This is a genomic window from Nostoc sp. XA010, assembly GCF_020829625.1.
In the GTDB taxonomy this organism is placed as follows: Bacteria; Cyanobacteriota; Cyanobacteriia; order Cyanobacteriales; family Nostocaceae; genus Nostoc.
Map to the genome: position 1 here is coordinate 57,672 of NZ_JAIVFX010000018.1, position 54,407 is coordinate 112,078.

72 protein-coding genes and 1 pseudogene (2 of these 73 cut by a window edge) are annotated in these 54,407 nt (G+C 41.7%); 23 read left to right on the forward strand and 50 right to left on the reverse strand.

Going from position 1 to position 54,407, the window contains the following annotated elements:
* A protein-coding gene (locus LC608_RS23190; protein WP_229555807.1) for an S-adenosyl-l-methionine hydroxide adenosyltransferase family protein crosses the window boundary here: on the reverse strand, positions 1-553 show its 5' portion. The gene continues 239 nt to the left of window position 1, outside the view; the window shows 553 of its 792 coding nt (coding positions 1-553); it begins with the start codon at positions 551-553; the stop codon falls past the left edge of the window.
* 13 nt (positions 554-566) lie between these two features.
* Positions 567-1,688 carry a carboxylate-amine ligase gene (locus LC608_RS23195; RefSeq protein ID WP_229555809.1) on the reverse strand — a complete coding sequence of 374 codons (1,122 nt, stop codon included), beginning with the start codon at positions 1,686-1,688 and terminating at the stop codon, positions 567-569.
* A gap of 718 nt (positions 1,689-2,406) precedes the next feature.
* Between LC608_RS23195 and LC608_RS23200 the strand changes: the two genes are divergently transcribed.
* Together LC608_RS23200 and LC608_RS23205 are read left to right on the forward strand one after the other, a co-directional pair.
* On the forward strand, positions 2,407-3,828 hold the full coding sequence (locus LC608_RS23200) for a pyridoxal-dependent decarboxylase (RefSeq protein ID WP_229555811.1): 1,422 nt from the start codon (positions 2,407-2,409) through the stop codon (positions 3,826-3,828).
* 141 nt (positions 3,829-3,969) lie between these two features.
* A complete protein-coding gene (locus LC608_RS23205) occupies positions 3,970-5,157 on the forward strand; it encodes a sugar MFS transporter (RefSeq protein WP_229555813.1) in 1,188 nt (395 codons plus the stop codon).
* A 220-nt stretch (positions 5,158-5,377) separates the two neighbouring features.
* On the opposite strand, the gene LC608_RS23210 is transcribed toward LC608_RS23205, so the two are convergent.
* The 8 genes from LC608_RS23210 to LC608_RS23245 form a co-directional block, all read right to left on the reverse strand.
* Positions 5,378-6,001 carry a class I SAM-dependent methyltransferase gene (locus LC608_RS23210; RefSeq protein WP_229555814.1) on the reverse strand — a complete coding sequence of 208 codons (624 nt, stop codon included), beginning with the start codon at positions 5,999-6,001 and terminating at the stop codon, positions 5,378-5,380.
* A gap of 156 nt (positions 6,002-6,157) precedes the next feature.
* Positions 6,158-6,526 carry a hypothetical protein gene (locus LC608_RS23215; RefSeq protein WP_229555815.1) on the reverse strand — a complete coding sequence of 123 codons (369 nt, stop codon included), beginning with the start codon at positions 6,524-6,526 and terminating at the stop codon, positions 6,158-6,160.
* A 372-nt stretch (positions 6,527-6,898) separates the two neighbouring features.
* Positions 6,899-7,132, reverse strand: coding sequence for an EF-hand domain-containing protein (locus tag LC608_RS23220; RefSeq protein WP_190920267.1), 234 nt, complete (start codon positions 7,130-7,132; stop codon positions 6,899-6,901).
* A gap of 315 nt (positions 7,133-7,447) precedes the next feature.
* Entirely contained in the window at positions 7,448-8,407 is a 960-nt protein-coding gene (locus LC608_RS23225) for a hypothetical protein (protein WP_229555816.1), read from the reverse strand.
* 2 nt (positions 8,408-8,409) lie between these two features.
* On the reverse strand, positions 8,410-8,976 hold the full coding sequence (locus tag LC608_RS23230; RefSeq protein WP_308189913.1) for a cytochrome P450: 567 nt from the start codon (positions 8,974-8,976) through the stop codon (positions 8,410-8,412).
* A complete protein-coding gene (locus LC608_RS23235) occupies positions 8,977-9,870 on the reverse strand; it encodes a 4-hydroxybenzoate solanesyltransferase (protein ID WP_229555818.1) in 894 nt (297 codons plus the stop codon).
* Positions 9,871-10,117: 247 nt separating this feature from the next.
* Positions 10,118-10,924, reverse strand: coding sequence for a methyltransferase domain-containing protein (locus LC608_RS23240; RefSeq protein ID WP_229555819.1), 807 nt, complete (start codon positions 10,922-10,924; stop codon positions 10,118-10,120).
* A gap of 459 nt (positions 10,925-11,383) precedes the next feature.
* The gene (locus LC608_RS23245) at positions 11,384-11,659 is read right to left on the reverse strand and encodes a hypothetical protein (protein ID WP_229555820.1); all 276 of its coding nucleotides are present in this window, start codon (positions 11,657-11,659) and stop codon (positions 11,384-11,386) included.
* Positions 11,660-12,207: 548 nt separating this feature from the next.
* Here LC608_RS23245 and LC608_RS23250 point away from each other — a divergent pair.
* Positions 12,208-12,369, forward strand: coding sequence for a CopG family transcriptional regulator (locus tag LC608_RS23250; protein WP_229555821.1), 162 nt, complete (start codon positions 12,208-12,210; stop codon positions 12,367-12,369).
* A gap of 326 nt (positions 12,370-12,695) precedes the next feature.
* On the opposite strand, the gene LC608_RS23255 is transcribed toward LC608_RS23250, so the two are convergent.
* The 3 genes from LC608_RS23255 to LC608_RS23265 form a co-directional block, all read right to left on the reverse strand.
* Complete coding sequence (locus tag LC608_RS23255) at positions 12,696-13,097, reverse strand: hypothetical protein (RefSeq protein WP_229555822.1); 402 nt, start codon at positions 13,095-13,097, stop codon at positions 12,696-12,698.
* Between the two features lie 77 nt (positions 13,098-13,174).
* Positions 13,175-13,372: a DUF2811 domain-containing protein gene (locus LC608_RS23260; RefSeq protein ID WP_229555823.1), complete on the reverse strand. Its 198-nt coding sequence runs from the start codon at positions 13,370-13,372 to the stop codon at positions 13,175-13,177.
* Between the two features lie 774 nt (positions 13,373-14,146).
* Complete coding sequence (locus LC608_RS23265) at positions 14,147-14,338, reverse strand: hypothetical protein (RefSeq protein WP_229555824.1); 192 nt, start codon at positions 14,336-14,338, stop codon at positions 14,147-14,149.
* A 504-nt stretch (positions 14,339-14,842) separates the two neighbouring features.
* Between LC608_RS23265 and LC608_RS23270 the strand changes: the two genes are divergently transcribed.
* Together LC608_RS23270 and LC608_RS23275 are read left to right on the forward strand one after the other, a co-directional pair.
* Positions 14,843-16,102 carry an AIPR family protein gene (locus tag LC608_RS23270; protein ID WP_229555825.1) on the forward strand — a complete coding sequence of 420 codons (1,260 nt, stop codon included), beginning with the start codon at positions 14,843-14,845 and terminating at the stop codon, positions 16,100-16,102.
* Positions 16,103-16,353: 251 nt separating this feature from the next.
* Positions 16,354-16,698: a hypothetical protein gene (locus LC608_RS23275; RefSeq protein WP_229555826.1), complete on the forward strand. Its 345-nt coding sequence runs from the start codon at positions 16,354-16,356 to the stop codon at positions 16,696-16,698.
* 175 nt (positions 16,699-16,873) lie between these two features.
* Here LC608_RS23275 and msrA read toward each other — a convergent pair whose 3' ends face one another.
* Positions 16,874-17,365, reverse strand: a complete 492-nt coding sequence (gene msrA / locus LC608_RS23280) for a peptide-methionine (S)-S-oxide reductase MsrA (RefSeq protein ID WP_229555827.1) — start codon at positions 17,363-17,365, stop codon at positions 16,874-16,876.
* A 533-nt stretch (positions 17,366-17,898) separates the two neighbouring features.
* Between msrA and LC608_RS23285 the strand changes: the two are divergent.
* Positions 17,899-18,171, forward strand: a pseudogene (locus LC608_RS23285) (GNAT family N-acetyltransferase); the annotation flags it as partial.
* 87 nt (positions 18,172-18,258) lie between these two features.
* On the opposite strand, the gene LC608_RS23290 reads toward LC608_RS23285, so the two are convergent.
* The 9 genes from LC608_RS23290 to LC608_RS23330 form a co-directional block, all read right to left on the reverse strand.
* Positions 18,259-18,945 (reverse strand): hypothetical protein, encoded by a 687-nt coding sequence (locus LC608_RS23290; RefSeq protein ID WP_229555892.1) that lies wholly within the window; start codon positions 18,943-18,945, stop codon positions 18,259-18,261.
* A gap of 104 nt (positions 18,946-19,049) precedes the next feature.
* A complete protein-coding gene (locus tag LC608_RS23295; protein ID WP_229555828.1) occupies positions 19,050-19,208 on the reverse strand; it encodes a hypothetical protein in 159 nt (52 codons plus the stop codon).
* Positions 19,209-19,514: a hypothetical protein gene (locus LC608_RS23300; RefSeq protein WP_229555829.1), complete on the reverse strand. Its 306-nt coding sequence runs from the start codon at positions 19,512-19,514 to the stop codon at positions 19,209-19,211.
* A gap of 65 nt (positions 19,515-19,579) precedes the next feature.
* The gene (locus LC608_RS23305; protein ID WP_229555830.1) at positions 19,580-19,873 is read right to left on the reverse strand and encodes a hypothetical protein; all 294 of its coding nucleotides are present in this window, start codon (positions 19,871-19,873) and stop codon (positions 19,580-19,582) included.
* A 23-nt stretch (positions 19,874-19,896) separates the two neighbouring features.
* Complete coding sequence (locus LC608_RS23310; protein ID WP_229555831.1) at positions 19,897-21,444, reverse strand: hypothetical protein; 1,548 nt, start codon at positions 21,442-21,444, stop codon at positions 19,897-19,899.
* Between the two features lie 4 nt (positions 21,445-21,448).
* The gene (locus LC608_RS23315; RefSeq protein WP_229555832.1) at positions 21,449-21,739 is read right to left on the reverse strand and encodes a hypothetical protein; all 291 of its coding nucleotides are present in this window, start codon (positions 21,737-21,739) and stop codon (positions 21,449-21,451) included.
* A 3-nt stretch (positions 21,740-21,742) separates the two neighbouring features.
* On the reverse strand, positions 21,743-22,183 hold the full coding sequence (locus LC608_RS23320; RefSeq protein WP_229555833.1) for a hypothetical protein: 441 nt from the start codon (positions 22,181-22,183) through the stop codon (positions 21,743-21,745).
* Positions 22,173-22,493, reverse strand: a complete 321-nt coding sequence (locus tag LC608_RS23325) for a hypothetical protein (RefSeq protein ID WP_229555834.1) — start codon at positions 22,491-22,493, stop codon at positions 22,173-22,175. Before LC608_RS23325 ends, LC608_RS23320 begins: the two co-directional genes overlap by 11 nt.
* 65 nt (positions 22,494-22,558) lie before the next feature.
* Complete coding sequence (locus LC608_RS23330) at positions 22,559-23,068, reverse strand: hypothetical protein (protein ID WP_229555835.1); 510 nt, start codon at positions 23,066-23,068, stop codon at positions 22,559-22,561.
* A 122-nt stretch (positions 23,069-23,190) separates the two neighbouring features.
* Between LC608_RS23330 and LC608_RS23335 the strand changes: the two genes are divergently transcribed.
* Both LC608_RS23335 and LC608_RS23340 read left to right on the forward strand, forming a co-directional pair.
* On the forward strand, positions 23,191-23,511 hold the full coding sequence (locus tag LC608_RS23335) for a hypothetical protein (RefSeq protein ID WP_146110871.1): 321 nt from the start codon (positions 23,191-23,193) through the stop codon (positions 23,509-23,511).
* Between the two features lie 5 nt (positions 23,512-23,516).
* Complete coding sequence (locus LC608_RS23340; RefSeq protein ID WP_229555836.1) at positions 23,517-23,972, forward strand: hypothetical protein; 456 nt, start codon at positions 23,517-23,519, stop codon at positions 23,970-23,972.
* 581 nt (positions 23,973-24,553) lie between these two features.
* On the opposite strand, the gene LC608_RS23345 is transcribed toward LC608_RS23340, so the two are convergent.
* Positions 24,554-24,865: a hypothetical protein gene (locus tag LC608_RS23345; RefSeq protein ID WP_229555837.1), complete on the reverse strand. Its 312-nt coding sequence runs from the start codon at positions 24,863-24,865 to the stop codon at positions 24,554-24,556.
* 265 nt (positions 24,866-25,130) lie between these two features.
* Between LC608_RS23345 and LC608_RS23350 the strand changes: the two genes are divergently transcribed.
* Together LC608_RS23350 and LC608_RS23355 are read left to right on the forward strand one after the other, a co-directional pair.
* Complete coding sequence (locus LC608_RS23350) at positions 25,131-25,463, forward strand: DUF5674 family protein (protein ID WP_229555838.1); 333 nt, start codon at positions 25,131-25,133, stop codon at positions 25,461-25,463.
* Positions 25,460-25,834: a hypothetical protein gene (locus LC608_RS23355; RefSeq protein WP_229555839.1), complete on the forward strand. Its 375-nt coding sequence runs from the start codon at positions 25,460-25,462 to the stop codon at positions 25,832-25,834. Before LC608_RS23350 ends, LC608_RS23355 begins: the two co-directional genes overlap by 4 nt.
* A 1-nt stretch (position 25,835) precedes the next feature.
* Here the strand turns inward: LC608_RS23355 and LC608_RS23360 are convergent, their stop codons facing one another.
* The 10 genes from LC608_RS23360 to LC608_RS23405 form a co-directional block, all read right to left on the reverse strand.
* Positions 25,836-26,222 (reverse strand): hypothetical protein, encoded by a 387-nt coding sequence (locus LC608_RS23360; RefSeq protein WP_229555840.1) that lies wholly within the window; start codon positions 26,220-26,222, stop codon positions 25,836-25,838.
* A gap of 176 nt (positions 26,223-26,398) precedes the next feature.
* Entirely contained in the window at positions 26,399-26,932 is a 534-nt protein-coding gene (locus tag LC608_RS23365) for a hypothetical protein (RefSeq protein WP_229555841.1), read from the reverse strand.
* 128 nt (positions 26,933-27,060) lie between these two features.
* Complete coding sequence (locus tag LC608_RS23370) at positions 27,061-27,276, reverse strand: hypothetical protein (protein ID WP_229555842.1); 216 nt, start codon at positions 27,274-27,276, stop codon at positions 27,061-27,063.
* A gap of 14 nt (positions 27,277-27,290) precedes the next feature.
* On the reverse strand, positions 27,291-27,635 hold the full coding sequence (locus LC608_RS23375) for a hypothetical protein (RefSeq protein ID WP_229555843.1): 345 nt from the start codon (positions 27,633-27,635) through the stop codon (positions 27,291-27,293).
* A gap of 220 nt (positions 27,636-27,855) precedes the next feature.
* Entirely contained in the window at positions 27,856-28,629 is a 774-nt protein-coding gene (locus LC608_RS23380; RefSeq protein WP_229555844.1) for an ERF family protein, read from the reverse strand.
* Between the two features lie 18 nt (positions 28,630-28,647).
* Positions 28,648-28,908 carry a hypothetical protein gene (locus LC608_RS23385; RefSeq protein WP_229555845.1) on the reverse strand — a complete coding sequence of 87 codons (261 nt, stop codon included), beginning with the start codon at positions 28,906-28,908 and terminating at the stop codon, positions 28,648-28,650.
* A 29-nt stretch (positions 28,909-28,937) separates the two neighbouring features.
* Positions 28,938-29,165, reverse strand: coding sequence for a hypothetical protein (locus LC608_RS23390; protein ID WP_229555846.1), 228 nt, complete (start codon positions 29,163-29,165; stop codon positions 28,938-28,940).
* Positions 29,162-29,377 carry a hypothetical protein gene (locus tag LC608_RS23395; RefSeq protein ID WP_229555847.1) on the reverse strand — a complete coding sequence of 72 codons (216 nt, stop codon included), beginning with the start codon at positions 29,375-29,377 and terminating at the stop codon, positions 29,162-29,164. Before LC608_RS23395 ends, LC608_RS23390 begins: the two co-directional genes overlap by 4 nt.
* Positions 29,378-29,474: 97 nt before the next feature.
* Positions 29,475-29,906, reverse strand: coding sequence for a hypothetical protein (locus LC608_RS23400; RefSeq protein ID WP_229555848.1), 432 nt, complete (start codon positions 29,904-29,906; stop codon positions 29,475-29,477).
* Positions 29,907-29,985: 79 nt separating this feature from the next.
* Positions 29,986-30,585: a hypothetical protein gene (locus LC608_RS23405; protein WP_229555849.1), complete on the reverse strand. Its 600-nt coding sequence runs from the start codon at positions 30,583-30,585 to the stop codon at positions 29,986-29,988.
* 252 nt (positions 30,586-30,837) lie between these two features.
* On the opposite strand from LC608_RS23405, the gene LC608_RS23410 reads away from it, so the two are divergent.
* The 4 genes from LC608_RS23410 (at position 30,838) to LC608_RS23425 (ending at position 34,593) form a co-directional block, all read left to right on the forward strand.
* On the forward strand, positions 30,838-31,089 hold the full coding sequence (locus LC608_RS23410; RefSeq protein WP_193912988.1) for a hypothetical protein: 252 nt from the start codon (positions 30,838-30,840) through the stop codon (positions 31,087-31,089).
* Positions 31,090-31,447: 358 nt separating this feature from the next.
* Positions 31,448-31,642: a hypothetical protein gene (locus tag LC608_RS23415; RefSeq protein WP_229555850.1), complete on the forward strand. Its 195-nt coding sequence runs from the start codon at positions 31,448-31,450 to the stop codon at positions 31,640-31,642.
* A 34-nt stretch (positions 31,643-31,676) separates the two neighbouring features.
* Positions 31,677-33,284 (forward strand): hypothetical protein, encoded by a 1,608-nt coding sequence (locus LC608_RS23420; RefSeq protein WP_229555851.1) that lies wholly within the window; start codon positions 31,677-31,679, stop codon positions 33,282-33,284.
* A gap of 121 nt (positions 33,285-33,405) precedes the next feature.
* Positions 33,406-34,593, forward strand: coding sequence for a hypothetical protein (locus tag LC608_RS23425; RefSeq protein ID WP_229555852.1), 1,188 nt, complete (start codon positions 33,406-33,408; stop codon positions 34,591-34,593).
* Between the two features lie 123 nt (positions 34,594-34,716).
* On the opposite strand, the gene LC608_RS23430 is transcribed toward LC608_RS23425, so the two are convergent.
* The 3 genes from LC608_RS23430 to LC608_RS23440 form a co-directional block, all read right to left on the reverse strand.
* Positions 34,717-35,046, reverse strand: coding sequence for a formylglycine-generating enzyme family protein (locus LC608_RS23430; RefSeq protein WP_229555853.1), 330 nt, complete (start codon positions 35,044-35,046; stop codon positions 34,717-34,719).
* A gap of 455 nt (positions 35,047-35,501) precedes the next feature.
* Positions 35,502-35,924: a transposase gene (locus tag LC608_RS23435; RefSeq protein ID WP_267871177.1), complete on the reverse strand. Its 423-nt coding sequence runs from the start codon at positions 35,922-35,924 to the stop codon at positions 35,502-35,504.
* Between the two features lie 194 nt (positions 35,925-36,118).
* Entirely contained in the window at positions 36,119-36,439 is a 321-nt protein-coding gene (locus tag LC608_RS23440) for a helix-turn-helix domain-containing protein (RefSeq protein WP_229555855.1), read from the reverse strand.
* A 252-nt stretch (positions 36,440-36,691) separates the two neighbouring features.
* Between LC608_RS23440 and LC608_RS23445 the strand changes: the two genes are divergently transcribed.
* Positions 36,692-37,819 carry a shikimate kinase gene (locus LC608_RS23445; protein ID WP_229555856.1) on the forward strand — a complete coding sequence of 376 codons (1,128 nt, stop codon included), beginning with the start codon at positions 36,692-36,694 and terminating at the stop codon, positions 37,817-37,819.
* A gap of 265 nt (positions 37,820-38,084) precedes the next feature.
* On the opposite strand, the gene LC608_RS23450 is transcribed toward LC608_RS23445, so the two are convergent.
* The gene (locus tag LC608_RS23450; RefSeq protein ID WP_229555857.1) at positions 38,085-38,591 is read right to left on the reverse strand and encodes a hypothetical protein; all 507 of its coding nucleotides are present in this window, start codon (positions 38,589-38,591) and stop codon (positions 38,085-38,087) included.
* 414 nt (positions 38,592-39,005) lie between these two features.
* Here LC608_RS23450 and LC608_RS23455 point away from each other — a divergent pair, with 414 nt between their 5' ends.
* Positions 39,006-40,307, forward strand: a complete 1,302-nt coding sequence (locus LC608_RS23455) for a hypothetical protein (RefSeq protein WP_229555858.1) — start codon at positions 39,006-39,008, stop codon at positions 40,305-40,307.
* Between the two features lie 203 nt (positions 40,308-40,510).
* Here LC608_RS23455 and LC608_RS23460 read toward each other — a convergent pair whose 3' ends face one another.
* Positions 40,511-40,657: a hypothetical protein gene (locus LC608_RS23460; protein WP_229555859.1), complete on the reverse strand. Its 147-nt coding sequence runs from the start codon at positions 40,655-40,657 to the stop codon at positions 40,511-40,513.
* Between the two features lie 181 nt (positions 40,658-40,838).
* Positions 40,839-41,162, reverse strand: a complete 324-nt coding sequence (locus LC608_RS23465) for a hypothetical protein (RefSeq protein WP_229555860.1) — start codon at positions 41,160-41,162, stop codon at positions 40,839-40,841.
* A gap of 186 nt (positions 41,163-41,348) precedes the next feature.
* Here LC608_RS23465 and LC608_RS23470 point away from each other — a divergent pair, with 186 nt between their 5' ends.
* The gene (locus tag LC608_RS23470; protein ID WP_229555861.1) at positions 41,349-42,125 is read left to right on the forward strand and encodes a uracil-DNA glycosylase family protein; all 777 of its coding nucleotides are present in this window, start codon (positions 41,349-41,351) and stop codon (positions 42,123-42,125) included.
* Between the two features lie 7 nt (positions 42,126-42,132).
* On the opposite strand, the gene LC608_RS23475 is transcribed toward LC608_RS23470, so the two are convergent.
* A complete protein-coding gene (locus LC608_RS23475; protein ID WP_229555862.1) occupies positions 42,133-42,654 on the reverse strand; it encodes a hypothetical protein in 522 nt (173 codons plus the stop codon).
* A 261-nt stretch (positions 42,655-42,915) separates the two neighbouring features.
* Here LC608_RS23475 and LC608_RS23480 point away from each other — a divergent pair, with 261 nt between their 5' ends.
* On the forward strand, positions 42,916-43,089 hold the full coding sequence (locus LC608_RS23480) for a hypothetical protein (RefSeq protein ID WP_229555863.1): 174 nt from the start codon (positions 42,916-42,918) through the stop codon (positions 43,087-43,089).
* 18 nt (positions 43,090-43,107) lie between these two features.
* Here LC608_RS23480 and LC608_RS23485 read toward each other — a convergent pair whose 3' ends face one another.
* Positions 43,108-44,337: a Hint domain-containing protein gene (locus LC608_RS23485; protein ID WP_229555864.1), complete on the reverse strand. Its 1,230-nt coding sequence runs from the start codon at positions 44,335-44,337 to the stop codon at positions 43,108-43,110.
* 334 nt (positions 44,338-44,671) lie between these two features.
* On the opposite strand from LC608_RS23485, the gene LC608_RS23490 reads away from it, so the two are divergent.
* Positions 44,672-45,067 carry a hypothetical protein gene (locus tag LC608_RS23490; protein ID WP_229555865.1) on the forward strand — a complete coding sequence of 132 codons (396 nt, stop codon included), beginning with the start codon at positions 44,672-44,674 and terminating at the stop codon, positions 45,065-45,067.
* 112 nt (positions 45,068-45,179) lie between these two features.
* Here the strand turns inward: LC608_RS23490 and LC608_RS23495 are convergent, their stop codons facing one another.
* A complete protein-coding gene (locus LC608_RS23495) occupies positions 45,180-46,481 on the reverse strand; it encodes an APC family permease (RefSeq protein WP_229555866.1) in 1,302 nt (433 codons plus the stop codon).
* Between the two features lie 184 nt (positions 46,482-46,665).
* Here LC608_RS23495 and LC608_RS23500 point away from each other — a divergent pair, with 184 nt between their 5' ends.
* On the forward strand, positions 46,666-46,899 hold the full coding sequence (locus LC608_RS23500; RefSeq protein WP_229555867.1) for a hypothetical protein: 234 nt from the start codon (positions 46,666-46,668) through the stop codon (positions 46,897-46,899).
* 380 nt (positions 46,900-47,279) lie between these two features.
* Here LC608_RS23500 and LC608_RS23505 read toward each other — a convergent pair whose 3' ends face one another.
* From LC608_RS23505 to LC608_RS36945, 3 genes are all read right to left on the reverse strand, one after another.
* Positions 47,280-47,876 (reverse strand): hypothetical protein, encoded by a 597-nt coding sequence (locus LC608_RS23505; RefSeq protein ID WP_229555868.1) that lies wholly within the window; start codon positions 47,874-47,876, stop codon positions 47,280-47,282.
* Between the two features lie 525 nt (positions 47,877-48,401).
* Positions 48,402-48,641, reverse strand: a complete 240-nt coding sequence (locus tag LC608_RS23510; protein ID WP_229555869.1) for a hypothetical protein — start codon at positions 48,639-48,641, stop codon at positions 48,402-48,404.
* 10 nt (positions 48,642-48,651) lie between these two features.
* On the reverse strand, positions 48,652-48,786 hold the full coding sequence (locus LC608_RS36945) for a hypothetical protein (protein WP_263984186.1): 135 nt from the start codon (positions 48,784-48,786) through the stop codon (positions 48,652-48,654).
* Positions 48,787-49,125: 339 nt separating this feature from the next.
* Between LC608_RS36945 and LC608_RS23515 the strand changes: the two genes are divergently transcribed.
* From LC608_RS23515 to LC608_RS23525, 3 genes are all read left to right on the forward strand, one after another.
* Positions 49,126-49,449 (forward strand): hypothetical protein, encoded by a 324-nt coding sequence (locus LC608_RS23515; protein WP_229555870.1) that lies wholly within the window; start codon positions 49,126-49,128, stop codon positions 49,447-49,449.
* A complete protein-coding gene (locus tag LC608_RS23520) occupies positions 49,446-49,736 on the forward strand; it encodes a filamentous hemagglutinin N-terminal domain-containing protein (RefSeq protein WP_229555871.1) in 291 nt (96 codons plus the stop codon). The genes LC608_RS23515 and LC608_RS23520 overlap by 4 nt, the downstream gene beginning before the upstream one ends.
* 106 nt (positions 49,737-49,842) lie before the next feature.
* Complete coding sequence (locus LC608_RS23525; protein ID WP_229555872.1) at positions 49,843-51,399, forward strand: hypothetical protein; 1,557 nt, start codon at positions 49,843-49,845, stop codon at positions 51,397-51,399.
* A gap of 100 nt (positions 51,400-51,499) precedes the next feature.
* Here the strand turns inward: LC608_RS23525 and LC608_RS23530 are convergent, their stop codons facing one another.
* From LC608_RS23530 to LC608_RS23545, 4 genes are all read right to left on the reverse strand, one after another.
* Positions 51,500-51,733 (reverse strand): hypothetical protein, encoded by a 234-nt coding sequence (locus LC608_RS23530; protein WP_229555873.1) that lies wholly within the window; start codon positions 51,731-51,733, stop codon positions 51,500-51,502.
* A gap of 57 nt (positions 51,734-51,790) precedes the next feature.
* The gene (locus LC608_RS23535) at positions 51,791-52,351 is read right to left on the reverse strand and encodes a WGR domain-containing protein (RefSeq protein ID WP_229555874.1); all 561 of its coding nucleotides are present in this window, start codon (positions 52,349-52,351) and stop codon (positions 51,791-51,793) included.
* Between the two features lie 128 nt (positions 52,352-52,479).
* Positions 52,480-52,866 carry a hypothetical protein gene (locus LC608_RS23540; RefSeq protein WP_229555875.1) on the reverse strand — a complete coding sequence of 129 codons (387 nt, stop codon included), beginning with the start codon at positions 52,864-52,866 and terminating at the stop codon, positions 52,480-52,482.
* A 109-nt stretch (positions 52,867-52,975) separates the two neighbouring features.
* Positions 52,976-54,407, reverse strand: partial view of an AAA family ATPase gene (locus tag LC608_RS23545; protein ID WP_229555876.1) — the 3' portion only. The gene runs 191 nt beyond the window's last position; the window shows 1,432 of its 1,623 coding nt (coding positions 192-1,623); its start codon lies beyond the right edge, outside the window; the stop codon is at positions 52,976-52,978.

Here is a 54,407-nt window from a genome sequence, read left to right on the forward strand (position 1 = left end):
TATCCTCATCCTCATGCTTAATAGTGGTTTTCAAGTTACCGTAGCCATCAATATAAGCTATACAGTTAGACGGCACATCAGGTATATCAGAGGGGGGAATCTCCTCACCTAAAGCATCAGGTTGACCTAGAGCGATCGCCCCAGCCGCTTCTGGAAACAAATCACGAGAACGAAACTGCGAACCAGAAGCCGCTACAGCAGCCCAACGCAACTCTACTGCTAAATCGCGCACAAATGAAAAGGCATAACCCGCATTAACACCAATTACACGTACACCTGTTGGCAAGCGTGCAAAAGCAAGACGTTCGCCAGCATTCCCGGAACGTGCTTGCTCATCATCTTCACGAGGCGCAACATTGTGATAGATGATTGTCCCAGGTGGAGCTTGATTCAAACCCAACTGCGCGATACAGAATCCTGCTGCCAGTGTGGCAAAAGCTGGCACGGGTGTAAGTATTGCTTGGGCATCCGGTAGATGAAGCTTGATGCGCTGCACCACTTCTGCGAAAGCAAGATCGCCAAAGCCGTAATCAGCAATAATGTGAACTAGCATAAAGTCCTGTCTCCTATACTGACACTATCCCTTTTGCTGTGTCTTGGACAATTAAATCAACGACATTCTCTAAGCTTCCGGTTCGCTTGTAAACGTCACGCTGCCGTGTTGCGCCATTCCCGAACTGCATTGTTTGCTGTACAAGAGAGGAAACTTCATCCCATTCTCCATAGTCCTCAAGCGATGGACGCACGAAGGTAAGAAAGTTCTCAACCAACTCCCGTGCTGGGACGGCTCTCATAGTGGTAAAGTCGATTAAATCCTCATCTAATCCATAACGTGCGGCACGCCAGTGAGCAACACGTACAAGTTCGTGGCGAACTGCGGGAAACGGTTTATTACTCATGGCTTGTTCATAACAAGTCCGCGCCAATGCCCGTACAAGTCCTGCTACCATTACCGCTTCGTCTACCGTCTGGCAGACATCTGTGACTCGAAACTCGATTGTCGGAAAGCGTTCAGACAAACGCACATCCCAATAAATCTTTGTTGCCTCCGCTAGACTTTTTGTCTCCACTAAAACTTGTACAAGTGCTTCGTAGTCGGCTAAAGACTCGAAAATCAGTGGTACTCCAGATAGGGGCCATCGTCCCCAAATCTCGGTACGATAGCTTGCATAACCTGTATCTGTACCTAGCCAGAAAGGTGAGGATGCTGCCAATGCTAAAAGCGGGGATAGCCACACACGGGAACGGTTCATGACGCTGATTGCCGCTTGGCGATCGCTAATTCCCACATGTACGTGACAGCCAAAGATGACTAGCTCACGGGTGAGTTGCTGATAATCTTCCATCAGCGTTTGATAACGTTCTTTGGGTGTGAGCTGCTGTTGATCCCAGTGTGAAAACGGGTGTGTACCAGCGGCGGCAATTTGGTTACCATCCTTAGCCGCCGCCGTTATCACTTCACGACGCAAACGAACAAGCTCCAAGCGCACATCTGCAAGTGTTCTACAGATGGGCGTACCAATTTCTATCTGCGAACGCTGGGCTTCTGGCTGTACCTCCAAGCCAAGGGCTTTCTGGGCTTTTGGGAGAACGTGTTCCACACGCGAAGTCAGTTCCCGCGTCGTCGGATTGATAATTTGATATTCCTCTTCGACACCAATAGTAAATTCTTCAGCTTGAGATGACATACCTGGTGTTTCCTTTACTTGTTAAGGAATCTTATTGCCACGAGCGGCAACAGTACGATTAATCGGTCGAGTAGGGGCGAACTCTTTTAACAACTAGATGCACTAAATGTTTGCTAATAACTCCCAAAGTAAAGATGGCTTAATTCAATGAGATAAACATCACTCTGAGGTTGTGGATTACATTACTCCAAAAGGATGTTTGAAAACTCGCATGGTCAGAATTCATCCTGAATTCTGTATGACTGGCGTTTGAATAAATGGGTTTAATATCCCCTAAACATTGAAAATTTAGCGGTCTATAATGAGTGGCGGGTCTGAATCCCCCATTTTCTTGTTCTGATTCCTGTACATGGATAGCAGGACGTTTAGCCCATTTTGGCTTCTGGATTCTTCTAAAAATTTTTCTTTTGTAATAGGTATGACCAAACAATTCGCAATGGGCTAACGCCCCGCTCCGCTAACGCAATTTGCAATTCGCAATTTGATTAGGGCGAAAAAGCGAATTAATTGATTAATTGCCTAAAAGTGGGTACAAGCCCCCATTGATTTAATGGGCGAAAAAGCGAATTCACAATTGCGAATTGCTTTGACTAGCATTAATTTCGGACATTAAGACAGCATTACACGATATGAGACATTAGCTTTGGTACATATTAAAGCTTCAGATAAGATATAAAATATATTGTGTCAAATAACAAGTTTTAAACGGTATAACAATATGGAAAACAATAAAGAATACCACATGTCTTCAGATGAATTTCGTCATTGGGGATATCAAACTATTGATTGGATAGCTAATTATTTAGAAACAGTAGAGCAACTGCCTGTTTTATCTCAATTAGAACCTGGAGACATTAGAGCTAAACTACCAGAAACAGCCCCAGTAAAAGGAGAGTCCTTTGCAGATATTTTACAAGATTTAGATAAAATCATTGTACCAGGATTGACTAATTGGCAATCTCCAAACTTTTTTGCTTTCTTTCCTACAGGTATTTCTGCACCATCAATTTTAGGAGAATTAGTCAGTGCAGGACTTGGAGTTCAAGGAATGTTATGGGCAACTTCTCCAGCTTGTACTGAGTTAGAAACTCATGTTCTAGACTGGTTAATAGATATGTTGAAACTTCCCTCTCAGTTTAAATCTTCGACTACAGGAGGAGGAGTAATTCAAGACTCAGCCAGTAGTGCTTCTTTAGTAGCTTTGATAGCAGCTAGAGAACAGTTAAAAGCAGATATTAATCAACTGGTTGTGTACACTTCTACTCAAGCACACTCTTCAATTGAGAAAGCTGCCAGAGTAGCGGGAATTAAGCAAGAAAATTTACATTTAATTGAGGTTGATGCTGATTATAGAATGTGCCCAGAATTACTACAACAGCAAATTATTACAGATATTAAATCTGGGTTAATCCCTTTTTATATTGCTGCTACTGTGGGGACAACCTCATCTCATGCCATAGATCCATTAAGAGAAATAGGTGCGTTCGCTCAAGTATATAACATTTGGCTCCATGTTGATGGCGCAATGAGTGGTACAGCAGCTATATGTCCTGAGTATCAGTGGATTCATCAAGGATTAGAACTAGCAGACAGCTATTGTTTTAATCCTCATAAATGGATGCTAACTAATTTTGATTGTACCTGTTTTTATGTCAAAGATCGAGCTAAACTAATTCATGCACTATCTATCATGCCTGAATTTCTCAAAAATCAAGCTAGTACGTCTGGTAAAGTTATTGACTATCGAGATTGGCAGATTTCTTTAGGACGTAGATTTAGAAGTCTCAAACTGTGGTTTGTAATTCGGCACTATGGTATAGAAGGCTTACAGTATTATATTCGTAAGCATATTGCCTTAGCACAAGAATTTGCTGAATGTGTAAAATCTCATCCTCGTTTTGAGCTAGTTGTGAATCCCCCATTAAATTTAGTATGTTTTCGCCATAAATTGGGTGATGCAATTAACGAAAAAATTATTAACAATATCAACTCTTCAGGTAAAATCTATCTTACTTCCACCAAACTGGAGCAAAAATTAACTTTAAGAATGTCAATTGGACAAGCAACCACAGATAAAATACACGTAAAGCAGGCTTGGCAATTAATTTGTAAAACTGCTGAAGAGATAGAAAATAATTAACTCAATAAACACTAATAACCCCAAAAATAAAGCTATCTATTCCACCCAATACAGGGAGATGGGTATGAAGTTATTTTTGAGGATTATCAACTGAGTAAATCTAAGCAATCAAATCGTCTGGAGCAAAAGCATTTTTATCCGATGGGATACGATCAACGTAGCTTACCACCTTTGTGGATTGGGGTAGCGATCGCCTTATATGCCTTTATTGCCATTGGTGTTGCTGAAGGCGGATTAGGCGTTCTTCTGCCCTCTATAGTGTCTACATATAACTTGACTCCAGCCACTGTTACCCTGCTGTTTGTAAGTCAAATTAGCGGCTACATTCTAGCAGCATTCACCAGCAGTCTGGTGAGTAGCCGTCTGGGGTTAGCGCGAATGTTATTGATTGCTGCGGTTGTGCTGACAATGGCGCTGATAATTTACGCCACCTCACCTTACTGGTTGTTTATGGTTGCTGCTAGATCAGTGTTGGGATTGGGTATTGGGCTGATTGATGCAGGGATCAATACTTACATTGTGCAAGATTCGCGTAGTGCAAATATGATTGGTTTACTCCATGCTTTCTATGGCATTGGCGCATTATCGGGGCCCACAATCGCCACTACTTTGCTATCACTTGGCATGAACTGGCGACAGGTTTATTGGGTGTTAGCTGGCATCGTCAGCCTATTGATTGTAAGTGTCTTGGGTGCGATAATTTCTCGCTACACACCAATGACGCTACGGGTATCGACATCAAATACAACTGCCTTAGAAAATTTGGGGCGCTCGCTGCAAAATCCAGTAGTAGTGCTAACGGGGTTACTCTTGTTGGTTTATGTTGGTATAGAAGCTTGCATCGGCAACTGGGCATACACTGTGCAATCCGTCGCTCGCCAAACTCCCGAATTGATTGCTGGTTACAGCGTTAGTGCCTACTGGCTAGGATTAACATTGGGACGTTTCATCTTAGGTTATTTCTTGCAATGGCTTGGGGCAGTCGGCACAATCAGTATGTCGCTGAGTCTTTTAATGATTGGATTGCTTGCTTGGTGGCAACTTCGGGATCAATGGATTAGCTTACCCCTAATTGGCTTTGCATTGGCAGCAATCTTTCCCGCCACCATCTGGTTGATACCTCAACGATTACCAAATGACTTGGTTCCTGCGGCTGTTAGCTTTGCTACCAGCATCGCCAGTTTTGGAGCAGCGATCATACCCACTGGAGCAGGCTGGGTTGCAAGTTGGGCAAGTTTAGAAATTATTCCAATGTTGATGCTGCCATTGGCGCTCGTAATGGTGGGCTTACATTGCTGGCTAGTGCAACATTCGCTAAGAGGCAAGTAAGGTATTCATGCAGGGATTGGCACCTTAACTGTCTTATCAGTATATTTAAGCCAATTATTAAGGATTTTGCTCCCGATTCAAGCTTTGAAATTCATTGCTATATACCAATAAGACAGCCTGGGGATTGGCAGAGTTTACAGTTTAAGCACAAGCCTTGAAAAAATATACCAGCCGTCAAAACAATTCAAAATTCACGCATGAGTAATTTCATTATTAAGATTCACTTTTTGAACAAGAATGATACAAGTCTGGGTGGTTTATTTTGATCTTGCTCATGCCACCACTCGTTGAAATCCTCAAGCTGGAAACCATAATTTTTGGCTGCCTGAAAAAAATCTGATAGGTGATGTATAAATGCTGGGATTTCAATCACTTCTTGATTTCTTTGAAAATTAGCTTTTGTGCCTCGATACTGTCTGAATGGATGAAGTTCACAAATGAAAAAGTATCCTCCTGGAACGAGTACACGGGAGGCTTCTGAAAAAATTTTTGACAAATCTTTGATGTGTTCTAAAACGAGATTACAGGTGATCAAATCAATAGACTTGTTGCTGCAAATCCATTGCTTTGTAATGTCTGCGGTAATGAACGTCACGTTGACTGAATTTACTTTCTCTTTCGCCTTCTCGATCATGGCTGTTGAAAAATCAACTGCATAGACTGTTTGGGCAATTTGTGATAAAAGCAAAGTATTTTTGCCTGTGCCACAGCCAATTTCAAAGACTGATTTACATCTCTTACGCATTAAGATTTCTTTAGTAACGATTTGATCCAAATCGCGCGTCAGGTTTTGATCAGCATCATAGGTGGTTGACCAATTATCGTATGCGGCTTGAACACTCATATTGACTCAGAAATGGCTACATTTTGGTGAGTAGAATTATCCTACATTTACTTATTATGCAAAATATTCCTATTAAGCTTACGAGCTTATGTGTAACTCGATGGATGGGCTGAGGTACAAAGCCCATCCTACCGCGCTTGAGTGCAAACGACATTCTTATTTCTGTTTGCAGGTTGTGGTAAGTTCTACATTGTAGAAAGTCCCAGGTTTGGGATTAATTGAAGGCAACTGCTGGATAAAAGCATTAAATGTTGTATTGCTTGTGCCGAAGCCAGCTTCAGCACAAGCAGATAAACCTCCTTCGATGGGAATAGATCCGGTACTGGGACTATATACAATGAATTTATCAACAGTGCCAGTGCCAACCCCAAACCCAATAATCTGACGAACTGTTCTCAAAGCTCCATTATCTAAGGCACCACCAATGCTGCCAATACTGATATTAACCGCACGACTTTCAGCCACAGCTGGCGCACTAATCGACAATACTGCCCCAACAATCATCAAACAGGTGAACTTCAACATTATTCTCGACTCCAACAAATTGAAAAACTAATAATTAGGTTTCGACATGATTACTTCAGCATTAGGTCTTTCCTTTTCTGAAGAATGTTAATTTCTTAAAAATTCTTTATAAAATCGCCTTTGCAGACAGACCCCTGGCTGTCTAATGTCTAATCAGTATTTAAAGTATTTAAAGGCTTGAGACTCAAGCTACTGTGGGGCATCGAAAAGCAGTTGAGCAAACTTTCAATCGCAAAAAGCCAGCCTTTCACCTCCAAGGTCATCCATCGGGGCTAGCGAGTCACCAATGACCATGAAAATTGCAAATCCCTCAAAACGTGGGCGCTTAGAGGGATTTTGGGTATTGATATTTGGTATTGGGTTTTTTGACAGCTAGGTTAAATTATCTGCTTTCTTAACGGCTGACTTTAATTCTTCAAAGGTAATACTACCGTCAGAGTCTGAATCATAATTTACTAGCAATTCCTGGGGAGTACTGATATTCGTTTCTGATGAAATGATTGTACTTAAGCCAGGACTTAAAAAAAGATCATTAATGGAGATTTTGCCGTCTTGATCGGTATCTAATTTATTAAAAAGAGATTGAAGCTCTTGCTCGGTTGCCATAAGGCTTGATTCTGGGTCGAATTGGAATTTAGTAGTTGATTTTGGCATTGCTTTTGATGCTCCAAGATATATCCTAGAAAGAACTTCAAGCTCTGAAATTACCTTGACGGGTGCAGTGGGACGGGCAGGAACATACATCTATCAAGATTCTGCTGTCAATATTACCCTGAGTTCTTCATATACATCAGTAGCTGAACCCACTTCCCTACTAGGTCTATTGTTTGGAGTTGGTGCAATTGCTGTCTCTAAAAAAGCTGGTAAGACGAAATCTGAAGCATAAATTACTCAACTCTTTACCAAAGCTTTATCGATCTTCTACACCACCGCCAACCAATCGCACACCACAGACCTACAGTCGCTCCCAAAGTTAACCCAAACTTGCCACTGCCCCAGATATCCATTCCAGTAAGGTTCACTATCAGCAACGCCGATAGCTTTGCCAACTTTTGAGACTAATTCACTGTAGAAGGAGCCAGCGCTATCCAAGCCTTGCTGCATTTTCAGTTTCAGCCCTTTCCAGGCTTGTTCTTGGGGGCTGGACACTACCTCTTCTAATATTTGGGAGGTTGTGTCAATCACTGGTGTCGACAAAACTATATTATTCGTGACTGACACCAACTCACAAGAAAACGCTTCATCTCGATTGAACCACTGCCCAAAAATTGAATCACGCTGATCATCAGGAGCAACAAAGCGATAGACGCACTCCCGATTTTCACGCTTACCCAACCGACCGACGTAATCCAATTTCAAATCAATCTTGGCAAGTAACTTCTGAGCGATCGCCACAGGGGTAAGTTTTTCTGAGATACTGACATTCAGGTAATTCTTGATAACGTGCCGATGTGCTACAGCCAGCGCTTTAAACTCCACCATCTTTTCATCAGACCCCCGCAACTGAACGTCTGGCGTAAGAAACTGCAACAGATTTAGATTTTCCAGTAACAACACAGCAGGCAACATCTGCCCCTTGTTAAAATCTGGTTTCCAAATCGAATTTTCCCCTGCTTCCAACTGCGTTTTTGCTCGTTTGGCATCACGGTTCGTCAAAAACTCTCGCCCCAGCGTCAAATAGTAGTGCATCCGCAGTTGAGGATACCAGCCGTCGTCATCTTTCTCCACAAGCTCAGGGGTAACATCAACTTCATAACGACGGGACAATTCCGCCTTGCGCTGTTGATATCGCTCGGTTTTCGTTTTGGCACGTTTATCTTGCAGTTTCTTCAGTTCGGTTGGGGAGAGTTCAACAGCAGGGGTTGCAACGAGACGCGGCAAGTTTAACAACCAGTATCGGCGGCAAGATTCATTTTTACTCCACCTTGAGGAGCCAATAAAAAACCTCGACGAGATAGAGTAACAGGCGTTTTTTCCTCTAATTTCAATTGATAATTTAAAAGAATCGTCGCCAGAATTAATTCCATTTCAAATAGAGCAAATACTTGACCTAGACATTGACGAGAACCTCCTCCAAAAGGACAAAATTCATAAGATGAATATTTCCGATTAATAAACCTTTCCGGTTGAAAATTTTCGGGTTGGGGATATAAATCTTCTCGGCGATGAGTTAGGTAAATACAAGGTAGCACATATGTCCCAGGAGGAACGTGATATCCTCTTAAATTAACAGAGCGTAAAGTAATTCTAGGAAAAGTGAAAAGAATTACAGGATAAATCCGCAAAGTTTCTTGACAAATTGCTGTTAGATAAAGAAGTTGAGCAATTTTGATCGGATCGGGAGTATTTAAACCTTGTAACTCATACAACACTTTCTCATAGACTTTTGGTTGTTGATGAATCCAGTACAAAGCCCAAGCGAGTGCAGCGTCCTTGTTAAGTTCCTCAATTTATAATTTTAAAAAACTGAAAATCATCCCAAAAAGCAATACAGAGCTAATCCAGACATTTTGAGTGAACATTTGATTGTAGGCAGTATTTGGAAGTTCTGAGTCAAGCAATTGTATAAACTGCCAAATCCAAGCACTAGTTGCAATTATCAAACTAATCCAGAAACTCAGTTGCAATTGCATATAAAAGCCTAGCAAACCCAATAGTAAGGCAGCAGTTGCATAGCAAACCATAACAGCAACAGGAGCATATTTACCAAAAAACAGAGCGCTGGACTTAACGCCAATCCGTTGGTCATCCTTGCGGTCAGACATAGCGTAAATAGTGTCGAATCCCACAGCCCACAGGGCAGTTGAGCTACACAGCAACCAAGTAGTAAATTCTATCTGCTCATTCACCGCAGTCCAGCTAGTCAAAACTACAAGACCCCAAATTATTGCCAGTAATAACTGGGGAACTGGAAATACCCGTTTAGATAATGGGTATAAAATAATTACCGGAAGTGTTCCAACCCATAACCAGAACGAGAGTGGTTTTAAAGCAAAAGCCAGCATTGCATTCAAGCCCACAGAGATCACAGCAACCATGATCCCGACAGAGACTGAAAGCGCACCAGAAGCTAAGGGACGCTCACGCGTTCTTTCCACTTGTGCATCAATATCTCGATCGCACAAGTCGTTGATCACGCAAGTTGTAGCACTAGTAGCTAAAGCAAAAAAAATGATCAGGTTAACAAGTGGTATTGATGGCATTCCCTTCGCTGATAAAACAATACTCCAAAGGGCTGGAATTATTAAAATTAACCGTCCAGTGGGCTTTTCCCATCTTAGAAGTCGGACAATTTTATGCCAAAAAGGCTCTTTTCTTCCTTGAGATTCTGATTGAGTAAGCATAAGTTGGCTCCCACTGCATTTGTAGTTACTAATGCCAAGTTCATTATGATCGCGCCTACAGATTAAATCCTAATTTCTGAATTACGAATTACCAATTGGTATTAATTATCCTGTCTGAGAATGGTAAACAGCTTATCTTTCGTATTTCAGAGGTTAATCAACTATGATCCGCTTTCAGTTGTTCATTAGAGAATTGATTTTCTCTTCACAATCCAATAACTCTGTAAAGCCTCAATAAACTGCATAGTTATTTTCGCGCCCAGATTTGTGTCACACGAGGGATGCCAAACAGTGTTGTTTCGTCCTCTGCCAACTCTCTTATTTGCTCTATAGTTTGCTTAATCTCTTCTGGTGTTGTTATTCCAGTTTCAATTAAAGCATCAGTTGCCTCTTTGAGTGACAAATCTATTAAACGCTTAGTTTCTTTGTGAACTGCGACAGGCTGCACTACAAAAATTTCTCGCGTCAGCAAGCCAGCATTTTGAAATATTTCGTAAAGCTTGCTTCCCATACAAAAGTGCTGGCTACGAGTGTTACCTAGTCTAAGGAAAAGCTCAAAACAACGGTCGTAGCTAGGGTTAGCAGGTTGACAAAAAGCAGTGCTAAAGTCGGCTTCCTCACACACTAACAACCCATTAGGCTTGAGTAGTGCCAGCATTTGTTCTAGTGCATCTTTAGGGCGAGTCAGATGGATTAGCAAAAAGCGGCAGTAAACTAGGTCAAAGGAGTTATGAGGTAATCCTGTATTGTAAGCGCTGCCCAAGACAAATTTTACATTGCTTAAGCCAAGTGCGTCTGCATTTCCTCGTGCCTGTTCTACCTGCTCTGTACTCACATCTACACCAATAACTGAACCGTTGAATCCAACTTGCTCGCCTAACCAAGTGGAAACACTTCCAATACCGCAACCAATGTCAGCTATATGCATCCCTTCACTGAGTCCAACTCGCCCAAGTAAAAACTCTGTATATGGCTTATGGATTTGGTGAAGAATTTGCAATCGATTTGCGCCTACTTCTCCAGTGGCTAGTGTATAACGGTCATCATGTATCATTTTTTCTTCATCTTGGAACTGCTTGACTTAACTAATTATTCTTAAATCTATACGAAGAATTAGAGCGCTTGTAAGTCTTGTAATTTGTAACTAGGAGGTTTAATCACCTATTACAAGGCTTACAATTCCCAGTTATATTAATAACGCTATTTTGTGTCAACTAGTCAACGGATTTGACTTTGTAAACATACAGACTAAACTAGAAGACTACGCCAGAAGGCAAGCCATTGCTCAAGAGAATACTTGAGGGATTAGTGGATAATAATGGCAACGAATTGGAAAAACATAAAGTTAGTTTACCTGGGTGGCTCAGACTGGAAATTATCTACGGTCACTTCAATGGCAAGCTATTAAATTTAATGAGTGAATAAGTACGATTGCACCGAATCCAACCTAATAAAAAAGCTGGTTTTAATTTAGGCAGCTTTTTTATTATAATGAAATAAAAAACGCTAAGGCTTAAGTACAATACGGGAAGCAACCTACTAGCAAAGGTTTTTTCTTATCTACAGCATTTCTATTTTGAAATTGAGTTTGTTTGATGCTGTAATTAATTTTCAGCCCCTCGTCTTCTAATGTATTTTGCTTTTTAATCGCTGTGTTTAAGGTAGGTACATTCAGATTATTCTCTAGAGTCACACCCTGATTGATTTTGGCACTAGCAGAGTTTCCAGAGAAAGCTATTGTGCCACCGATTACGACTCCTAAACCTTTAGCCAAATTCCAAACATTCATAATTGTATTCCGCCTTTTTTTTACCAATTCTAAATAAGCATATACTGAAACCAGTAATTTACACTATGCTTTTGTCCTTGGTGAGTTTTTATTTGATCTTTCACCAGAAAGTTTAGTTTCTATTAGAAAATAAAGCTTCAAACCTTGATTGGTTTGGAGTTTTAGAGCTAGCTTCAATAATTGTTTCCAACAGTGACACATATTTTCAATGTTTGCCTGAATTAAATATATGCAATTAACTCTAACTTGTCGTCCACTCAGAGTTGAAACTTTTGTACGATACAATGATTGATGAATCAGTCCATATATTAATGGAAGGTTGGCTCCAACTAAAGTTGGAATCAAAATTCAAACTTTAGTACGACTTACTTACAAATTGACAATCCCTCGTTTAACGCCAACAATCACAGCTTGAGTGCGGAGCAACAACGAGAGTTACAGTTCCACTTTTGAACTCCCTTTCACCATCTACCTTGCAAGTAGTCTTGAAATTGGCAGGTTATTGGGGTGGTTAACTGCCATACCTTGTTAACTTTTGGAGCAATATTATGAATAAAAAATGGGTTGCTAAACGACTTACAATCAATCTCACATCAAGTGAAACAGAGAAGCTGGAAAAATACTGTTCAATTACTGGCAGACCAGCAACCGATGTAATCCGGGAATTAATTCGGTCTGTGCCAATTGAAGAAGTACAAAATGCCAATTAGCAATTCATCTAGGGGAAGCGTAAGAGGTTTTTCTTTCCTTTCCCCCAAAATCCAACAAGTATTGATACTACACTTACCAGCGCATTATTAAAAAAGCTCCTGAATCGACAAAATTTCAATAGCAGCAGTAACTCGAAGTGATGGGCGATGATTATGTGTGTAGAGAGGGCTGGCATTTAGTAAACCGTATATAAAACAAAGCCCTAGATTTTACCAGGGCTTTTTAAATTGAAAACTCAATTTTCAATCAAAAATATACAGAGCTAAATAAGTGTATAAAAGTTGATGGGATAATTCTCTATTTTTGAAACAGATGAAAGCCAGTTTTAGTTAGCTGGATTGAAGCTGAGTACTTGAGAGAGCAAGGTACGAGCAGATTGCGCTTTTAATAGTGCTGCTTGGTGATCACTATAAGCACGAACGAGGCGATTAAGAGTGCTGGCACCAATCTTGGCTTTTTCAAGTTCTTCACTCCTGACTGGTTTTCCATCAAGCATCTGTTCAATTAAAGGCTTAATATCACCTGCTTCAAGGCGGACTTTTTGTAGCTTTTCTATAGTATTGAGTAAGGTCTTGAGTGAGTTTAAAATATCATCACTATCCAAGACATTTCCCACTGGTTGAGCCACATCTTCAACATCGTCTACGAGGTTGGGTTTTGCTACATCTGAGAGTGGCGATACTATAACAGTTGATGTTTCCGATTTTACCTCGTTTTTACTTCCCATTAACCCTGAGTGAAGGAATCTTTTTGAGTGTATCGTTTGATTGGCCTTTTCTTTAGCATGACTTCTAGGGAATAGCATTAGCCGCGACGAAACAGAGTTTCGAGATAAATTTGGGAAACACTGCGGTCACCATCAGCATTTTGCAGCAGAAAGAGAGAAATAGCTGCGGTAATAAGGCGACGTTCATCCCAATCAGGATGTTTTTCTAAGTAGATGTTGAGAGATTGATGTAGGGTTTCAGGAAGGGTAGTAAAGATGTTTTGGGTAGAGTTCATCCGATCAAAGCTTCCGAAAGAGCAAATTATAGAGACAATAAGCTAGAGGTGATGCAGCGTTTGGACTGTTTCACCCCGTTCCTCGCTTGCCAAACCACCTGCACTAACAACTGAAAGTTTTATACAGTTGATGTTCAAAATGGAACGGACGACAAAGGCTAGTCGATTTATTGTGTGCTGATTGGCTCAGTTTGTCAATGTTGCAAAATGTTAATGAGAAATATAGAAAAAATAAATAGTTACGTGAAAACGAGGGTTAGAAGCAGGTTTTGTTTACCTTACGTAATAATAACTCAGTAAAGCAGACTGATGGCTACACTCATGACAAAATCCCCAGTGGGTGAACAGAAGCCGATTCTCTTGTAAAACAGCTGTGGAAAACAGCAGAAGTACCTGTGGAAACCCTGTGGAATCTGCCAGAAAAAGTAGAACTAATGATAAGAATTGCAAAAAGTGAAGATGGGTAAGTTCTGCTATTGCCAGGGGCTGAAAACGCAACAGAGTATTTGCAGTGTTATTGGTTTGTTAACTACCATTACTTGAACCTATCCCACTAATAATATTTGTGCTACAAAGCTTAAGCTTATTGAGAACTGAAAACGAAAAATTAAGGTTTTCAAGCACATTTTACGAAAAGGAGTAGGGATTTTTAGAATAGTGGGATAGGTTCTTTGAACAAATTAATTCTCTCTAAAGGCTACGGGTGATAACTCTCCTGCTGGCGCGATGAGAGTACTTTTGCCACTGAGGTTTCCACCGAATGAATTAACCACTTCAATGGTTTTGATAAATCGAACCACGCCCAGCTTTTGCTGCTGCTTCAGCACTATAGTAAATCGGATAGTCGCCGAATATCGTACCATCTGGGCTAACAATCCGAAACTGCCAGCATTTATCCAAAGTGTAAAATACGACTAAAACACGAGAGTGAATACAGACAACTGAATGAATTTTGGTGGTAGTCATAGTACTGTGCGCTTGCTGAATACTAGTAAAGCAGCCATTCTCATAACGAGAATAGGTATAAATACGTTTCAAGTGAAACTAACAGATCAAGCCTAGTTATAGATGTTCTAGAAAACTTTTTAACATTAGCACTTTTCGCAACTAACTTAAGTATGAATAATAGTCTATCTTAAGTAAGTTTTTGTCAGCTATATGCAGCAATTAGATTGTTATTTGATAGTTACAAAGAGCTTTCCGTAAAAAGAGTACCTAAAAATCAAAGGTTTTAAGTACTCTTTATCTAAACTAGGATTTAGACATTGTACAAATTAGCCATAATGTTGCTTTTCATTTCGGCTTTTCAGGCATGTCAGCTCTACCGCAGGTTCAAATAATTTGACTACCCAGATGCTGAGATATGTTGTAGTCCAATCTCCAAGGGTACTTGGCGTGTCAAGAAAGCAATATCAGGGTCAGGGTTTTGGTTAACATAGAAATTCCACTGACCAAGAAATCAAATAAACTATGCCCAAGACTTGGAATATTAAAATAGATAACTATTTTCAAGCCAATCTCAATTGCATTATCGCCACAGCCCATGTAGACAGCTTCCCTATAGACCTGCCCCTAGAACCGAACATCCGCGAACCGAACCGTAAAAGCGCGACCTACAGACAAATCTTCGACTCTCTGACGACCGAACCTGTAAAATTCTTCTCTCGCCACAGTGGAATCGTTCTGTCAGCCAATAAAGTTAAGCCCAACAGAAATAAAACTGAACTCGAACTAGAGATTTTGGAAGTTAACGAGGGCGGTAGCGATGGGATTATCAACGGTGGTCACACAGTTTTAGCATTTGAGCAAGCGAAAAATTACAAATATGATTTAACCCAAGCTAGGGTAAAAGTTACGATTCACATTGGACTGACTGAAGAATCAGCCAAAGATATAGCCCTGGCTTCAAATACCACAACGCCAGTAGATTCTCGCTCTAAAGTCAACGCCAGAGGTGATTACAAATTTATCAAGCAGTATTTAGTCCAGTTAGAGAGAGCAGAAGATAGAAAATTCCGCATTGCCTATTACCAAAACCAAAGCGGCGCACCCAGAAACGCTCAGTGCAATGTCACCCATTTGCTCAAGCTCCTTTACTGCCTCGACAGAAATAAATACAACCCCGACGGCAATAAACGAACCAAACACCCCGCAGGGATGAGTCTTCCAAGTAACATCACAGACGCAGAAAGGGAAAGATTAACTGCTTTACTGCCTCTGCTAACTCATGCTTTGTGGATAGAGCAAAGACTCTACGAAATAATCCAAGAACATATCAGCAGCCCCAGAAGAAAAGGTTCCAACGATTTAGCATCAATTGATATACGTAAAACTACATTGTTGCCTGACAGCAAATACTCCTTTGGGTTTGGTGCGCCAACTGACCTCGTGCTACCGATAATTGCGTCCTATCGGGTATTTTTGGATAAGGACTATAAATGGATTCTGCCATTTGACGAATTCGCTGAAGATTTCCTCCAACACCTGTGGGCTAACTATTTCCGCAAATATTTGGTGTCGGAGAAAACAGCAGGAAATACAGTCGGTACAAAAATCAGCCGCAATCAAGAGATTTGGGAAAGTTTGTATATCTCTGCACAAAGTTATCTCAATTCTTCCTTGGTGAAAATGGTTAACTCCAGTAAGTCAGAAGAACCGAAGGTGACACAAGGTGCAAACAATCTTGGCAAAGGGAAAAGGGGTCAACTCAACGCAACCACTGGAAATTAACTGTATCTCTGACAACTCCATCTCTTCCACAAGTTCCCCAAACTCACTTTTATTCTGAAAGCTTGACAGGTGGTAAGTGAACATCCAGGTTATGGGCGTAAACTTTGATGAAGTGCTGGACATTGGGCTGTGGGCGATGCTCGGGAGCATGTACAAGGCTTACCGACGCACCAGAAGACATCACTATGTATGTGAGTCTTGTGTATAAAGTTATGTTAAAGTGTGTGCGAGTCTGAAGTGCGTTTTCCTAAATGCGAATGCTATTAATAGCCAATACTGTTTTTGAAATAGGAATTGGTTGCGTATTTCTCTTGTTTCCAACTTTGCTTACCCTGGACAGCCAACTGTCTATTTCTTTACTGCGGGTAATTGGATGCGGTGCTTTGTCTTTGGGGACTTTGAGTTTTTTAATGCTGGATTTGACTGATAAAAAAGAACTAAAACCGGGATTAATCGCTTTGTCTATTTTTCATAGTCTGGTAGCGAGCGCCCAAATTTACAGTTTTGTTGGTAGCATGATTAATACACTTGTAATCATTGTACATTCAGTCTTTGCAGTATTATTTATCAGTGTTTTATGGCAGCGAATTAGATAAATTTAAAAGCGCTTCAGTTCATAGCACATCCGTGCATGACCGATCACTATGTAGTAATAAATAATGAATGACTTGCCGCCCTGGGCTAAACTTCAAGCAAAGTTCCCTGATATGTATAGCAAGTAAGGGGATTTGCAGCATTGGACTTTTAACATCCCCTCAATCCAGCGAAAGATTAGCCTATCCTGTAAGACGCTCGTCCCTGCTTCTCCAGATATTGCTGATGATACTCTTCTGCTCTGTAGAATTGCGATGCAGGTACAATCTCCGTCACAATTGGATTTTTGTGATAACGAGAAGTACTTTCAAGCTGCTCCTTGGAGGCTCTTGCTAATAATTCTTGCTCTGGAGTGTGGAAAAATATCACTGACCGATATTGATAACCAACATCTGGCCTCTGGTGGTTTGATTCTGTGGGATTGTGCTTATTCCAAAACACATTTAGCAGTTCATCAAAAGATACTATTGCTGGATCGTATTCCACTTCCACTGCTTCAGCATGTCCAGTTTTGCCTCTACAGACATCTTCATAGGTTGGATTCTCAAAGTGTCCGCCACTGTAACCAACTGCTGTAGAAGTTACTCCCTTTACTTGACGAAATGCTGCTTCAACTCCCCAGAAACAGCCTGCTCCAAATGTCGCTTTTTGTACATTAGCGTTTTGCATATTTTTGACAACTCTTTTGCGATTATTTTAAATGAAACTCATCAAATCAGACAGCTCCTTTATAAGGAAATATTTTCTAAATACTGCCTGATTTATTTTAATTATTAGAATTACACACTATCCTGAGATGACTATTATATAAAGCTGAATCTTATCTAAGAATTGGAAAAAATAGTGAAATCTAAAATTAATAGATTAGTAGCACTAGGCAGAGTTAAAAATTCAAATTGGTTTGAAGTTCTGCACTAAGCCTTGTGCCAGACAGAATCTTTTGTCCAAAGTTAACGAGTTCATCAAGTGTGGGTTTAGTGTTTTGTTGCTGGTTTGGCTTGGGTATCTCATATTTGCCAGTGCGCCACAGGGATGGAAGGACTTCGTGAAACACAAGGGCGCTGAAACCGTTTGGCAACTGGTTTACGAGATTTAAAGATCAGGCGATAAAGCCCTGCCTCAGCCATAGTCACGCTGGGCTTGACAAATAACGTCGCAATTCCGATAACTGCGCCCCAAAGGCAGCCATAACAGCAAACGGTCTTACTGCTTACGAGCTTAAAAAGTTCGAGCAGGAGCGCAGCGAGATTTACATCTACGATCTAGCTGTTGCTGCCGCACACCGACGGCAGGGGATCGCAACGGCATTAATTCAGAAGCTGAAGGAAGTAGCAGCAGCATGTGGAGCTTATGTCATTTTCGTCCAAGCGGATATCGGTGACGATCCAGCCATTAAACTTTATACAAAGCTGGGTGAGCGCGAAGACGTGTTGCATTTCGACATAGCAGTTAATAGCGGCAATGACAATGCCTAATGCCTATCTAAGTAGTGGCTTTTCGAGAAGGGCATACTGGAGAGCGGGTCAATTTTTTACAATCTTAAGTATCACATGAGTCCTAGATCAGGAGCAATCTAATGGATGATAATCTGGGCAATTCTCATTATCCCATCCATGCGCGTGAATTCCACAGACTAACATATTCCCGTCATACTCAATTCCATGATAGTTAGCGCAACCGATACAAGCTATTGGTCGGCTAACTTGGTCATCAAAATCAAAATCAAAATCATCATCCTCCGATTCATTAACTCGAACTAAGGATGCATTACAGTTGGGGCAGGTTTGAATATCTTGCCCTTTACCTTCAACTAGACAAGTGAGCGATTGCCACGAAGTAATGGGCTGACCACTGTTGCTAATATGACTAGTGAGTGACGAAAAATAGGGGTAACTGCATTGGCATACGACCACCTCAGCATCAGTATGCGTCGCGTAATGATCTTCTAGATATTCTTGGGCAACTCTCCAGTTCTGTTGCTTAGAAATACTTTGTGGCTCGCCTTCATAGTTTACCTCCCACAGTTGATCATCGTGAAAAATCCTAAGAGAAAATGATGTATAGTCATGAGCAAGATTTTCTAGTTCGCAATGACTTTTGGCATTTTTGTAATCAAAATTGCGATGCTCAACTATTAACTTATGTTCACGGGGATAGGTCTGGATTACCAGATACTCTCCTTCATAAAAGGGATTGCATTTGGTAGCAATTCGAGGGTTGAAAAATAAGAAATCCTGTTCAGTATCCATATAAATAAATTGTAATTTTTCATTTGTCAAACATAGCTGATGCGGCAAACACTGATATGTTTTGAAGATTAATTCTTTTCTTTCGCTAGTCTCCGTGCTTAACTCTAGGCAACAAATACAATACTTGAACAAGCGGTGAAATTGACTACGAATGCAGGCGCATGACCATCAGTTAGCAATAGCATTACTAAAAACCCAATGCCGACTTGAGTTGTTTGTTTAACTAATGAACTGAGGCGATCTCTGATATCAAAAATCTTCATTCATCCTCCTAACCCAGGAAAAAACTTACTCCAAACACTTTGCCCTTTTGACGCTGATTCTTGTGAGCCTAAAACATTCTGTACCCCTCGCTGATTACTCTGAAGCTCCTGCATATTAAGAGAATGAATCGTCTGGGCTAACTCTGGATTGTCTTCTAACAGTTCGGCTTCAAGCTCCAATTCCTGCTGCAACAGTTGGGCATTTCGGCGCAATAACATCTGCTGATTGTGTCGCTGTCTGATAAGGGATTCAGTCAGATGTAATTGTTCTTCAAAACTCAAATCATCGCATTCGCCATTATACATGAGAATTCTTCTCCGATTAACTTAAAACTTGATTGATAGGGAAATTAACGACACTGCTCAACTAATTAAACACGTTTAATCCCTCCATAAAGTAATTGATATCCCAGCCTCAATCTCGTAATAAATTCGTCAGTATTACGATTGCCCCAAACAGGATTACTACGGCTTTTTATCCAGTTGATTGGACTATGACAAATCTCATTATGACAACGGTAGCACGTAGGAAATGTTGAGACTCCAATAACATCATTGCCGTAGTAAGCGTGATGGATCTCTTCACTTTTCTTAGTCAGACAGACTACACAATAATTGTGAGTTTTTCGGTGAGCGATCGCTACTTGTTTTCTGTACTTTTTCAAATCGCCATACCGAGCATTCCAGTCTAATTCTCCAAATCGGGAAAACCGAGATTTTCCAGCAGTAGGGTAACGCCTTTTTCGTTTAACTCTTGCCCTGTTAATTCGTGCCACTTCTGTTTGATTTCCTGAAAATGTGGTCTTCTCCCTAATTCGTTTGCCCATTTTCTAATTTCTTTATACCAGTCAATCTGCTGTTCTGAGGATTGCTGATTATTTTTAGAACTATCAACAGTGTCATCATTCGGTTTGGAATCTTGTTTTTGTTCCAGACCTTTGATATCAAATTCCGGGATTAGGGCAACAAAGGGATTAGACCGAGTGGGAATTACCAGGGCATATCGAACCCCGGCTTTATCTAACAGTTCGCAAGCCTGTCGCAAGACCTCTAAAATCTCCTTTTTAACGTTTACGAAATCCTGGGGATGGTCAAGGATATAACTCGATGTCTGCCCTACAGCAATAAAGCAAACGTTTTTCAGAGATGGGCGGCTAAATCCGGTTTCCCCAGAGAGCGGGGACTGTCCCATAAATAGACCATGACCCTTTAACCCAGCAGTGAATTTGATGATATAGTTCCAAAAACCTTGCAAATCTTTGGCGGTATCAGCATCCACCATTCCCGGAAGTCCTTTACCACCACCATAAACACTATCAACTTCATCCTGGGCAAATAATAATTCTGGGACACCGTGACATTCGCCACCAACAATTGATACTCTGGCTTTTTGTTGATCAATCATGCCAGTGGCAAAGGTAATCCAATTTTTCAATTCTTTCATGCCGTCAAACTTACGGCTGAACTTGCACAACCATCTGGTGACATCATCCTTTGGATCACTGCCAATCACAATTGCTGGTGTTTGAGATTTTGCACCAATTTTGTTGATAATCACCCCAGCCAGGGTAGACTTCCCAGATTGTGTTCCACCAGATAGGTAAAAATGGTGATTACTGCGAAGAGTCATATTTTGATTAGATGCAGCATCACATAGTTCATCAATCCAAGCACCATCAATTCTGATGTAACCAGGATAATTTGCTGCTAGGGCTTGCAGAATTTTCATCGCACCCGGATTAGTCACGGACTGCACAAATTCTTCATCAATATCAGCAATATCGGGATTGGGAATACCAGCCGGTGAGGGTGATTGTTGTGCTGGTGGTTCAGGGAGTGTAACCAAACCTTGCAACTGATATTCAGCTATCCACCGGGGGCGCTCTTGCATTGGTAGCCGATTCACATAATCAGCAACTCGGCGTTTGGCAGCGATCGCAGTCGTAACATAATCATAAACAGCCTCACTTTGTAAATGCTGCTTAAGTGATTTCAGGTCAGCTTCTTCTAAAGAGCGGTATACTTTCTGTTTGCCTTCGCTGATTTGGGCAGAAACCCCAAACAATCCAGCACTCACTGTTCCAGCACCAAGTAGCATCCCGGTTGTTATTCGGTCAGTATTTAAGAAAAAAGGAGCAGACAGACACATAACTGCACTCGCTCCTAAAGAACATAAAATACTCCGTTCTGCATGAATGACGCTACTGGCAGTTAGACGTTGTAATTCAAATGGCATAAACTTATCCCACCCCCAACGCAACACCGGCTGCAACTAAAGTCAGAAAAACAAACAGAAATATTACCCCAGGCATTAATCCAATAGTGAAAGTTTTGCGGTTGAAACCGAATCCTTTAACGACTAAACCGCCAAAGTTGAATAACCCTAGAAATATGCAACAGATAGAGATTATGCCGATAAACCAAAGAATGTACTTACTAACGGGGCTGGCAACCGATAAATAACCCATAAACATCGAAAAGCCAACCCCACACACTGCATATCCTATATGAAAGAGCTTGATACTTTGCATAACTTAGAACCTGAATGAATCTCCCACTTCATCAAATGCTTTCTCGTATCCCCCCAACTGACGTTGTTGTTCCTGAGAACCAAAGGCATGACGGATCACCGCCTCCCCATGTAACGCCTTGGTTCGCTGCAAATCCTCCTCAATCTTCATGGCTTCTTGGGAATATGCCAATTGGTTTTTATACATCTCTGCTAGAGATTGCAACTGTTTGAGCTTGTGCCGGGAAAATTTAGTGTGCAACCACTTCTGTGCTTTTAAAGTGCCAGCCACTTCCGCTTCATCCAATACTTGTTGTGCAGTCGTGTAAGCTGGCAATGTGTAGCGATCGCGGATTGATGAAGGTAAATTTCCTTCAATAGCGGTTGCATCACCAACCCTTAAATCCGTTGAAACTACACCGTCATTTTTGCTACCGAATAGACCAGGAAGCCATTTACCTAACATTGCTATACGTCTCCTGAATTTGTTGAACTTGTTGACCGACGTAACGATAAATACCGTATATGCCAATGAACGAAAACATCAAAATAGCAAAAGCTGCAATCACCCCTTGAGCCATTAAACCTCGCTGCATTAGCTCCTCAACTCTATTGGCGTTGTTTGATCGCACTCTTGACTCATCAATAAGTTGTTGGACGATTAGGAATTCCTCTGGTGTCAGGTTTTTTAATGTCAGCCCCGACAAATTTAACTCGCCGTCCTTCTTCAGGTGAATATTTAATGGTTTCTTGTAAGTTTCTTGTTGTTGCTCCATAGAATGCCACGCCTAATACAAGAATTAATAGCAGCAGATTCAGTACTGCTGCTATCAAGATGAATTTACTCGGCTGCATCCGCAAAGTTAGCGCCGAAAATACCCGCAACGAGTTCGTTACCGATTGCACGAAAGGATTCCACGTCAGCTTCTTCCTCCATCGCCTTAGAGACAAACTTACTCACCACGTCCTTGGGGGCATTGCGAATCGTCGATAATAACTGGTCTGCTTTATCAGTTGTGTAAGCATCAATCCCGACGCTAAGGACATCTTCTAAGGATTGAATTTCTTGGTTTGAAACCTGGGATGCATGAGCGATCGCTCCTTGCAATGGAGGAGTGGATTTACGGCGGGGTGAGTTTTTACCGAGTTTACCTCCCGTATTCTTGGACTTGCCATTAGCGGCTAATTTCCCGGTTGCTTGCCTTTGCTCAAGAATCTGAATAGCGATCGCTTGGGCTTGTTGATCGGTCAATTGGTCGATGTCAGCGTCAACTTGGGCGCAGAGGTTAGCGACTTCATCATCAGTGGCTTCTATATTATAGGGTTGAAGGAATTGTTGAATCTTTTCCACAATATGCTTCCAATTATGCGAGTAATGGTGTTATTTTAGCATCCATTTATTTGATATAGCATTAAAATTAGAAAATAGGACGCTAAAAAGTATAATTATGGAATCTAATTGGCATCATAAACATGGCAGATAAACGCGACCGAAGATTTTCCGTTAACCTTCCCTTAGTTAAAGAGATACGCCTGATTCTATGGGGACATACCAGAGGAGTAAGCAAAACTCGTATGGCAGAAGCAATTTTGATTGATCGGGTTTCCAGCGATGGAAATTGGCGAGAAGTTTGTCAGGACTTGAAACAAGAAGCGGCTATCAATAACTCTACGGTTAGTGAATTAGTTGCAGACATACTCAAAAACAACGGCTTGAAAGACGTGTTCGATATTGAAACCGTAGATTGGGAAACATTTTTAGTAGACGAATCAGCAATACCTACGGAGGAATAATACAAATGGCTATGGAAAAATACCCTTTAGACTGGCTCAAAACCTCGTGTGAGCAAGTCTACTGCCGTACCATAGCAGAGCGTACTTGGCGCAAATGGTTAAGATTGTGCCAAGTTCCACAGTACGCTAGGGAAGTGGTAAAGGAACAAGCTATGTGGCTATTGACTTTAGCTTATATGAAGAAGTTAGAGCCGAATAAAAAATTCACCCTGTTTCAAATTAAGTTTAAACTCTCAGGAAATCCATTTGCCGAATTGCATCTAGCTGAAGCAATTTATAACGCTTGTTACACCAACGCAGTTGGAAAAGATTTACCAGAAATCATTTTAAGAGTCACAGGTAAACAGGTAACAGTACGAACACTTTACCGTTGGGCACGAAAGCAGCAAGTAACTTTCAAAGCTTCTAAATGTTTAAGTCGCCCAGAAGTTGAGCAATGGATACGATGGGCTGCGGCTTAATAAAGGGAAAGGGGTAAAGGGGAATGGGGAAAGGAGAATTTAAGGTTTTCTCCCTCGCCCCTTCTCTTTTTCCCTCTTAATTGGGGGGCAGAATTGCCCCTCTTTTTTATTTTCTTTAGACTTCTTGCAGGGAAAAGGGTAAAGGAAAATTCCATCCCTCCTCCCTTATTCCCAGAGGGCCCCACTTTCACCTTTCCCCTTTAACCCTTTCCCTTTACCCGACAAATGTCAAGAAGTCTTTTTCAGATGTCACAAATCAAGTGTGCCGTGACATTTTAAAATGCCCAGAACCCCTATTCTTTCGTTGTGACATCGGGCCGCTTTTCCTGAAACCCTTATATTTCTAATGTCACAGCCACCATTTTCTAAAATTCCCTCCCTGCAATCATTAGAGCGATTTTTATCCCTTTTTTGGCCGCTTTCCGTGCCGCTTTCCTTTTTCAACTTCATTTTTGAGTGGTTAAAAATGCCTCAAATGCTGTCGGGGTAAAGAGTAGAGATGTCACAACTCAAAGCGGCACACTTGGTCAATTTTTGAGAAAAGCGGGCTTTTGGGGCTTTTTTTATTAAAGCCCGATTTTTCACACCGCCTCTAAATACTGTGTCAGGTTCTCAATCTTGCGCTGGCAAAAGTCAATCTCGCCTTCTATCTCCAAACGCAATTCTTGAGCAGGTGGTAATTGAATCCCAGATTCCGAAATATATTCGACCTGTTCATCTTCGGTGCTAACTAATATCGCATATCGCCATGAACCGTCTCGTTCAGGAACCACCAAGTTTTCAAATAGACAATACTGAACCCCTACAATCATCCCCTGCTTGGTTCTTTGCCCTAACGAGTATTTTGGTGATGTCCAGTGATTCGGGATGGTGACAACTTTTGAAGTTTCCATACGATTGCTCCTATCTTTGTTTTGACTGTGTTTGTACTACTCGCTGCTGCCTTTTCTCTACCAAAATTTGACCGATAGCTCCTCCAGTATCCAGCCCAAACATAGCTGTAGCGATCGTGCACATTGTATTTCTGCCTTGATATTTACACCCCTAAATACCCGATAGATATGGCGGCTAATGTGGTAGTAAGACTTACAGCAATTACTTGTGCTTGATTCCGTTCCATAATTAGAATGCCTTTCCCTGATAGAGGTTATGATTTAAATGATTTCGCTGTTACGCGAACGCGCTACCCCGGAACAACTTGAACAAATGCTTACTGAACACAAGTTCTACATCAAAACAGCAGTTGATATCGAGCGTCTTGTGTTGGTTGGTGGTGGCGATCTGCACGCTGATTGCGAAAAAGAGCTATTGAAAGACGGTAGTAGACAACAAGATATTTGGGCTGCCAGTTTTATGCCTTTGACTGGGAAAATGATTTTTGAATCAATGGTTAATCTTCGTCCCCGGCAAAATAGATCAATGGAGATTTTAGACCCTAATATTAGAGAAAGGGTTGCTCAACTTGTTATCGAGTTCTTAGGAAACTTATGATCCAAATGACACCAGAGCAGAAAAATTTTACACAAGATGATGTGACTACTCGGTTGCATCACTTGGCAAATCATCTATCGCAAATTCAGTCTATGTGGGTTGGAGACTCATCAAGGGATTTGATGCTGCCTTTGGTAAAAGAAAGTCGGTACTTTATTGAGTGGACTGTACCCGACATGGTAAAAGCAGACGACATTGACCGAGCCTGTGAGCTAGTTGACTTAGTTCGTTTGCTGACTAATTGGCTGTTTGATTGGGAGAACATTTGGTCGGATGCCCAACAAAAGCAATCTGCATCTCTTGAAACTTCATATTGGTTACGTCGGGTTTTGGAAATATCACGTACAGAACCAGAATCACTGAGTGCTTAATTTACTCAATTAGTTTCTTGGTGCTGGGGAACTTCTCGTGATCCGAGCAAGTATCACCCTCTACCCCATGCGGATGAATCGCACAAACCAGCCTAACTCTCCCATATTCAATACCATGAAAATTTCGGCATCCTTTGCAAGCCTTTGGTATCGCTTTGAGTCTTTCATCTAAAGTTCTGTCGATTTGTTCTTCAATTTGAGTTTTTAACAGACGATCTACAGCTATTGTTTGCAATCCAACTCCTCCTAACATCAGGGACAAGCCAGAAATCCAACTTTTCGCACCCTCTCCAACAATTGCTCCTTTAACACTGATAATGGTGCCGATTACCATTGCCGTTGCTCCTGATGCTGCGACGAAAACATTCAAATATTTAAGCTTTGACATTGGTTTTTCTCTCTATTATCGAGATGAAATTCTGTACAACGGGGTAAGGCCCGTTGGGGCAGGGTATAGGGTGTGGGGTTGCAGATTAAAAATAGTTTAGATGGTTGATGAGCTTCCCAATCGGAGCATTTATCACGTTGCCAGCTAGAGGGGTGAACACTACAGATTAAAGTCCCTTATTTAAGGCAAGGTTTCTTTGCAGAGGCATCTGCTGCTCGCCGTGCTTCTTGATTCGCTTTTTCTCCACCTTTGACTTTTTTCGTTACACAGATATTCTCTGGTGTGATTTTCGCTACCGCCAGATAAGACGTTCTTTGATTTGGTAAATTGGGATTTTCATTGGCATACACCCGCACGATTAAGGCGATGGGCAGCACCTTTCCTCCTCTGTTCTCTACTCGCCATTCAGCTTTCTCCCCCAAGGTAGAGAAAGCTGGAGTGATAACCTGCGAATATTTGAGCGAATGCTGCTGCCCATCTGGTGTCAGCACGGTTACGGACTCTCGAGCATCTACATCTTGAACTAGCAGACTATAATCCGCCACTCCTGCACATTTCCGCACAGAACTGCTGGTTTCCTTATCAACTTCGATGGTTTTGCAACGATTAGATGAAAGACCAGTATAAATACTGTCAATCGAATTTGCGGAGGCGAGATTGGAAAAGGCACAACTCAAAGTGCAGATAGCGATAAAATTTCTCCAAAACATATTAAAACTCTCTTTTGATAGAACCGTATTGGCGGATAACGGCATTATTCAGCCCTAACTAATCATCTCTCAAACTTAAACGACTAAACCTAAATGCTCGTATGTAACAGAAAATGTGTCTAAATACTTTAAAGCTGTTGAGTGGCTTGTTCAACCTCATCAATTGCATCCGCTATTTCTCCCAAAACATTGAACGCATCATTTAGCACCACATCATTTGATGTAGAAAAGTACTCGGACGACTGAAGCCTGCGATAATCTTTACTACTCCCCACAAGCCGCAATGTATGTTGACAGCCTTGCAAAATAGTCCGAATCTCTGATGTAGTTAATTTGATTTCCATTATTGTTTATCTCCCTAAAATTTATCTCGTTGAATACTGAAACTTGCTCCGATTAGAGAACTGCCTAAGAAGGCAGAAAAACTTACTAGCATTGCACCTAAGCAAATACTTTTTTGCTGCTGCCAACTAGAGATGATGATGTTGGGGTTAGCATTTGTCTCGATAATCTCCAGCCCCCAGCAAGCCATTGCTCCAACTCCTGAAAAGCTAGTCAAGAGTAGAGAGACGATTGCAGTTGTTTCTATGGTGCGATCAATGAAAATCCTGGGGTTGAATCCTCTCCTAGTACGGCGGCGAAGAACCATTTTACTCTTGTGGTCTAACCCTGATTGGTAAACAACTTGTTTGTGATTAGTCATTTGGCATCTTCCAATTCAATAAAAAACCCTGCACCAGTATTCGTAATCTTTACCTTTCTTTGATTGACCAACGTTTGAATTACACTAAGACTAAAGCTGATACTACACAATCGAGCGCTACCCCCACAACGACGAAGATATTGTATGCATAATGAGGAATTGTCAGTAGGAGCGGGATGAGTGGATTTTCTCGGCATGATATTTTTCCTATTGGTGTTATTCAATTGAGTTCTGGTAATTGTGCAAGCGCTCCTTCCATCCATGCCTGAATTGCTTCCATCTCAGAAACACCTCGCAATACAGCATCGATTACGTGTTTCTGATAAGAATTAACAGCATGATTAGGATGTCCAAACTTGTTCCCAGCCCAAGCCAAACACATAGTCTTGACTAATTCATCAATTTGAAGAGAGTCAAGTTCACTTGGACTAGTCACATTCCGAGAATGCAGCCACTCTTTGACTAAATCGAGTGGATAATTTAAAAGTGTGCGAACTTCTTTGACTCGCAAATCTTTTGGGCTGATTGATGGTGCAGTTACAGCTTGTTTTGGTGGCTGAACTCTAGACTGTTGATTGTCTTTGCGAGGTCTAATATTATTTTGTGCTTGTTCTGTCTTTTGAGGAGTAGTTACACCTTCGGCATCATCGTCTTCATCTGCTGTTACCGATAAAATTGCACACACAGCATAACGACGCGCGTAGGTTAAGGCTGCACCCAATTTCTGGGAATCACTAATCTCAGGTAAAGGATAAGTGCTGGTGATACTCTCTCCAGATTCATGAAAAATATGAGTCCGCAGTACGGTTTTACTTTCAAAGATTTCAGTAGTTTGAATTATTACTAATCCATGTTTACTGAGTCCGGGAGTGACAGCATCTAACACAGCATCTAGTGTTGCATACTTACGCTTGTAGTGAGGATTAGTACCGTCTTTCTGAATGGGGTTAAACTCTGACTTTGCCTTGATTAAAGCTTTGATTAGTTCTTGCATTGCCCGGCTCCTCGCATTTTACCAATCGCTTTCATTGACATCACCAGACACTTTTTTGCTAGACTTAGCCTTAGTAATCTGGAACTCTGAGGCTTTTAGCACAGGCATTGCCGCTTGTTTTACAGAAGTTTTAGCTTGTTGATAGAGGAATTGGGTTATTCCATCCGCGTCTTCCCCATCTTCTACTTGCGCCCATAGAGAGCAACCTAAATCGAGTGATTCAAAATTGCCGAGATTAAATTTCCTAGAGTAGCTAACAGAGACAGTTGTAAATTTCATGTAATTTCAGTTTTGGTATATGTTGGTTGTTAATTTTCTTCGCTAGTATCAACCATCTCAATGCTAAGTCTTTGGCATAAATCGCTAGCTTTTACACCAACAACTCCTGGTTGAATCTCAGTAGATAATTCCTCAATAATTGAATGAAAGCCAGGGCCTTCATCATTAATTTCCACCTCAATCAAACCTGCATTATTCGATATAACAGTTGCCCACCTTGGCAAAGCTTGAGGAATACTGGTTGCGTAGAGTTTCATACTTCTATATCCTGATTAAACTTGACTTCAACGACTTCTTCCAGACAACCCATTGCCTCAGCCAAATAGTGCAGAACATCACCCAAGTGTGTTGCTGCCTCTGGATCAATCTTCTTTTCAGCAATCAACAAAAGCCAAGTTTTATTTTGTGCAATAGCCTGAATATTTACGTAGCACGAGTTGAATTGCTTCAGTATTTCTATCGGTTCCATTGGTTTCTCCGATGAGTTGCGTTGTTGTATTCAGATAAACTGAGAATTTGATTTTGCTCTTTACTTTAGAGGTGGGTTTTCCTGCCCACCCGTTTCCTTACGCTGTAACCAAATGTTTCGCTTGTGGCACGTATCTCTTTAGCCTTTCCCACTCCTCATTCGTCAGCGAATCGAATTCTTTATCTAGCAACTCTTCTTCCGTGGCTGGTTGTTCTGTGGTCGCTTTTGATACCCTTGCCACATTCATAAATTCGTCTAGTCCAACTGCTGCATCAATCGGCTCGGCGTATCGAAGAGAATCCACTCCGTTAGACCAGTGAGTAATATGTTGAAATATCACTCCCAGCATTGAATGACCTTTGTACACTCGATAATTTCTGGGGCAAGCTCCATTAACATAAACCAGTTTGTAGCCAGGGATTTCGATAACCTCTGCGTTGGGGTCGGTTGGAGGTAAGAGAATTTTCTCTAGGCAGTCACCTAAACCCGGATCAAGAAGTGCAGTGTTACTTGCTGTATTTTGTGTCATGATTGTGTCTATTCGAGATTAACCTCGTTGGCGATTGCAATTCTTTTGGTGTGCAATCGCCCTTTCTACCTTCAGCAACTTACGCGGCTACTGTCGCTCGGACTCCTAACGACGCGATCACATCTTTGGCACTGCCAGCAACCCGATTTACCCCGTACTGTCTGGGTCTTGAGTACCAACCTTCTTGATTGCACCCGACGAAGCCAACAAAATGCCCGTCTCGGTAGAGTTTGGTGCTAAACGAGAGCCAATCTATCTCACCGTGGTATAGACCGAAAATAATGCAAGCTGTTTCCAGTTCATCGCTCAATCGCTCGTTGCGTTCTCTCGGTGTTTCTGGCAGAGTCGCTTTTACCTCTGCAACTCTTGTAGCGAACCAGTTCCTGTGAAAGGGTAGCCGTCCACCACCGACTAACTGCACCCATACTGTGATTCCGCCTTCGATCCAGATTGTACGCACTGATTCGGGTTCGACCTGAATAATCTCGCCAATGATGCGACGGTCACGAGCAGTCAGGGGGTCTTGGGTTGGGGCTACAGCTTCGGCTTGGGATTCGAGGTGGCTGTACAGTTCTGGTTGGGCTAGGGCTTGTTCATCTCTGCGAGGGGGATCAGCAATTAGTGTTTGATTTAACTTGAAGCTTGAGGGTGCTTGCTGTATATAGGTTAAATGCGTCATAATGAGGATTTCCTGCCTCTACATGGGGTTAGGTTTTTCACAAAGGGCGATCGCGTAAGTTTCTCAGGCTGGAGCGATCGTCTTTTGTTTTGCTATCTTTAGTATAGGCTAAAAGATTTCCTAAGTCAAGCATAAATATAGGTTTATGTATAGGCAAAAACGCTAAAAGTCCTATTTTATAGGCAAAAACTAGGCTGGCGAGTAGAATTAGGTATAGGCTAAAAGCGATGATTGAGCAGAAAAGGACATACTATGCCAAGAAATCTTGCGGAAGGGGAAACCCAAATGAACTTTCGCATTCCAGAAGAAAAGAAAATTGCTTTCTTAAAAAAGGCCAAAGCGAGTGGGACTTCTGCTAGTAGACTTCTACTAGAGTTCATCGACAGTTATTTAGGAATATCGCCAAGAAGCGACGACGAAATTGACAACATCAAGAAGAAAGTTGCAGAGCTTGAGGAGTTTAAGGAACGTGCTGAGAAAATCCTGGGGGAATTAGCAGCCTGAGAAGCGCCTCGGAGCAACTCAGGCTATCACGCGAACGGATTCGCCAGTTTTTAGAATTTGAAGATGAAGAAAAACCCCCTGAAACATAGCTTCGGGGGTTTTGCAGTTAATGAGATCCCTGCCAAACAAAGGCAGGATTTATCACTATAGGCTAGCCTAGCAACTAGCCTATAAAAATTATATACTGATTATGGGTTTAATGATTTCCTTTGTATAGGCTAAAATGAAACTATATTTAAAAGTTAGGCAAAAAATGAAATGAGAAACTTAAAAACGGATGTTACTCGATCACAAAATTTCAGCGAACAATTATTGTATTGCTGCGCTTGACCGTATTAGTCCAGTGTTCGATTACCTTATGAGGCAGTCCGATAATCAGCAGGAAAGGATCAACCTGAGTAATTATTATCTCTGCTGCTTAGTAAAAGCGATCGCCGCCGACCAAAGCAATGCGATCGCCCGTTCAATTCATTCACCACAAAGTGAACTAACTATAATGCTGACACATTTTGGAAAAACCCTCCAAATCATCTGCAAGGTTCACTTTGGTTAAGCTGCACCACCTCAACTTTTAGGCATCTACCATAGTGAGCAATAAATATGCTGACACTAGACAGAGAACAAACAACAGCACTCGATTACACTGTTGTCATAGTATCCAGGAAACCTTCACTGCCATTGACCGTTTTGAGTGGCAAGCATCTGATGAACTGCGCCTTATGCGAGACAACCACTATTACAAAGATGGTGGACACATAAGTTTTGAAGCCTATTGTGAAAGCGAGTTGACCAAACACGGGGGATATCGCCGGGTCAGAGATTTGCTATCTGCGAAGAAAGTAGTTGATACCTTGCCTAACGATTTGAAGGCACATATTACTAAACCTTCTCAAACTCGCCCCCTACTTCGTTTGGTCAAAACTCCCGACAAGCTGAACGAAGTCGTAGCGATCGCAGCGAAAGAAAAACCCTTCCCCACTGCCGCCGATTTTGCTCTTGCAGTTCAGAAGGTTATTCCAAAAAATACGTCACCCACGACAACCAGTAGCACAAAACAAGAAAAAGTCAAAACGCAATTGTGTAATTCTGTCACTGTTTCTCCCCTTTCACATCCCAGATATGGCGAATCGGGAGTGATTGAGGCAGACGCGCCGAATAACTATCAGGAGATTGTCACCTTCAGCGATGGTGAGAGGTTGCTGATCAATAATGCTGATTTGACTGGTTTAAATGACGCAATTGTGTCCGAATCGAGTGGGCGGACTTACCCAAAAGAATATTCTGAAGCGATTGCTGCTATTGAAGAACGCCATAAACAGGAGTTAGAGCGACTGGAGCAGGATTTGAGGATTGGTTTGCAAACAGAGGCCGCAGCCAGAGCCGAAGAACAAGTACAAGAGCAAATCCAATCTCTGCAAAACCTGTACAGGCAGCAGAAAGAGCAAAACATCCAGTTGCAGGAACGGCTCTCTGAAATGGAGGGGTTACGGAAACTGGAAATTGAAAATCAACAACTCAAGCAGCGTATTCAAGATTTGGAAAACTCGGTTGAACAGCGCCCTTCTCAAGAATGGGGAAATACCATGAGCCAGCAAGCGACCAAAGCTTTGAACAAGCAGGTAAAACTTGCACTAGAGAAAACTATTGATTTGCGATCGCTAGCTGTAGAACCACCCAAGGAAAATGCCCAAGAATGTCTGCGGCTTATGGGTATGGCTTTGAAAAACCTAAGCGAAGCCATGAACAATACCCAGGCATTGGAAGCTGCGGCGCTAATTCTGGGGAGTGAGCCGACACCACAGGCGATCGCTTACCGAGCCGAGCAATTAGAAATGTTGCCTCAAGCGGTTAGTGAGATTAGGGCGGTGCTAGCTAAACCTGGGTGTAGTTGGCAGGAGTTTTGGAATGTTGCCCAAGAGTACGAAGTAATTAAACCAGACTACTGGATGGAATTAAGCACAGAGGAAACAGATTTAATTACCACACTCCAGAAAGCATCCTCTCAACCAGACACTATTGGCATCAGCTCTATTGTTGCCCATGCCGACCCCTACCGTACTTTGTATGTCGAGAGGGGTGAAGTTGTAGAGGATTTGGGCGAGGAAGTAGTGGTGGCATGGGATCACTGGAAGGAACAATCGAAAAAGACTGACAGGTATTTCCGAGATGAGTTGCGGTTCTGGCAACCTCAATAGGCTTTCAGTGTATCGGTAACTTTTTAGACAAACAAATATCGAACTAAACCCTGCGATGCCGAAGGCGATAAACAACACTGTAGGGAAATTTCCGTGCGTCAAAATAATAGGAGATTATGAAATGACTGCAACTATTACAAGACCCAAGCTCAAAAAGTCTGCTGCTAGCAAACCACAATCACCGTATAAGCGGCTTCATGTGATTATTCCCATCGAAGATATGTTATGGGCTTCCCAGCAAAAGCCTTCAGTTACGCAATTGTGGCAAGAGTGCTGGACTGCTGACCCTTATGGTTCCCGGTGGATGCCTTTGGCCTCAGCTTTGGGGTACAGTACTTTTATCTCTGCAAAGAAAATTCTCTCCGAAAGCGGGTTGTTCATTTTCAAGCCTGACAAGTCGATTCAGGATGGCCGGGAGACAGTGAAGTGGACTGTCAAAAATCTACATGGAAGCAGAATTAAGGAGTTTTGGGAAAAAGGGGATTCTACGAAAAGAGAACTAGATGCTGAAAAACGAGAATTAAATGCTAGGGATTCAGAGAAAGATGCTGGCTTTGAAGAAATGGGTGCTTTGTATGAAGCGTCTATTTTAGGTCAAAGCCATTCAGAGCAAGGGTTCTGTGAACCCTCACGAACTGGTCAGAAACTCCTCACAAACTCTTCAAAAGAGATTGTGAGGAGTGTCTCTGACACGCTTACAGAAAATTCGCGTGAGGAGGAGACGGCTCATGCGCCCTTGAGGGGCGCGTCGCCTCAGTTTGTCGAAAGCGTGGAAGACTTGCCTATGGCAATGGACTGCACATCGCTGGCGCTTGTGGATGCTGCACAAGATGAATCTACTTTGTTGGAAGGAGAAAAGCAGGATAGTGGTTTTGAACTAAAAGATTGTCATGGAGGTACTTGTTCCGCCGCGCCCGTTGCACAAAATGAATTTTCTTCAAGTTCTGTGATCGCTAATCAAACACCAGAGCTTGTAGAACAGGGTCAATCTGCTTCGTTGCCGGGAGAAAACCAAGTATCTGGTGATGAGGACAAAGCAAATCATGATGGTGATTGTTCCGCCGCACCTGTGCCAAATCCTGAAAAGTGGTCACATGAGGCGATTGTTGCGCGGTCGAATGTGCGACTGGAGCGGATACAGAGACTCAAACTTGCGGCGAATTCGGGGCAGAATCCGGGGCTTGAATTCTTGCAAGAGTACTGGGACGATGATCCGGTGTTGCAGATTGTGATCAAGAAGTTGCTGGTGAAGTTTCCGCAGTGGGGTATTGCGTGTGTAGATAGGGTACTGGTGAAGTGCGATGAGTAGCGATAGCTTATCATACCGCACCTGCACATAAGCTGTGCCACATTTAAATTGCATATCCTGGGCGGGCAAGATGCCCACCCCACAAGAGGTATGTTTAATTCAATTATGCAAGTTAAATGTTTTTTAGCTTACCACCCGAAAACCGATATGGAAGCCGAGGTGGCGGCTCCAGTTGCCGAGGCGATAAGCACAACGGCAGATGTCCTTGCTGCCGATCCACGTACCTCCACGCATCAGCCTGTCACCGTTATGATTGTCACTAACAGGCTCTATCCACGCACTACCATCTGTAGGCGCTCCTTCATAATTTTCATGCCAATGGTCTGCACACCATTCAAATACATTACCGTGCATATCGTATAACCCAAAGGCATTTGCTATCCCAAAACTTCCTACAACTGTAGTTTCTTTTCGATAAATATCTTTAGATCCTTGACCACAAGAACTTGACAATTGATATTCTTCATCCTCTCTTGATTATTTAAGAGAATTTGCAGACTATGAGTCATGTGTATAGATAAAGTTATTTCATGAAGTTGTTACAGAAAAAAACTAAATTTAAACATTGTTGGACTAAACTCCAGTTAGATTTTATAAAGCGATAATAATTGTGGCGCTCACTATGGTCGCTATCATCTTCTGTGGCTTACGGAGCTACAACTTGGGCTAGGATACATATAAAATAAGCCTCATTGCCCTCAACACTTGTCGGGTTTTGGGGAAAAGGGGAAGGGAAAAGGGGAAAGAAAAAACCTTTAACCTTTACCCCAAACCCAACTCCGAGTTAAAAATCCTTAACCGAGCAGTATTGTCATTGCCCTTTCTCCTTGCTGGTAGTACTTGCACTTATTAGGACTTACAGCAATTTTCAGGTAAATAGACCACAGTGATTGAACCAACCGAAGGCATCATCTTCGGTGATGTAATTGACAGCCAGAGCCATTGCAAGGCCATCGTGATTCGGTGGTGCGTGCCTCACAGGAACGGAGAAATTGCTTTAGTTTTGACCAACACAGTTCTATAGGAGATAAATCTGGAGAGTAGGGAGGCAAAAACTTAACTTTTGCACCAACGGATTCAATTGCAACTCTTACACGTTCGGCGTGATGAACCGGGAGGTTATCCATGACCACGATCGCTCCTTTCCATAACTGAGGCATTAAAATTTCAGTGACATAAGTGAGGAATACATCAGTATTTGTACTACCTGGTACAGTCATAGCCGCAACTAGCCCATCAAGGTTTAAAGCTCCAATCAAAGACACGTTCCCACCCTTAGTGCCAGGTATATTACCAACTGCTCTTTCGCCATTGACTGCTCTGGCAAACAAGCCGCGCAGCGATTGATAAGTTCAATCCCGCAACATCTCCAAATATCAGGTTTCTGACATCAATTTTATCTAACCAACGGCGATAGTCATGTCTTAACTCTTGTACTCTTGGGGTATCTTGCTCACTGGCATAGAGACTTTTTTTTTACACCGTAAACCTAATTTTTCTACCGCACGATGCATTGTCGTGATACTTACACTAGTCCCTGTGCGTTCTGCATAGCGATGCCTGCGGCGGGGCAAAGCCCAACGCATAATTCTCTTAGCAACAAATCATTCTTACCTTCCACCAAAGACTTGATCATGCTGAGATGTTCATCCTGAATTATCGGCTTTTGGTACCCTCCACGTTGTTTTGCTTCAATTTGTCCACTTTCACGATAATGACGTACCACGTTGCGTACAAATGACAAGCTGACCTTAAACCTTTGAGCCAGTTGGCGTTGCGAACCTTCCTTCTCTAACCAAGCGGCAATCACACGACCACGCAAATCTTTGGAGTAAGATACTGGCATTGAATTTGACAATCACTATCTATTTAGCTTACCGTTTTTTGTGGTTCAATTACCTGAAAATTGCTGTAATCTCAATAATTAGGCGACTAACTTGCTTGTTTCTTTAACGAAATTGACCCAATTAGACCTATACCAGAATTTGTTATTGTTGTTAGCAGTGTCAACATAAACTAAATAGGTTTCCATAATTTCTGAAACATTGAATTTGGTTAAGTTGAGCTGTTGCTGTTTGTAATTCTTAAGGATGGTGCAATGTCAACTAATCACGACTTATCAATCAAGCTACCAATACTTTTAATTGGGCCTCAGGGTGCAGGTAAAAGTACTATCGGAAAGTTGCTAAGTGAGCAGCTAAATTTACCGTTTGTCCACCTAGAGAAAATCTCAGAGAATTACTGGCAGGAGATAGGCTGCGACAAAACATTAGTTGAGCAAGCTTGGGAAGATGGTCAAAGCGATTGGGTTTATCGCTACATGATGCCATTTGATGTTCATGCACTCAAGCACGCTGTAGTTGAATATTGCAACTATATAATCGAGCTTGCTGCACCCCAATCAGTTTACGATGATGCCGAACTGTTTCAACAAGTTAGTTCTGTTTTCCAGTCTTGTGGTCATGTGATTTTGCTCTTGCCATCCGAAGACGTGGAAGAATCGCTACAAATACTGCAACAGCGTACTCGTGCAATGATTAACGGCATGGAAATCAACGAGTATTTTGTCAAGCATCACTCTAACTACGATTTAGCAAAGTATATTATCTACACTAAAGATAAAACGCCACAGCAAACTAGTGAAGAAATTCTGGCTACAATCAAGCCAAATGCCTCCGACATTATTCTCATTGGGCCAGTACGGGCAGGCAAAAGTACCATTGGCAGAATTTTAGCTAAAAAACTGCAACTGCCACAGATATCTATGGATATCTTACGCTGGAACTATTATCAACCTCGAGGGTGGGATAAACAACAGCAACAGAACATTGCAGAAAATGAAGGGTTTGCCGGAGTTTATCGTTATTGGAAACAATTTGAGGCTTATGCGGTAGAACGCCTTCTCCAGGAACATCAAAACTGCGTCATTGATTTTGGGGCTGGACATTCAATTTATGAAGATGATGCCGACTTTCACCATGTTAGTGAACTGCTGGCTGATTATGCCAATGTAGTATTGTTGATGCCGTCACCCGATCCGGATGAATCAGTTATGATTCTCAACCAACGTCTCACACTCACGATCAATGGAATGGAAGAAAACCGATTTTTTCTCACCCACCAAAGCAACCATCAACTAGCAACCCTGGTCATATATACACATCTGAAAACTCCTTCTCAAATTAAAGACGAGATTTTGCAATACTTAGAATTAACAAACTCATAAAATCAGTAGTCTCTTAAACTAAGTTTGGCGATACTTGATCCACAATAGCTAACTGAAAATATGGCGATTGCTCCTCTTGAAGAGAAGCGAGTACCCGTTCCTTAATTCAAATTCCGAAACCGTGCAGTATAGTTGCTTTTGTCAAATATGCGACCAAAGCGTATGTAAAAACTCTTACATTGCGGCGAATTCCGGGCAGAATCTGGGGTTTGATTTCTTGTATGAGTGTTGGGATGATCCAGCTTTGCAAATTGTGATCAAGAAACTACTGGCGAAGTTCCCGCAGTGGGGTATCGCTTGTGTTGATGGCATAATCTGCGACTCGCTCCCATCCCCACTTATAGGCAGTATCAACCAGAATTTCTTTACCATTGCGGAACTTAATAAATTCCTGCCCGTGGTCGTAAAATATATCTGCAACCAGTTGATTACGCTCGTCGTAACCCCACTTATCCACTGCTGCCCTCCACCAGCGCTGTCCGGGGGAGAGCAACTGTTCAAGTTCTAAATACTCCGGTTTCCAGTACTTGGTGCGCCATTGATTTGCCAGTGCGTCGATTAGTATCGCAGTCGGGTAGATCGGCTTCAGGTTTTCTTCGAGCCAGAGTATATAAATAATTGCGCTCCTGAAAGCATCTTCTAAACCATAGCTTGATGCTTCTAAAGTGTCTTGAAGTTGCTCGTCATTAAAATTTACGCCGAGCGATCGCAGAGCTGGAGCATACAAATCAAATAATTCTTGTTCTACTGAATCGCCAGACCAGAACCACATAAGAAAAAGAAAACTCCTGCTAGGTGGCTAAATAAAATTTAGCATTTAGCGTGGGAAGTGTTGATATGGGGATGAGTAGCGATCGCTAATCAAACACCGGGGCAAGTAGAACAGGGTCAATCTGCTTGCTTGTCAGGAGAAAACCAAGTTTCGGGTGTAGGAGTCAAAACAGTTCATGAAGGTGAAAGTTCCGCCGTGCCCGTTCCAAATCCTGAAAAATGGTCGCATGATGCGATTTTAGCAAGGTCAAATATGCGACCTGTAAGAAGGGAAAAACTGAATCGAGCATTCCTGTTAAAAATGACACGCCAATTCTGGTAACATTTCCAGCGTTGTAGAGCATGGCGTGTTTTGGTTCAATTTTCTGACCAGTGGTATATTCATAATTTATCTTGAAGATATGAGGAGCAAGTTATGGTTTATTCAAAAACAGTTAAATTAAATAGTCAGGGTTGGTATCTAGACATAAACCCTTCAACATTATTAGGTAGATGGACTAAGTATGCAGATATAGTTACCGTCAATACTACTAATGCTTACGGAATTCAAGTTCTCTCTGGTATCACCGTTAATACCTGGGGTGGTAATGATAAAATTTTTGCTCTTGGCAATAATTTTGGCATTTTGAACGTGGGTACCATTAATACTGGTTGCGGTAACGACAGCATTGTTGGCATTAATACTGGTATTAGCGATCTAGACATCTTTAACTTTTACGGCATCGTCGCCTACAGTGCCATCGCCAACAGTGGCACCATCAATACTGGTGATGGGAATGACAGAATTTGTGGTAGTAGCAGTGCCCCTAGTGGTATAGGCATTGTTAACTTTGGTACTATTGATACTGGATACGGTAACGACACAATTACTGGTAATGGCAATAGCTACGGCATCTATAACTTATACCAGAGGAATATCACTACTGGTGATGGTAACGATACAATTACTGGGAATGCCGTTAATCGTGAGGGCGTAGGCATTTGCAACGAAGGCTCGATTGATACTAGTGCTGGGAATGACATTATCTTTGGCAGTAGCGACGGCGGCTTCATTCACTCCGGCATTTCTAACTTTGGTACTATTAATACTGGTGATGGGAATGATACAATTACTGGCATTAGCACTGCCACTGAAGGAGCCGGATATGGTATCTTGAATGGCTCTACCTCAATTCCTATTGGTTCAGATCCTTCTGGTCGTTTCCCTGAGCTTATAGAAATTACTGGCACTATTAATACTGGCACAGGTGACGACAAAATTACTGGCATTAATGCTGCTATTAATGGTATAGGCATTGATAATTCTGGCACTATTAATACTGGCACAGGTGACGACAAAATTACTGGTATTAATACTGCTATTAATGGTATAGGCATTAATAATTCTGGCACTATTAATACTGGTGGTGGCAACGATATACTTGATGCTCTCATTGGTGGCTTTCGTGGGGTTGGTATAATCATTCTTGGAGATAATAATGACACTGTAAAAGGATTTGGAAGTGGAAACTTTGATGGTGGTAATGGCATAGATAGGCTGCTGTTTGGCAATGGAACCTACAGCGTCTCAAATATTACAAATAACAATGGCTACTATACTGTTAGTAATGGGACAATAGATATGTTCGTCAATAACTTCGAGTGGATTGGTAGTGCCAATGATCCTGCTGGTGCTTTCAGCTTGACTACTTTAATTGGCCAGACATTCACAGTGTAGCTGTAGATATTCCTAGAGAATGTCGCTTGTTTTTAAATTCAAGCTATCTTATATTCTTGAGTTCACAAACAAGTGATAACTCCTGATCCTTGCAGAAGCGATTATTTACCAAGCCTATAGAAAAATCAGTTCAGCCCAGCCAGCAGGAAGTACAGGAAGTGCTGCAACAACTGAGAGAAATCTACTGTACTCTGCAATTTCGGTTAAACGCAGAGATTCAGCGCATGGTCAGGCGGTGTTGAGAGAATGTGCCAGGAGCGATCGTGTACTTGCTTAAAGGAGGCGTTACGAACTTGGAAAGGCATTAAATCACTAGGAGCGGTGTTTGTTGCTGCTTGTAAAGAGGGCAAGAAACCTGAGTCAGCACAGGCCAATTTTGCTGTGGAAGATTAGTTTGAGTGGGCAAGACGACAGAGAATTGTGATTGCTATGTCGGCGGCAGATGTGTATACACCAAAAGGTGAGGCGGTGGCGTTAGCCGAGATGATGCGGCGGTATCCGATGTGCGGAAGACTCCCGCTTTTTCAGCGATTACAAAGCATCCGTGCGATGTATGGATTCAATTAACTCCTCAACTTCTTCTTCGTCCAGACATTGTTTCACTTGGGTGCTGAACCACTGGGATTCTTCCAGTTCTGTGCCCTGGACTTGGTAGACCAGTAATGTTCCTGCAACGCGGGCAAGAGTAAGAGGTGATGGGGAAACGTGGCTCAGTAGATCACACGCATTTTGGTATATTTCCATGACTGATAATTCGGACAAAGGAGATCCCAACTGAGCAGAAAGCTGTTTTAGATTCTCCTGAATAGATGAATGGAAGTCTGGATCTTCGGGATAGGAAAGAGGGTTACTCATAATTGTCGTTCAAATGCCATTAAATTGGGACTGGAAGCAATTAACTTAAGACTTATTAATAAAATGTCATAGTTCAATTATCTCTGGTATTTGTAGTCAAAAAACTAAATAATTATACTTTTTGATTATTTGTTGGTGAAAGTGGGTAATCTATCTGAATAGTTTATCTACAATATTAATATATATATGTCTGAGTATTTATTTTCACAGTTTAGAGGCAATGAGTTTGAGGATTTGTACCAGCAGTTATCTGAAGTTTTTACTATTTCACAAAATCATTTATCTCTACTATATGAAATAATGCGAAAAGAGTTTGAGATGGAAGGCTTTCCTGAACATACTCTTTCTAGAGATATCTTTCATTCATCTACTGAAAGTTTTCAAAAATCCTATGATGACGCTTGGCTAATCGGAGTGGATATACCCAGTATACTTGAACAAAATGATAATTTTTTGGAAAAAAGAACAGTCGTTATACTTGGACAAGACCCTCGACGGCAAAGTAAAGAAAGAGTAGAAGAAATTACTATTGGAACGCCATACGCTTTACACCTAAACTATTGCCGTGAAAAACATCGCAGTACGAGGCTTTACTTTGACCTGATCAGAGTTTTACTAAATGAGGGATATCGAGTTTATTTGACAGATGTGTTTAAAATTTGGGTTAGCGAGTCTAATAATGGAAACCATAATATCCCTCTAATTGAACAAGACCAAAAGCGCTTCATTAAAATTTTGAAGGCAGAGTTAGAAATTTTTGAACCCCTTGCTGTTATCACTTGGGGACAAGTAGCAACTACAACAGTAAACAGCATAGGGTTAAGCGGAAATCCTTTTGAGTTCCCTCATCCTAGCCCTGCAAATCATAAAACATGGTCTAACCTCATGGGCAAGCCAGCAACAAGAGCAAATCGTATTAATTTTTGGCAGGAAAAAGTTTTGGCTTTCTTGAATAAGTTATAGTGCTAGATCAAGATTCCCTTACATTGATACTGCCAAGCGACGAATTACTTACTGAAAACGGGGACGCATAATCTGTGACTCTCTCCCATCCCCACTTATAAGCAGTATCAACTAGAATTTCTTTACCGTTTCGGAACTTAATAAATTCCTGCCCGTGGTCGTAAAATATATCTGCAACCAGTTGATTACGCTCGTCGTAACCCCACTTATCCACTGCTGCCTTCCACCAGCGCTTTCCAGGGGAGAGCAATTGTTCAAGTTCTAAATACTCTGGTTTCCAGTATTTGGTGCGCCATTGATTTGCCAGTGCCTCGATTAGTATGGCAGTCGGGTAGATCGGCTTTAGGTTTTCTTCAAGCCAGAGTATATAAACGATTGCGCTCCTGAAAGCATCTTCTAAACAATAGCTGGATGCTTCTAAAGTCTCTTGGAGTTGCTCGTCATTAAAATTTACGCCGAGCGTTCGCAGGGCTGGGGCATACAAATCAAATAATTCTTGTTCTACTGAATCGGCAGACCAGAACCACATAAGTAAAAGAAAACTCCTGCTGGGTGGCTAAATAAAATTTAGCATTTAGCGTGGGAAGTGTTGATGTGGGGACGAGTAGCGATCACTAATCAAACTTAGGGGCAAGTAGAACAGGGTTATTCTGCTACGTTGTTGGTTGAAAATTCAGTTTCGGGTAGAGAAGTGAAAGCGGCTCATGAGGGTGAAAGTTCCGCCACGCCTGTCACTGAAAAATGGTCGCATGAGGCGATTGTTGCGCGGTCAAATATGTGACCGGAGCGTATGCAAAAACTGATAGTTGCGGGGAATTCGGGGCAGAATCCGGGGTTTGACTTTTTGCAAGAGTGTTGGAATAATAATCCGGCTTTGCAGATTGTGATCAAAAAACTACTGGCGAAGTTTCCGCAGTGGGGGATTGCGATTGTTGATGGGGTGTTGGTGAAGTGGGAGAAGTAGCAAATGCGCCCGTCACTATTACGAGGAAGTTATATTTACTAAGTACCATTTTCCTGATGAGTTTACACTGATATCCCAATACTCAGAAAACAAACGAGGAAAAGGCTCACCACTAAGCACATACCCTTCAGAAGAAATGACGAAATTGGTCATTTTACCGTTAACTTGAACCCGAAAAATGTGCTGATTATCTTCCTTTTTGTAACTAATGGGTGCAGCTTCAATAAGTTCAGGTTGATAAACAATATCAAAGGAAGCATTAAAATCTCGTTGAAATACATAGTACTGCAAGTAATAAAATGGGTTAGAAATATAATCAAGCATCTGCTCGAAGTCTTTCATAGTCCAGTCCATTTGGTACTGGATAAATAAAGAAGTGGTTTTTTCAATTAATTGATTTTTACTAATTATTTGTTGATACTCTTGTTCATTTATTTCAAGTTGGATTGTAGTTTTGTTCCACTGTTCCTTATTTTTGGAATATTTTAGAGAATAACGATTAGTAAATTTTGGATTAATGTTTGTTGCAAATTCGATTAAGCCAGAGTCATTTGTAAATTCTTTGTTAAATAAATGGGTGAAATTTATAATTTCACGATAAAAAATAACGGGTAGCAATACAGCAAATAAGACCACTAGTATCAGTATATACTTAGGAAGTGTCTTTGAGTTGATTGGAGTGAATGAGCTATTTCCATTACCTCCTCGATAATAGCCACCTCCAGCGCTGCCAGTGCCTCCACCACCACCTTTGTTATGTACTAAGATGCCATTAGCATAAAAATTATGATTGGGATTCACAGATATAAGATTATAAACTGTGATATTTTCCTTAATATGATCAATATTGAAAATGAAAACCCTGGAATCCCCTTCCCCAATAAACTGGTCGCCAATTTCAAGTTTTTGTGCTTGCTTTAACTTAACTCCTGTGTCAGTCTTTATATAGAAAGGATGAGTTTCTGTTACTTCAATTTTGTTATTAATTAATAAATATTCATGTGATGTTAAGATTTTAATTTCTTCTATTTTTCCCATTTCAAGTTGGTGAGTTGTGAAGTTATAAGTAATAATACTGTCAGCTTTATTCAATTTTTCGATAGGTTTATGTCCCTGAGATGTCAAAACCGGAGTCCCCTGTGCAAAGCAACCTCCACGAGCATCAACAGGTTCAGCAATCCAAAAAGCAATTAAGATTATTATTAAAAAAATTGAGATAGTTTTAATAAGGCGGCTTATGTTTTTCATATTATGTTTCTAAAAATAAAAACAGAGAAATTTATCTCAGCTATTTAGGATAAGTAAATCAAATTTTAAGGAGTACATAAATAGATTCACGCCCGTTACCTTGTATTTCTATTTGTTTCCATTAAGAATTATTTGGAGCAAAGCCACTAAATAAACACCCTTTTCTTGAGGTTCCCAATCTATAGCCCAATCTGGCACTGATTTTTCTAGTTATCTCCTTGAGAATGACCACGCTCACACTTGTGCCAAAAAAACTGATTAATCTCTTGCTCACAAGTTCCTCACATTGTTTCTCTATCTTCAAACTAAACTCAGCCCAATTCACTCTTAGAAGATGGAATATCTTTACTATCTGGAGAATGCCAGCCTGATACTACAGTTGATTGAATACCTACATGATAGACCTCAACTTAAAGTCAGTTACGTCACTGTAATTAATACTATTGACGGCTGGGTGATGAGAGTCAGGCTAAAGCATCAACCCTCGCCGCAAGAAGATAGTAACTTCAGGTCAATCTTAAGTGAATTAGGAATCTTGTACTCACCACCAAAGCAGTTACAATTGGCACTTTGGAGTTTGGCTGGTGGAAAGTCCCCGGTTGAAGTCATGCGTCGCTATCAGGTTGCTGTAGTTTCTCATGGTCAGCCAAAAATTGAGGAGATAGAAGCATTCCGGCAACAGTTCATTAAAGGATTTGCTTACTGCCCACAAACTCTCGCTGGAAGTTAGCTACTCATCACGCCATGCTTTTAGTTTTCATTGATCGCGCACAGCACCTATCAAAATCTGTATGTTGACAAACATCGTCTGACCATCGAAGGAAAGCAGACCCTACCCAACATCACCCTCTTCTAAAAGCCTTTTGGATCAGAATTAGAAGCATTCCAATTCCTACAAACACAAATGCTAAAATGTGACTTGCCCCAGAAGCAAAAGCAAACAAAACGAGATTGAGCAGTAAGGCGATCGCCGGAACTATATAGGGAACCTGAAACCCGTTAGTTTCAACTTCTCGGCGTTTGATGAGTAGCAACGAAAGGTTGACAAGACAAAACATTGCCAGAATCAAGGTGGCGGTGGTTCCTGCTAAAACTTGCAGTGTTCCAGAAAGCGCCAAAAAAATGGCAATTGGTAAAATGACCAGCAGCGTTCGATAAGGCGTGGCTCTGCGTTGATGTAATTTCCCTAACCAAGCACTTAGCAGTCCTTCACGCGACATCCCATACAACAGCCGTGATGCCGTGACAAAATTTAACAGTGCTGTATTGAGTACGGCAAATAAAGCAATAATCGTAAAAATGACCTGGGGAAAATTGGGCTGCGCTCGACGAACTACATCGAGTAATGGAGCACCTGAAGCAGCAAGCTCGGAGGGATTGAGTACCTCAACAGCAAGCCAGGAGACGAGTATATAGACTGCGCCAGCGATCGCCAAGGACAGTAAAATTGCCCTTGGCACGTTACGTTCGGGATTTTTAACTTCCTCCGCAACATTGACAATATCTTCAAATCCAATAAAGGCATAGAAAGCCAGTGCCGCTCCCTGAACAACCGCGCTCCAACCTATGGCTGGCTCGTTAGCGACAGCAGCAGGATTAGCCGCACCACCACCGCTCAAAAATAAGGTTGAAACCAAAATCACAATCAAAAGGCCGCAAACCTCAATAGATGTGCAAAAAATATTGAGAGCCGAGGACTCCTTCATACCTCTAAAATTGACAAAAGCCAGTACTGAAAAAAGCACCAAGATAATTAGCCAAGCTGGAATCGCTGGTACAAAAGCGTTGAAATAGCCAGCAAATGCTTTCGAGAGCGTCGCCATCGAAACCAAGCATGTACAAAACATTAACCAGCCGACTAATATTGAGAGCCAGTCGGTGCGAAATGCCTTATGGACAAAGTAAGCTACTCCACCGCTTTGTGGAAATCGGCTGCCAAGTTCTGCGTAACTTAAAGCTGTGAATGCCGCCACAATCATAGCACTCAAGAACGAAGCCCAAACCAAAGTGCCGGAAAGTCCGGCAATTTTTCCAATTACCGCATAAATTCCCGCACCCAAAATGTCACCCACTCCGTAAATCACTAGAGTTGGTAATCCAAAGACTCGCTTGAGTGAATCTGCTTCTAGTTCATTTGTTTTCATACAACCCCTGAGAGTTTTTTATTCAAATACTAACTTTTAAACATCTTTGTTCTAATGATGAGAGCTATTTCTTCTCGTTGTATTGTCTCATCCATCACGGCTTGGAAATCCGGGAGTAAGCCAGAAGCACAACAGACCAAGTTAGGGGTTTGAGTGGGCAAGGCGGCAAAGGATTATAATTGCGATGTCAGGGGAAACTGTGTACACGCCCCAAGGTGAGGCAGTGGAATTGCAAGAGATGATGCGACGGTATCCGATGTGCGCGAGACTCCCGCTTTTTCAGCGATTACAAAGCATCCGTGCGATGTATGGATTCAATCAACTCCTCAACTTCTTCTTCGTCCAGACATTGTTTCACTTGGGTGCTGAACCACTGGGATTCTTCCAGTTCCGTGTCCTGGACTCGGTAGACGAGTAATGTTCCTGCAACGCGGGCAAGAGTTAAGAGGTGATGGAGAAACGTGGCTCAGTAGATCGCACGCATTCTGGTATATTTCCATGATTGATAATTCGGACAAAGGAGATCCCAACTGAGCAGAAAGCTGTTTTAGATTCTCCTGAATAGATGAATGGAAGTCTGGATCTTCGGGATGGGAAAGAGGGTTACTCATAATTGTCGTTCAAATGCCATTGGATGGGACTGGAAGCAATTTAAACACTTTTACTGAAGCAATAAATGCGTTCAGAACAGCCATGTATGAGTCGATTTATTGATTGGTTGAACTTAAATCGTGACGTGTTTGCTGCTTACAAAGCTAGTTTGGGTTACATTTGGGCTTAATTTTTGTCTAAGTCCCGTTAAGTATGCAACCATTTTTTCATGACTTGATATAACCACTCCTTTTCTGGTTCACTGAGATATGTTCCGATTTCAATCCGCCGTGTTCCAACATCAAAACTAAGACGTAAATACTGAACCACAGTTGTGAGTTGTAAATTCTGAACTTCTTGCTTTTGAGCAGAGAAGGGCTTTTGGTTCGACCACAAGTTCCAATTACTCATTTGGCTTCTTTGAACCAAATTAAAATCAAAAAAGCTAAGTGGAACTCTTCCAGGTATATATTGGATGTCTCGATAGCCGAGGGATAACAATGAACGGCTTGGCCCTCTTAATATTTGGGATAGACTAACAATGACGGAGATTTCGCCAAAAGCCCAACCCCCTAACCAAAAGAGCAAAAACAATGAAAAAGGAATAGACTCCTGATAAGACTTCCACAACATTTGCATTGCCAAAATTCCGCCTACGGTCCAACCCCCTAACCAAAAGAGTAAAAAACCACTAATTGAGACACGGAGAAAAGGATTATCTGGGTTCTTCCAGTTCAACTTCAAACCATTTGTAGTTCGTTCAACTTGGATAAGACTGCCAGATGGTAGCTGCGGAGTAATCATATTTGACTTCTCTAAAAAATATGCTCTAAATATAGAAAAAGAATTTGAAGAAGTTATGAGATTTGTTTGCAGGAAGACCTATATTATTCCATTACTACTTGTTGAAAGAAGATACTGGGACTGTTGACGAATGTACACCTATTAGGGTTGAGCCGAGATACAAGTAATTTATGCTTGATAGTCTGTACGGCTATTTAGTCTAAACTCCAGCTCACTAGATCCTACTAATCCGAACCGTATTCCCATCACTCTGGTTAAAGAAAAATCTCATCCAACTTTTAAACAAGAGACAGAAACTGGGTTTCGAGCTTTATTTTCTAACATTATGGCTAGAATCATCAGTTTTGTCTGAAAGTCTTATGTAGCAAAGATTATTGTTTTTCCTCCGGAGAGAGTGATGGAAAAGCGTTAGGTGAGGTGGATAAGGTCTTGAGGCAGAAGAAAGAAATAAAACAGTGTATTCAGGGGGGTTGCGGTAGTAAAATCTACTAAAAATTTCTCTTTACTCCCCCTGCTCCCCTCTGCCTAAGAAAGCTCATTTCGCGATGATCTAACTTTTTGGCGTTGATCCCAAAAAACTCCAGGAGGGAGAGGTTGGGGCTGGATTGCTACCCAGTCAAGGGAAAATAACGAAAATCTACTACTAGGTGGTGGCAGTGGTAAAGTCGGTGAACCACCATTAATAGATTGAGCTTCAGTGTCTGTAAGTTGAATTTCTTGAAGATAGATATCTTCAATGGCTAGTTTTTTGAAGTTTAGTATCATAACTTTTTGATCAATTAATATCTGATAATTCTGATGCTGTTGGCTGTTGTTCGGAGTTAATGAATTCGGTCTTAGGTGGTTTTCCTATTGTTTTAGGAGGTTGTGGTCTATTTTTTGTAGGTTGTGAGTTATGATTCTCGCTCATATTAATTTATCTCCTTTGTAGTTTTAATCATTTGATAAAGGAAGAAGTTCAGTCAGGAGGTAGAAAATTTGTGTGATGACGATTATGACTTCAAGGGATGTCATCTCAATTCCGTAATCAACAGAAAATTTTCTTAAAGCTTTACGTTGAATGCTATTACCCGGTTAAATTTAGCCCACCATCAGCCAAGAGAATTTCTTATGTAGTTTGAAACAGTGTGATGCGTTGAAAACAAAGAATGCAAAGTTTTGTAATAATTATTTTGACTTGATGCAAAAAATTTGAATTTTGGGGTGAAAGCTTAGTACACCTAGCCACACCCAACATAGGAGCACGATTGTGAATTTAACAAATCCCCCTGAAAACGTGATTAATTGTTTGCAGACTATTTTGGATGCGATTGCTGTGGGAAATTACGAACTTTTTCTTACTGTGGGTGATTCGGACTACAAAGCAGGCATTACCAAAGAAATGTTTGATGCAGTTAGCTCCCAGCTAGCTCCACGGATGTCTGAGGGTTATAAAATTACTTACTTCGGTCATCTTATACAACAAGGTTATCAAACCTATCTGTGGAAACTAAGCTTTGTGGATGGCAAAGATGAATTTGCGGCACGTATGACTATGAATAGGGACAAAGTTAGTGGCATTTTAATTACATGACGTATCTCATCTCACCATTCATCATTAGGGCGTGTCATCAATTAGGTAAACTGGAATCAGAACTGCTGAAAAAAATAAACACTCTTAAAAACGATGACGTGCCGATAAGTATTTTTACTTGTATGACTGGTAACAATATTTTTAATATTGATGGCTTAGTTCGTACTAATGGCACAACTAATCTGTTTTATGTAAATCCCAATGATATTGTTTTTGGTTCTTATAGCAGTTTAAATGTCGGCGGTTCGTTTGCAGCAACCACTGTCTTGAATAAACCATTTAGATAAAGTACCCAACAAAGCAATGATGACTGGTTTTACCCAACTTAAACCCCAGTTCGTAACTCATTTAGGATTGCTATATCAAAAGTTTTATTTAATTTATTTGACTTGTATGAATATTAATCAGCCGCTTCAGTACATTCTCAAACTATGCCTTCTGGCAACAATCATTAACAGTCTACCTGTCAATGTTGTTGCTGCTGAAGTACAAACTTTTGGCCAAGCTGGTAGACATGGGGTAGATGGTCGGTCTGGACGAGATGGGAACTCTGCATCAGATCAAATAATTCGCGCTAGCGAACAACTACAAACGATTGACCTCTCCGGTACAGATGGCGAAGCGGGAGAATCTGCTACCTCTGGTGAACAAGCTTCTGGGTGCCAACAGCCTCAGAATGTGACAGTGAATGTATGCGGTGCTGAAGGCGGCAATGGCGGTAATGGTGGTCATGGGGGTCATGGGGGTCATGGTGGTAAGGCTACTGTTTACTTTGAGTCATTATCTCAACTCAAGAATGTGGTGTTACGTAATCGGGGCGGGAGGGCAGGTGTTGGAGGAAAGGGGGGACAAGCAGGTAGTGGATGTAACTGTACTCAACCGCGCTGGACTGTAAACTATTGCACTTGGGCATTGATGGCGCAACAAATCAATGTAGCTAACGCCCAGTGGAGAGAAATTAGAAGAGAATTATTTCGCTGTACGGGTGATGCGTTCTATGACGAACAACAAAATCGACCCCAGCAGCTTCTAAATTTAGATCCAAACTACCGCTATGGCTGGAAATATATTGGTCTATCACAGCAGAGAGATTTTACTTGTGACAATGGCCTTATTGGTCAACCGGGACGCAACGGTAGAGATGGGGAACCTGGTAGTTACGGTCAAGTATTGTTAGTCAAGGGTAGAGAAATTCCTCAAGAACAAATTAGTTATAGCAATCACGTTAGCCTGTTAATTGATCGAAGCATTGGCCTGATCAAGAAAAATTTGTCGAAAAAAACGGGGCTACGGAGTTTACTTGGTACTGGTACGGATGTCCGAGATAGTTACCGTTTATTAGAAACCGTCCAAAGTTCTTTTAAAGTGTCTTGGCAAACTGTTAAACGCCCACAAGATTTAGGAGATCCTCTGCTAAAAGCTGAAATTACTGAATCGGGAAAATTGCAATTTTATATTCCAGGCACATTGGATTATATTCTCAATAATTCGCAAAACCAAACCGAAATTGCGATTAGTGGAGGTATTCACCCTAAACGTTTAGGACGTTTTAAATTTAAAGGATTTGATCGCTTCCCCGATCCCCGCAATTTTACTCTTTTAGATGAAGGTAAACTTCTGGGCGAGTTAAAAACGGTTAAATTGACAATTATTTTGTCCCAGAACAACTCTAAAGTCAGCGAGATATCTTACCCACTTGTTCCACATCGACCCTATCCTCACTGGGCGGATGCTTATCAAATCAATTTGGGCGCGAGCTTTGATTCTTGGCTTCAACCAGGGCAACCTGTTGAGTATGAAATTCGCATTGAACAAACTACCCGTTCCGGAGCCACCTATACATCTGGAATGAAAATTGGTTTCGTTGTAGATAAAGTTACTCATTCTCCCGATATTCAATACTACTCAGGAGCGACACTAACAAATCTCTTAAGGCTTATAAATAAGTAGACAGTAAAAGTTTCAGAGAAAAACCCAGAGGACAAACACGCGATTAAGCTGAAAGTCAGTTAAAAATATCCCCCAGCGCCTATCGCACTGGGGAATATTATCAATCTGCCTCAGAATAATAAATAGGATCTACATAATCCAATACAGATTCATCAGCGATAATCTGTGTTCGGGTGCTAAGTGATCCTACATGTATATCCAAGTCTGGGATATCAATTCCTAGCTGGTCAGATATTGCTCTTATTTTTTGGTATTGAAAATCTATTTCCTGCACCCTGTGGGTAGAGTGCCCATACCCCTCCGACTCCCAAGAGCTAACAATTATCTTTGCCATAGCTTTATTCCTTATTGAATTCTGGAATTTTGTCACAATATTTTCCGCCAAGCTGATTTACAAATGTCGCCAGAAGTTCTTGCTGATAGTCTTGAGACTGACAACCTTGGGTTCTGCTGTCGCTTCAGGGGCATGACCAACAGCCACCGCAGCAACTTGTGGTGCAGGTGTCGTTAACAAAGAATTGAGTAATTCCATTTGATAATCGACATCTGCAACAGTACGGTAAATTCCGTGATAATCTATCTGCATTCCCAAGGGTGTAGGGACAATTTTCAAATACTCGTTAATGGCAAGTATGTAGTTATCACCAAAGTTCCTGTTTGCAACAGCCGAACGTATAGCGTTTAGTAATTGTATCGCTTTTCTAATATCTGAAATACTGCGCTCACCATCCATTTTTGGCTGACTTTCACTGTAGCCTTTCATCTTCTTCTCGGCTACCAGATTATGAAATTTAGCAACGGCTCTTTGACGATTGGCTAATGTGTGGATTTTCGTTTGCGCTTGATAACCGACTCTGCCCCACTGCACTGTTAAGTTACCATCTTCGACTTTGGCAGACCAGAATTTATTGCTGTTCTGAAGAGTCTCTACATATACTAGATAAATTTCCATATTTTTGAACCCAATTAACTCGCAAGCTTTTGGGCATTGCCCCACTGAGATAGATATACTGAAGGTGATCGCTACGAATCTCTAAGTAGAAATCACCGACTTTTTGTGATCACCGAATTAATTTTTTACTAAATGCGATAAGGTTTTGTCACAGGGGTATCTAGAAAGTCAAATCCGCTCTGCTCAAGCCATTGTTTGGAAATTTCGTCAGGACGATTAGCGATAAAACTACAAGCATCATCTAAAGAATCAAATAATTTTGTACAGATTGTAGGATGCTTGAAATCACCAATCCCGATTAAATGTTTTTCCTCGTAATTGGTTAAATATATCCGTACTACATCCTGTGGGTAGCAATGCCAGTTTTCAGGATCAGAAACTACAGATATTGCATTTGTAGGCATTGGCAATTCATGATGTATTTTACTGCCAGGAAATTCTGCCTTATGTTTAGCTAAGTATTCATGAATGTTAAGTCGGCTCATATTTTGCTTGTTTTGTAAGGATTCTTGCATTTTAGTGATTGTGATTGCCCCCATAGAATCAGGGGACAATCGCTATCAAGAAGAGTAAGAGGAAAAAAGGATTTTTTTCATTCCTTCCCCCTTTTCCCAGGATTGTTTCTCAGTTCATGTTGCGAAACTTAGCAGCACGCAAAGACTGAGTTTTCGCTGCAACTACAGGACTGCTAGCTCGTCGTGCGGTAGATGCCCAAGCCTGCATTCGCTCAACTGCCGCCGCATCCTGAATTGCAAGTGGGGTAATGGTTTGACGACAGGTTTCGAGGTCAGCAAGTGTTACCTGCTGCGGTCTACCCTCATCGAATGCCAGCAGAGCAGCTTCCGAAGCAAGGGTTTCCAGTTCTGCTCCTGAAAATTTCGCGGTATTAGCTGCGATCGCTTCCAAATACTCCTCTTCCACTGCTATAGCAAATCGCTCCAGGTGAATCTTGAGGATTTGACAGCGTTCTGGTTCGGTTGGTAGATCAACAAAAAAGTTTTCGTCAAATCTTCCTTTCCTCTTGAGTTCACTTGGTAGAGCAGATGGGTCGTTGCAAGTCGCCACAACGAACACCCCCGCCGTACACTCACTCATAAATGTGAGCAGATTTCCCAGAATACGCTGGGAAACTCCACTTGTGTCACCAATCCCCGAAAGTGCTTTTTCTATCTCATCAACCCATAATACGCATGGGGCAATAGCTTCAGCCGTTTTAAGTGCGCGGCGGACATTGCCCTCGGACTCGCCAACGAGTGATCCTAAAAGGGAGGCAATGTCTAGTTGTAGGAGTGGTAAATTCAGTATAGTTGCGATGTTTTTAGCAAGTAAACTTTTACCAACTCCGGGAGGCCCCGCTAACAATACACCTTTGGGTTGCGGCAGATGCAGCTTACGCGCTTCTTGAGTGAACAGTCGCTGCCGACGAGTCAACCATTCGCGCAGCAAATCGAGTCCGCCAAAGGGGATAGTTGCAGGTTTTCCCAATTCGATACCCATCTGAGCCAACAGACGGGTTTTGTACTCGACTATCAGAGGTGTGACTGTGGCATCAATCAAAATACCATTCCGGCTCAGACGCTCTTTGACAGTTAGCCGCAAAAAATCGCTGACTTCCTCTAACGTCAGTCCCAGCGCTGCCCGTGCAAAGGTTTCTTTTTCTTCATAACTCAGGGACACTCGAAATGTGACATCCTGCTCAGTAGCAGATTCTTCAAGAAAAACTAGATATGACTCGAAGTGGTCTTGAATTTGGTCAATACTAGGCAGTGGCACTTCACACCAAGGGATCAACCTGACAAGAGTTTCGTGCAGTTCGATGTTTTGACCCAGCAGCACGATCCGTTTTTCTGTCGGTTTGAGCCGATGGTAAAGGTTTTTCACTCTGGTCAAGATTTCCCAACTCATCTGTGGCGAGTTCTTCCCAAGAAATGGGTGTATGTCCCCCAGAATAAACACGCCAACGCCATCAAAGTTATTGATATAGTCGAATACGAACAGCAACGGATCTGTATGAGCAGGTCTTTTGTACTCTGGCACTGGCTTAAAGACCAGTCCA

Bases quoted from the DNA above. Each gene is read 5' to 3' on its own strand.
- LC608_RS23195 (WP_229555809.1), bottom strand. From the start codon at position 1,688: ATGTCATCTCAAGCTGAAGAATTTACTATTGGTGTCGAAGAGGAATAT.
- LC608_RS23200 (WP_229555811.1), top strand. From the start codon at position 2,407: ATGGAAAACAATAAAGAATACCACATGTCTTCAGATGAATTTCGTCAT.
- LC608_RS23205 (WP_229555813.1), top strand. From the start codon at position 3,970: ATGGGATACGATCAACGTAGCTTACCACCTTTGTGGATTGGGGTAGCG.
- LC608_RS23210 (WP_229555814.1), bottom strand. From the start codon at position 6,001: ATGAGTGTTCAAGCCGCATACGATAATTGGTCAACCACCTATGATGCT.
- LC608_RS23215 (WP_229555815.1), bottom strand. From the start codon at position 6,526: ATGTTGAAGTTCACCTGTTTGATGATTGTTGGGGCAGTATTGTCGATT.
- LC608_RS23220 (WP_190920267.1), bottom strand. From the start codon at position 7,132: ATGGCAACCGAGCAAGAGCTTCAATCTCTTTTTAATAAATTAGATACC.
- LC608_RS23235 (WP_229555818.1), bottom strand. From the start codon at position 9,870: ATGCTTACTCAATCAGAATCTCAAGGAAGAAAAGAGCCTTTTTGGCAT.
- LC608_RS23240 (WP_229555819.1), bottom strand. From the start codon at position 10,924: ATGATACATGATGACCGTTATACACTAGCCACTGGAGAAGTAGGCGCA.
- LC608_RS23245 (WP_229555820.1), bottom strand. From the start codon at position 11,659: ATGAATGTTTGGAATTTGGCTAAAGGTTTAGGAGTCGTAATCGGTGGC.
- LC608_RS23250 (WP_229555821.1), top strand. From the start codon at position 12,208: ATGAATAAAAAATGGGTTGCTAAACGACTTACAATCAATCTCACATCA.
- LC608_RS23255 (WP_229555822.1), bottom strand. From the start codon at position 13,097: ATGGGAAGTAAAAACGAGGTAAAATCGGAAACATCAACTGTTATAGTA.
- LC608_RS23260 (WP_229555823.1), bottom strand. From the start codon at position 13,372: ATGAACTCTACCCAAAACATCTTTACTACCCTTCCTGAAACCCTACAT.
- LC608_RS23265 (WP_229555824.1), bottom strand. From the start codon at position 14,338: ATGACTACCACCAAAATTCATTCAGTTGTCTGTATTCACTCTCGTGTT.
- LC608_RS23270 (WP_229555825.1), top strand. From the start codon at position 14,843: ATGCCCAAGACTTGGAATATTAAAATAGATAACTATTTTCAAGCCAAT.
- LC608_RS23275 (WP_229555826.1), top strand. From the start codon at position 16,354: ATGCGAATGCTATTAATAGCCAATACTGTTTTTGAAATAGGAATTGGT.
- msrA (WP_229555827.1), bottom strand. From the start codon at position 17,365: ATGCAAAACGCTAATGTACAAAAAGCGACATTTGGAGCAGGCTGTTTC.
- LC608_RS23290 (WP_229555892.1), bottom strand. From the start codon at position 18,945: ATGGATACTGAACAGGATTTCTTATTTTTCAACCCTCGAATTGCTACC.
- LC608_RS23295 (WP_229555828.1), bottom strand. From the start codon at position 19,208: ATGAAGATTTTTGATATCAGAGATCGCCTCAGTTCATTAGTTAAACAA.
- LC608_RS23300 (WP_229555829.1), bottom strand. From the start codon at position 19,514: ATGTATAATGGCGAATGCGATGATTTGAGTTTTGAAGAACAATTACAT.
- LC608_RS23310 (WP_229555831.1), bottom strand. From the start codon at position 21,444: ATGCCATTTGAATTACAACGTCTAACTGCCAGTAGCGTCATTCATGCA.
- LC608_RS23315 (WP_229555832.1), bottom strand. From the start codon at position 21,739: ATGCAAAGTATCAAGCTCTTTCATATAGGATATGCAGTGTGTGGGGTT.
- LC608_RS23320 (WP_229555833.1), bottom strand. From the start codon at position 22,183: ATGTTAGGTAAATGGCTTCCTGGTCTATTCGGTAGCAAAAATGACGGT.
- LC608_RS23325 (WP_229555834.1), bottom strand. From the start codon at position 22,493: ATGGAGCAACAACAAGAAACTTACAAGAAACCATTAAATATTCACCTG.
- LC608_RS23335 (WP_146110871.1), top strand. From the start codon at position 23,191: ATGGCAGATAAACGCGACCGAAGATTTTCCGTTAACCTTCCCTTAGTT.
- LC608_RS23340 (WP_229555836.1), top strand. From the start codon at position 23,517: ATGGCTATGGAAAAATACCCTTTAGACTGGCTCAAAACCTCGTGTGAG.
- LC608_RS23345 (WP_229555837.1), bottom strand. From the start codon at position 24,865: ATGGAAACTTCAAAAGTTGTCACCATCCCGAATCACTGGACATCACCA.
- LC608_RS23350 (WP_229555838.1), top strand. From the start codon at position 25,131: ATGATTTCGCTGTTACGCGAACGCGCTACCCCGGAACAACTTGAACAA.
- LC608_RS23355 (WP_229555839.1), top strand. From the start codon at position 25,460: ATGATCCAAATGACACCAGAGCAGAAAAATTTTACACAAGATGATGTG.
- LC608_RS23360 (WP_229555840.1), bottom strand. From the start codon at position 26,222: ATGTCAAAGCTTAAATATTTGAATGTTTTCGTCGCAGCATCAGGAGCA.
- LC608_RS23365 (WP_229555841.1), bottom strand. From the start codon at position 26,932: ATGTTTTGGAGAAATTTTATCGCTATCTGCACTTTGAGTTGTGCCTTT.
- LC608_RS23370 (WP_229555842.1), bottom strand. From the start codon at position 27,276: ATGGAAATCAAATTAACTACATCAGAGATTCGGACTATTTTGCAAGGC.
- LC608_RS23375 (WP_229555843.1), bottom strand. From the start codon at position 27,635: ATGACTAATCACAAACAAGTTGTTTACCAATCAGGGTTAGACCACAAG.
- LC608_RS23380 (WP_229555844.1), bottom strand. From the start codon at position 28,629: ATGCAAGAACTAATCAAAGCTTTAATCAAGGCAAAGTCAGAGTTTAAC.
- LC608_RS23385 (WP_229555845.1), bottom strand. From the start codon at position 28,908: ATGAAATTTACAACTGTCTCTGTTAGCTACTCTAGGAAATTTAATCTC.
- LC608_RS23390 (WP_229555846.1), bottom strand. From the start codon at position 29,165: ATGAAACTCTACGCAACCAGTATTCCTCAAGCTTTGCCAAGGTGGGCA.
- LC608_RS23395 (WP_229555847.1), bottom strand. From the start codon at position 29,377: ATGGAACCGATAGAAATACTGAAGCAATTCAACTCGTGCTACGTAAAT.
- LC608_RS23400 (WP_229555848.1), bottom strand. From the start codon at position 29,906: ATGACACAAAATACAGCAAGTAACACTGCACTTCTTGATCCGGGTTTA.
- LC608_RS23405 (WP_229555849.1), bottom strand. From the start codon at position 30,585: ATGACGCATTTAACCTATATACAGCAAGCACCCTCAAGCTTCAAGTTA.
- LC608_RS23410 (WP_193912988.1), top strand. From the start codon at position 30,838: ATGCCAAGAAATCTTGCGGAAGGGGAAACCCAAATGAACTTTCGCATT.
- LC608_RS23415 (WP_229555850.1), top strand. From the start codon at position 31,448: ATGAGGCAGTCCGATAATCAGCAGGAAAGGATCAACCTGAGTAATTAT.
- LC608_RS23425 (WP_229555852.1), top strand. From the start codon at position 33,406: ATGACTGCAACTATTACAAGACCCAAGCTCAAAAAGTCTGCTGCTAGC.
- LC608_RS23440 (WP_229555855.1), bottom strand. From the start codon at position 36,439: ATGCCAGTATCTTACTCCAAAGATTTGCGTGGTCGTGTGATTGCCGCT.
- LC608_RS23445 (WP_229555856.1), top strand. From the start codon at position 36,692: ATGTCAACTAATCACGACTTATCAATCAAGCTACCAATACTTTTAATT.
- LC608_RS23450 (WP_229555857.1), bottom strand. From the start codon at position 38,591: ATGTGGTTCTGGTCTGGCGATTCAGTAGAACAAGAATTATTTGATTTG.
- LC608_RS23455 (WP_229555858.1), top strand. From the start codon at position 39,006: ATGGTTTATTCAAAAACAGTTAAATTAAATAGTCAGGGTTGGTATCTA.
- LC608_RS23465 (WP_229555860.1), bottom strand. From the start codon at position 41,162: ATGAGTAACCCTCTTTCCTATCCCGAAGATCCAGACTTCCATTCATCT.
- LC608_RS23470 (WP_229555861.1), top strand. From the start codon at position 41,349: ATGTCTGAGTATTTATTTTCACAGTTTAGAGGCAATGAGTTTGAGGAT.
- LC608_RS23475 (WP_229555862.1), bottom strand. From the start codon at position 42,654: ATGTGGTTCTGGTCTGCCGATTCAGTAGAACAAGAATTATTTGATTTG.
- LC608_RS23480 (WP_229555863.1), top strand. From the start codon at position 42,916: ATGCAAAAACTGATAGTTGCGGGGAATTCGGGGCAGAATCCGGGGTTT.
- LC608_RS23485 (WP_229555864.1), bottom strand. From the start codon at position 44,337: ATGAAAAACATAAGCCGCCTTATTAAAACTATCTCAATTTTTTTAATA.
- LC608_RS23490 (WP_229555865.1), top strand. From the start codon at position 44,672: ATGGAATATCTTTACTATCTGGAGAATGCCAGCCTGATACTACAGTTG.
- LC608_RS23495 (WP_229555866.1), bottom strand. From the start codon at position 46,481: ATGAAAACAAATGAACTAGAAGCAGATTCACTCAAGCGAGTCTTTGGA.
- LC608_RS23500 (WP_229555867.1), top strand. From the start codon at position 46,666: ATGTCAGGGGAAACTGTGTACACGCCCCAAGGTGAGGCAGTGGAATTG.
- LC608_RS23505 (WP_229555868.1), bottom strand. From the start codon at position 47,876: ATGATTACTCCGCAGCTACCATCTGGCAGTCTTATCCAAGTTGAACGA.
- LC608_RS23510 (WP_229555869.1), bottom strand. From the start codon at position 48,641: ATGATACTAAACTTCAAAAAACTAGCCATTGAAGATATCTATCTTCAA.
- LC608_RS36945 (WP_263984186.1), bottom strand. From the start codon at position 48,786: ATGAGCGAGAATCATAACTCACAACCTACAAAAAATAGACCACAACCT.
- LC608_RS23520 (WP_229555871.1), top strand. From the start codon at position 49,446: ATGACGTATCTCATCTCACCATTCATCATTAGGGCGTGTCATCAATTA.
- LC608_RS23525 (WP_229555872.1), top strand. From the start codon at position 49,843: ATGAATATTAATCAGCCGCTTCAGTACATTCTCAAACTATGCCTTCTG.
- LC608_RS23530 (WP_229555873.1), bottom strand. From the start codon at position 51,733: ATGGCAAAGATAATTGTTAGCTCTTGGGAGTCGGAGGGGTATGGGCAC.
- LC608_RS23535 (WP_229555874.1), bottom strand. From the start codon at position 52,351: ATGGAAATTTATCTAGTATATGTAGAGACTCTTCAGAACAGCAATAAA.
- LC608_RS23540 (WP_229555875.1), bottom strand. From the start codon at position 52,866: ATGCAAGAATCCTTACAAAACAAGCAAAATATGAGCCGACTTAACATT.